Below are 57671 nucleotides of genomic sequence, written 5' to 3'. Positions count from 1 at the left end.
CGGTGATGGTGCGTCCGGCCACCTGCTGGATGACGGGTGCGGGCGGGGCGGTCAGTTGCGGGACCGCGTAATAGGCGAGCAGCACGATCACCGTCACCACGATCACCCGCACGACCGAATGCTGGGTCTCGAGATGGCCGACCGTGTTCGAGATGGTGGGCCAGCTCGCCAGGCCGAACACCGATGCCAGTTCCGATACGGCAATGGCCAGCGCGGCCAGGCCCCACATGCAATAGCCCCAGAATTCCACCGAGTGACCAGCCGGTGTGGGTACGAGTTTGGGGCCGACAACCTCCGTCATGCTGCCGTTGTATCACTAGAATCGGGGTCTACCTGCGAGTATGTGCAGTCGATGCCAGGTTGTCACGGGGTCGACATCTATCGGTACCGGCGGGTCGGTTCGAGTGTGCCCCAGTCGATTAGAACCGCTGGGTCTGGTTCTGGCGACCCGCCGGTTCACCGCTACCTGCCGTCCGCGGTCAGGCGGCCGGCGGCGCCCCAGCTGTCCGCGGGGGTCTCGTGGATCCAGACCTGCACGGCCTCGGCCGGAATCTGATACGCGTCCACGAACGCGTCGGTGATGCGGCGCACCAGATCCCGCTTCAGCTCGCCGGTGCGCGGACCCTGCTGCACGGTGACGATCGGCATGACGTGTACTCCTTCGTGAAATCCATTGGAACTGAGAACAGTTCACCGGAATCCCTCCACCCGCACCCCGGGCGCCTGCTCGGCGAAGGTGTCCAGGACCGCGTCCAGCCGTTCGGCGAGCCCGGTCACCGTCCCGAGCCGGAACACCTCGGCCCGGCCGCCCGCCAGCTCCGCGACCGATGCCCGCGCCTGATCCGCGGCGGCCAGCACGGCCCGGGCCGCGGGCAGGAAGCGCTGTCCGGCCTCGGTGAGCAGCACCCGGCGCGGGGACCGGTCGAGCAACTGCACCCGCAGTTCCCGCTCCAGCCGCCGCACCTGCTGACTCACCGCCGGCTGCGCGATGTGCAGGCGCTCGGCCGCGCGCCCGAAATGCAATTCCTCGGCGACGGTCACGAAGTACCGCAATTGGCGCAACTCACGACGCTCAGGCTAGATAGCGCCCGTACCAATCGAGCACGCGCCGCCAGGCTTCGGCGGCGGCCACGGGCTGGTAGCGCGGGCCGGTGTCGTTGAAGAAGGCGTGGTCGGCATTGTCGGCGACATAGCTCCCGTGCGGCAGGCCGGCCTGGTCCAGGGCGGCCTCGGCGGCGGGCCGGGACGCGTCCACCCGGGCGTCGAGCGCGCCGTAGACCGCCAGGACGGCGGCCTTGGAGCCGGTCATGTGGCCGCCGTCGGGGAAGGGCCCGTAGAAGGGGGTCGCGGCGGCGAGCTCGGGAGTACCGGAGGTGAGCAGCAGCCAGGTCAGGCCGCCGCCGAAGCAGAAACCGGTGGCGCCCAGCCGTTTTCCGGGTACCCGCCGTCCCAGCTCGGTCAGGCCGGCGCGCAGGTCGGCGAGGAATCGATCCTGGGGAATCTTGCTCAGGGCGGCGGTGGCGGCGGCCTGATCGGTGAAGGTGGCGGTGCCGCCCTCCTCGGAGAGCAGGTCCACGGCCAGCGCCGAATACCCCGCGCCCGCGAAACGGCCGGTCACCGAACGGATGTGGTCGGTCAGGCCGCGGTTCTCGTGGATGACCAGCACCCCGCCGCGCGGCTGGGCCGCCTCGGCCCAGGCGGCTTGCAGGGTGCGGCCCTCGGGTCCGGCGAAGGTGATGGGGGTGGCCGGTACCGCGTTCGCGGCGCCGGGCGGCGGGGACGCGGGGCTCGCCGATGGGCTCACGGAACCTCCGGCGGCGGTCGTGGTGGGCGCCGACTGCTTGGCCGACTCGGCGCAGGACGCCAGCAGCGCCACGGCGGCCGACGCTCCCATGCCCAGCAGACTCAGCCGCCGCAGCGCCTCGCGGCGGCTGAGCAGGCCCTCGACGTGGTCGGTGGCGATTTCCTCTGCGATATAGCGCTGCAGCGGCGTCATGCCCTCAGCCTAGGCGGCTACCGGTAGGCGTTGATGTCGAAGGCCCCGTTGGACTGCCGGAACGATTCCGCCGAGTCCGGCCACAGCAGGGTGACGCGGCCGGTCTGCTCGTCGCGGTACCAGCTGGTGCACCGCCCCTGGGTCCAGACGGTGTCGCGGGCGCGGTTCTCGATATCGGCCATGGAGGATTCGACTGCCTCGGGCGTGACCTCGAGGACGGTCTCCGGTACCGCCGCCAGATGGTCGAAAGCGCTGAGCACGTAATCGATCTGGGTCTCGATCACGTAGATGGCCGAGTTGTGGCCGAGTGCCGCGTTCGGGCCGTCCAGCACGTACATGTTGGGGAAGCCGTCCACGGTGGTGGAGGCGTGGGCGGCCATGCCGTTGCTCCAGCGTTCGGACAGCAGGGAGGTGCGGCCGTGGATGCGCTTGGCGATGGAGGGGCGGGTGGCGTTGAAGCCGGTGGCGAAGACCAGCACCTCGAGGTCGTGGGCTTGTCCGCTCGCGGCGATCGCGAGGCCGTCGCTGATCCGGGTCAGCTCGGTCGACTCCAGCCGGACATTGTCCTGTTGCAGGGCCGCGTAGTACTCGTCGGAGAACAGGATGCGTTTGCAGCCGATCTCGTAGTCCGGGGTGAGCCGCCGCCGCAGTTCCGGATCGCGGACCTGCGCGGCCAGGTGGTCGAGCGCGCGGCGGCTGAGCAGATCGATCTCCGGGTGCCGGCGGCGGCGCGCGGCGATGCTGAGTTCCGCCTCGGCGAACAGCTCGTCCCGCAGCGCGGTGATGGACCGCGGGTCGGCGGCGAATCCGGCCAGCTCGTCGGGAGTGTAGAAGCGGTCCCCGCGCGGCAGCACGTAGGGGGCCGAGCGCTGGAAGACGACGACCTCACTGGCCTCGCTCGCCAGCCGGGGCAGGATCTGCACCGCCGACGCGCCCGTGCCGACCAGTCCGACTCGCTTGCCGACCAGGGAGACCTTCGGATTCCAGCGCGCCGAATGCCACCGGCGGCCCCGGAATTCGGTGAGATTCGCGATCGCCGGGATCTTGGGTTCGGTCAGCCGCCCGGTGGCGATGACCAGATTGGCCGCCGAGAACTCACCCTGCGAGGTGCGCACCCACCAGCGTTCCTCGGCCTCGAGCCACTCCGCTTGTTCCAGTGCGCAATTCAGCCGCAGATACGGTTCGAGGGCTTCCTGTTTCACGCAGGAGCGCAGGTAGTCGTGAATCTCCGCGCCCTCGGCGAACACCCGCGACCAGCGCGGGTTCGGCAGGAACGAGAACGAGTACAGATGCGCCGGAATATCGCAGGCCACACCGGGATAGCGGTTGTCGCGCCAGGTGCCGCCCACATCCTCGGCCTGTTCGATGATCACGAACGATTCCCGGCCGCGGCGGGCCAGCTGGATGCCCATGCCGATCCCGGCGAACCCCGCGCCCACGATCAGGACGTCGACCTTCTCCGGGGCCGGTGCCGTGGTGAAATTCGAAGCCATGGCGTCAGATCCAGCCGTACTGGGTGGTGCGCTGCCGCAGGGTGCGGCCGAGTTCGCCCGCGATCCGCTCGACATCGTCGACGGTGAGGGTCAGTCCGGCCTCGGGACCCGACTCCGGCGCGAGCCGCCCGTCGAGCAGCAATCCGCCGAAATCGTTTGCGCCGCAGCGCAGCAGCTCGACCGCAGCGGTGACACCCAGGCGCGGCCAGGCGGCCTGGATATTGTCGATCCGCCCGTGCAACAGCAGACGCGCGACGGCGTGCACGGCCCGCGACTGCCGGCGCAGGCGTTCGGGCACCGCCGGCGTGCGAAATCCGGCCGCCGCGGTGACGGGATCCATGGGCATGGCGATGAATTCGGTGAAGCCGCCGGTACGGTCCTGGATCTCCGCGAGCAGCCGCAGATGCGCGAGCTGTTGCGCGGGCGTCTCGATGTGCCCGTACACCATGGTCGCGGTGGAGGTCAGGCCCGCGCGATGCGCGGCTTCGATCACCCGGACCCATTCGTTCACCGGCAGATCCGGTCCGCCCTTGAGGCGGGCGCGCACCTCGTCGTCGAGAATCCGCGCACCGGTGCCGGGCACCGACCCGAGTCCGGAAGCCTTGGCCCGCACCAGGTATTCGTCCAACGGCACCCCGAGCCGGGCCGCGCCGTCGAGCAGTTCCTCGGGCCGGAAGGCGTGCAGGTGGATTGCCCCGGTGCCGGTGATGGCCGCGATCAGGGACAGGTAGTCGTCGTCGCTGTCGGCGGGCAGCGGGCCCTGCATGCAGATCTCGGTCGCGCCGAGTTCGTACGCTTCGGCGACCAGGGCGGTCAGCCGATCCCGCGCTGCCGCGCCCGACACCGCGGCCGTGTCCAGGTTCCGATTCACGACAAAGGTAACGGCATCGCCCACGCTGCGCTTCCGCACCGCGTCCGCCAATTCGCCCAGCCGGTCCAATTCGGGGCCGTCGGCCGCGAGCAGCGCGAGGTAACCCGCGTCCGGCAGGCCCGCGGGATTCCGCTCCGCCTCGGCCAGCCATTCCCGCACCTGACCCGCGTCGGGCAACCCGACTTCGGCGATACCACCATCCACGGTCGCCACGATACCGCCGCCCCTGCGCGCCGCTCCGGCGCCCGCTGGTGGCCGGGACTTCGGTACGGACACGCGTTCGGCCCGGCGCCGCGGGGCGGCGACCGGGCCGGTCAACGTGGCCGGAAGGGTCAGGCGGCGGTGCCCTGGCCGATGCTGACGTTGCCGAAGGAGGTGTGCGCGAAGACCTGGACGAGGTCCTGGGGCTGGTCGACGGCGGCCAGCCGGTTCTGGACCGAACCCGACTTGGTGTTGGACTCCAGTTGGGCGGCGCTGCCCGGCTTGATGCCGACGCTCAGGTCGCCCATGGAGGTCTCCAGGCGCAGGACGCCGCGGGCGGCCTCGGTGATGTGGATGTCGCCCTTGGCGACCTTCGCGGTCACCGAGCCCTGCGGCCGCTCGACGGTGATGTCGCCGGCGGACACCTCCAGCTCGCAGTCGCCGAGGCCGCCGGCGCCGACCAGGTCGCCCAGGCCGACCGTGCCGGTGACGCGGGAGCCGGTGGGGACGGCGATGGTGACCGCGATGGTCCCGACGGCGGCGAACGGGTTGTGGGCGCGCCAGCCGGTGGGGGTCTTCACGGTCAGGACGCCGTCGCTGAAATCGACCCGGACCTGTTCGGCGGCCCGCACGTCCTCCTTCTTGCCGGGGTTCGCGGGCCGGACGTCGACGACGGATTCGGTGCGGTCGGCGGCGGTGACGGTGACGTTCCCGGCGGCCACGGCGACGTCGACGGTGATCGGGGCGAGGGTCTCGAAGGCGGTCATGACTTGCTCCTCTGGGTGTGATTCCGGGTGGTACCGGGCTGATGGGAGTAACTCTGATCGCCCGCGCTGACAGCGGGCTGACGCTGCCCTGACACGGCCGCTGACACAGGTTCTGCCTCGGTCCCGGGTTGACGGCACAATGGTCCGGTGCAGATCAGGATGCTTGGACCGCTCGAGATCCGAACCGAGGAGGGTGGATCCCTGGACGTGCCGGGTGTCCGGTTGCGGGCGTTGTTGATCGCGCTGGCCCTAGAACCCGGCCGCGCGGTCGCGAAAACCACACTGGTGGACTGGATCTGGGGCGAACAGCCGCCCGCCGACGCGGCGAACGCCTTGCAGGCGCTGGTGTCGCGGTTGCGAAAGGTGCTGCCGGACGGCGTGATCGACGTGCAGCCCGGCGGCTACCGGCTCACCGTGGCGCCCCGCGCGGTGGACGCGGTCCGCTTCGAACAACTGCTGGACGCGGCCCGCGGCGGCGCGGAGGCCCAGCAGGCGCAGGCCCTGCGCGAGGCGCTGGAATTGTGGCGGGGCGCGCCCCTGCAGGACCTCGCCGCGCAGGAGAACGCGGCCGTCGACGCCGCGATCACCCGCTTCGACAGTCTGCGTCTGGCCGCCGCCGAGGACCTCTACGAGACCGAGGTCCGGCTCGGCCGGGGCGCGGGCCTGGTCGCCGAACTGACCGAGCTGGTGGATCGAAACCCGGTGCGGGAGCGCCTCGCCGGTGCTCTGATGCGCGCGCTCGCGGCCGCGGGCCGGGGCGCGGAGGCGCTGACCGTCTACCAGCGCACCCGCGAGGCCCTCGCCGACGAGCTGGGCGTGGACCCCTCGCCGGAACTGTCCGCGCTGCATGTCGCGCTGCTGCGCGGCGAGGTGGGCGCGCAGCGCGAGGAGGACCGCCGCACCAACCTGCGCGCCGAACTGACCAGCTTCGTCGGCAAGCAGGCCGACCTCGACGCCGTGCGCGAACTCGTCGCGGCCCACCGGCTCACGACGGTGACCGGTCCCGGCGGCTCCGGGAAGACCCGGCTGGCCACCGAGACCGGCCGCGCCCTGCTCGCCGAGCTGCCGGACGGGGCGTGGCTGGTGGAGTTGGCCGCCGCGGGCGCGGGCGGCGACCTCGCCCAATCCGCGCTGGCCGCGCTGGGCCTGCGTGACGCGCTGCTCGGGGGCGCGCCCAACGCGGAACCCGTGGACCGGCTCATCGCCGCCGTCCGCGACCGCGACATGCTGCTGATCCTGGACAACTGCGAGCATGTGATCGAGGCCGCGGCCGCCTTCGCGCACCGCATGCTCGGCGAGTGCCGGCGACTGCGCATCCTCGCGACCAGCCGTGAGCCCCTGGGCATCACGGGCGAGGCGCTCTGGCAGGTCGAGCCGCTGGCCCTGCCCGCCCGGGACGCCGACGCCGCCGCGATCGAATCCTCCCCGGCCGTCCGGCTGCTGCGCGATCGGGCGAGCGCGGTGCGCAAGGATCTGGGGACCGATGCCCGCTCCCTGGCGACCATGGCCCGGGTGTGCCGGGCGCTGGACGGGATCCCGCTGGCCATCGAACTGGCCGCCGCGCGCCTGCGCACCATGTCGCTCGAGCAGCTGGCCGACCGCCTCGACGACCGGTTCCGGCTGCTGACCGGCGGCAGCCGCACCGCGATCCCGCAGCACCGCACGCTGCGCGCGGTGGTCGACTGGAGCTGGGAGCTGCTCACCGACGCCGAGCGAAAGGTATTGCGCCGCTTGGCCGTGTTCTCCGGCGGCGCGAGTCTGGAAGCGGCCGAACAGGTCTGCGCGGCCGCCGAGTTCGACGGTGACGCGGCGGTCGAGCAGTGGGAGGTGCTCGAACTGCTGACCACGCTGACCGAGAAGTCCCTGCTGCGCACCGCCGGTGACGACGAGCCGCGCTACCGCATGCTCGACACCATCAAGCAGTACGCGCACGATCGCCTGGTGGAAGCGGGTGAGTCCGACGCCGCGCGCCGCGCGCACCTCGCCTGCTTCACCGCCCTGGCCGCGACCGCCGAACCTCATCTGCGCCGCGCCGAACAGGTGCTATGGCTGGTTGTCCTGGACGCCGAGCACGACAATATCGCCGCCGCCATGCGTGGCGCGCTCGCCGCCGAGGACGCGCCCGGCGCCCTGGGGCTCGCCGCCGTGGCGGGCTGGTACTGGTGGCTCAGCGGCCACAAGGCCGAGGGCCTGGAACTGGTGAGCGCCGCCGCGGCCCTGCCCGGCGAGACGGTCGACGCGGAGACCCGGGCCACCGTGTACGGGCTGGTCGTGCACTTCGTGACCTCCGGCCCCGGCGACCAGCATCAGGTGGAGGAGTGGATCCACAAGGCGAGCGAGGTCAGCCGGGGCATCCACGCCAGTCATCCGGCCCTGGCCTTCCTCTCCGCCCTGGAACGAATGTTGCGGGGGCCGGAGGAGTTCCTGCCCGCCTTCGAGGCGCTGCTCGACGACGAGGACCCGTGGGTGCGGGCCCTGGCCCGGTTGCAGACCGGCAAGCTGCGGGTCGTGCTGGGCCGGGACGGGAATGAGGCCGACGAACAGCTGGAGCTGGCGCTGGCCGAGTTCCGGGCGGTCGGCGAACGCTGGGGCATGTCGTTCGCGCTGACCGAGCTGGCGGACCGGATCGCCATGCGCGGCGAATTCGGGCGCGCGTGTGCCTATTACGAGCAGGCCGTGGACGCCGCCACCGAGGTCGGAGCGATCGAGGACGCGGTCCGGATGCGGTCACGCCAGGCCCAGTTGTACTGGCTGCTGGGTGATTTCGATGCGAGCGCGGCGGCATTGACCGAGGCGCAGCGCTACGCCGATCAGGCGGCCTGGCCGAGCGGTCTGGCCGAACTGGCGTTGGCGAGAGCGGAATTGGCCCGCTGGAACGGTGACGGTCCCGAGACGCGCAGCCAGATCGCCTTCGCGACAACGATGTTGGGCGAGGACATGGGGCAGCCGTTCATGAGCGCGCTGATCCACGATCTGCGCGGCTACCTGGCCGAGGATGCCGGCGAGGCCAGAGCCGAACGCGCCGCGGCCTTCGAGGCGGCGGTCGCCGGCGGGCACGCCCCGCTGCTGGCCCGAATCATCGTCGGCATCGCCGATCTCGCCCTGCGCGACGGCCAGGACGCGCAGGCGGTGCGGCTGCTGGCGGCCGGTGACGCGGTCCGCGGGCTCGTCGATCGCTCGCATCCGGATGTGGCCCGCATCGAGCAGACGACACGAAGCCGCCTCGGTGAAGACGGCTTCACCGAGGCGGCGGGGGAGGGGTCGCGGGCGGACTGGCACGAGCTGGCCCGGGTCACGCTCGCTTGCTGAAAGTGGCTCGCGACCACAGGTATCCGACGATGGCGAACCCGGCGCACCAGGCCAGCGCGGCGGCCGTGTAGCCGCCCGACGGGTGACCGGTCAGGAAGCCGCGCAGGGCTTCGATGATCGGGGTGAAGGGCTGGTACTGGGCGAACTGCCGCACGCCCTGGCCCATCTGATCGGCGGGGACGATCGCGCTGCTGACGAACGGCAGCATGATCAGCGGCACCACCGACATGCCCGCCGACTCCGGGGTCTTGGCCGCCATGCCCAGCGCGACGGTCAGCCAGGAGGCCGCGAACGAGGTCGCCACCATGACGCCGACCGCGCCCAGCCATTCGGTGGCCGAGGCCGGGGACCGGAAGCCCAGGGCGAAGGCCACGCCGAGCACCGCGCCGATGGCGATCAGGTTGGTCAGCATGGTCGCCACCACGTGCCCGGTCAGCACCGCGCCGCGGGAGACGTCCATGACCTTGAACCGGTTGATGATGCCCTTGGCCATGTCCGAGCTGACCGACACCGCGGTGCCGGAGAGCCCGTAGCTGATGGCCAGCAGGATCATGCCGGGTGTCGCGTAGTTGATGTAGTCCTCGCCGACATTGAAGGCGCTGCCGAACACGTAGACGAAGATCAGCAGCATGATCACCGGCATCAGCGCGGCGTTGAAGACGGAGACCGGGTTGCGTGCGATGTGTTTGAAGTTGCGGCGCAACATGATCGCGGAGTCGCCGAGTGAGGCGGTCAGGCCGCCGGCGGCGCCGACGCGGTCGGTGGCGGTGGATTCGGTGGAAACGATGGTGCTCATGCTGCGTCGGCCTCCGTGGTGGCGTGCCCGGTCAGGGCAAGGAAAACGTCGTCGAGATCAGGGGTGTGGATGGAAACGTCGGTGGCCTCGACCGAGTGGTCGGCGAGCCGGTTCAGCAAGGCGCGCAGGGCATTCGACCCGCCGTCGCCCGGCACCTGGAGGGTGAGGGCCTCGTGGTCGGCGGTGCCGTCGGGCAGGATCCGGGCGGCCGCTTCCAGCTGTGCGCTGTCGCGGAACCGGAGCTGCAGGTAGCTGCCCGGCACCCGGCGCTTGAGGTCGTCGGGCGTGCCCTCGGCGACGATGCGGCCGCCGTCGAGGACCGCGATCCGGTCGGCCAGCTGGTCGGCTTCCTCGAGGTACTGGGTGGTGAGGAAGATGGTGACGCCGTCGGAGGTCAACTCGCGCACGATCTCCCACATGGTGCGCCGGCTGCGCGGGTCCAGTCCGGTGGTCGGCTCGTCGAGGAAGACGATGTCCGGCTTGGTCACCAGGGTCATGGCCAGGTCCAGTTTGCGGCGCATGCCGCCGGAGTAGGCCGAGGCCGGTTTGCGCGCCGACTCGGTCAGTTCGAACCGCTCGAGCAGTCCGGCGACCACCCGCTTGGCCTCGCTGCCGCGCAGGCGGTGCAGGTCCGCCATGAGCCGCAGGTTCTCCTCACCGGTGAGCAGGTCGTCGACCGCCGCGAACTGACCGGTGACCCCGATCGCCGCCCGTACCGCGCGGGTCTCGGTGGCGATGTCGTACCCGGCGACGCGGGCCGTCCCCCCGTCGGCCCGCAACAGGGTGGTCAGCACGTTGACCGTGGTCGTCTTGCCCGCCCCGTTCGGCCCGAGCAGCGAGAAGATGCTGCCGGTCGCGATGTCCAGATCGATGCCGTCGAGGATCGTCTTGTCCCCGTATGCCTTCCGCAGCCCCGAGGCCGCGATTGCTGTGCTGTTCATGGGGAGAACTTTCGCCCGCCCCCCTGATATCGGCCTGATGCCGGCCTGACACGGCGCCTGACAGGTCTGATACGGCTGTGACACGGCATTCGACCTGGGTTTGACGGCGACGGACATCCGATCGGACTACCGTTCAGTCATGGCAAGCAGGGACATCGTGGTGAGCGTCGGGGATGACGACTGGCTCGCCCTCAGTCATGCCGCCGAATGCGCCGGGATGAGCGTGGCGGCATACGTGGCCTGGGGAGTTCGGGTGCTGGCGCTCCAGGCCCGCCCGGGCGGCTCGAAGCGCCGCCCGTCGACGTCCCCGTCGGCGACCCGCCGCCGCGTGAAGATCGCCGACGAGACCGAGTCGATGGCCTGGACCGAGACCTTCTCCGAACGTCTCTCCCACCGCGCCGAGCGCTACCGCGGCCCGTCGGTGGGCTTCGACGAGCGATGACGACCCTCGGGATGAGCGTCAAGGGCATGGTGCGGGTGCCGGGCGGCAGCTTCGCCATGGGTTCGGAGGACTTCTTCCCCGAGGAGCGGCCGGTCCACACCGTGACCGTCGAGCCGTTCTGGATGGACGAGCATCCGGTGACCAACGCCCAGTTCCGGCGTTTCGTGAAGGCGACCGGATACGTGACGCTCGCCGAGAGACCGGTGGATCCAGCGGATTTCCCGGGCGCGGATCCCGCTGACCTGGTGCCGGGCGGGCTGGTGTTCCAGCGCACCGCCGGACCCGTGCCGCTCGACGACTTCCGGCGGTGGTGGGCGTATGTGCCGGGCGCGTCGTGGCGGCATCCGCGCGGCCCGGGCGGCACCCTCGACGGCTTGGACCGGCATCCGGTCACCCAGATCGCGCACCAGGACGCCATGGCGTACGCGGCCTGGGCGGGCAGATCGCTACCGACAGAAGCGGAATGGGAGTTCGCCGCCCGGGGCGGCCTGGCCTCGGCCACCTTCGCCTGGGGCGATGAGTTCGAGCCGCGCGGCCGCCGCCTGGCCAACACCTGGGCGGGCCGCTTCCCCTGGGAATTCCTGCCCGCCCGTGGACAATCCGAACAGCCCGGCACCACCGCGGTCGGAACCTATCCGCCCAACGGTTACGGCCTCTCGGACATGACCGGCAATGTCTGGGAATGGACCAGCGATCTCTTCACCGCCGACCACCGCCGACCCGCGCCCGCCTCCTGCTGCGCGCCGATCAACCCGGCGGCAGCGGAATCGGATGTAGCGGAGCGGTTTCCACGCCGCGTCACCAAGGGCGGCTCGTTCCTGTGCGCACCCAACTACTGCCTCCGGTATCGACCGGCGGCCCGGCAGGGGCAGACCGAGGACACGTCCACCTGCCACCTCGGGTTCCGAACGGTCATGCGCGAGGCTTGAACGACGACCGATCCCGGTGACGCCGGCCCCACTCCTCCGGCCCGCTACTTCGGGTTGGTCACCTCGGTCGGGAAGTCCCGATCGGGCGTCACGGTATGACCGTCGGCCCCCAGGGTGAGCGTCACGACCACCGGCCCGCCGGTGGGACAGCAACTGGCGTCACTGCCCGCCAGCCACCGGTACTGGACCTGCACACTGCGATCCGAGGACCCGACCACCTGCGTGTAGGACGTCCACTTCTTGGTAGCGGTCCCCAGGAATCCCGCATGGTTGAACAACAGCACATGCCACGGCGAACTGGCGGTCCCGCCTTCGGTATCGGCGAGCACCCACAGCAACTCCGGGCACGACCCGACCGCCGCCTCGGTCCCCTTGTACGCGAAGAACTTCGCGTCATTGACACTCGGCCCGACCTTCGCCAGCGCCGCCGTCACCACCGGCGACTTCAGGTCCACGCACTTCCCGTTGCCCGCGGTGGCGGGAGCCCCGCCACCCGCCGCCTGCGTCGTCTTCGGAGCCTGCTGTGCCTCCGAGGGCTGCACCGCCCCCGGCGCGGCGGGCGCCGCCGTGGTCGGCGACCCCCCGGACTTCGGTGTCGTCGTCTCGTCCTGACACGCGGCCGTCAACGCCAGCACACCGGCCAATGCGACGATCCCCGCCAGCTTCTTCATGAACAGTCCTCTCCCCTCGGTTCTGGACAGTTATCGCGCTCCGCCCGAAAAGCGTTGCGCCTCCTGACCAGTGGAGCGTGAACCGACCGGCCGCCACCGCCGTGCTGGGTGCTGCGATCGGAACGGCTTCATCCCGCTGCGCTCGGAGACCAGAGCCGGATTCGCGCTGCTGCGCTCGAATCCGAACTTGTCGGGCGGCGGTTCGAGTCGTGGTCCGGGTCAGGACTGCGGGGTGACCGCCGGTGGCTTCCAATCGCCGCTGGCGACTTGAGGTTTGGGCGCATAGAGGCGCATCGCCAGGCTGAAGGGGCCGGTCGCCGGGATCGGTAGCCAGTTGGCGGTGGCGACTTCGGCGGCGGGCTTGTCGGGTTGGACGATGATGTCCACGCTGCCGTCGGGGTTGGTGACCGGCGGGATCTGGTGGCCGACGGCGTAGATATTGTCGGGATTGTCGTAGAAGTAGCCGTCGGCGGCGTAGGCGGTGATGGACCAGAACGCGTCGGCGGGCGGGAGCTGCCCGGCGGGGAAGTGGATGCGGAAGCGGTGCGGGCCGTCCTTGTCGGCCGCGCTGCTGTTGTACATCGGGTAGATGGCGTCCTCGGGCAGATTCGCACCCAATCCGATGTAGGCGACATTCGCGCGCTGCATGTAGTTGGTCCCATAGGTGCCGAGGTCGGTTGCGAACTCCCAGCCGTTCTCATCCTTGGCCTGGGGGTCCTTGTAGGCGCTGATCTGCTTCTTGGCATCGATGGCCGCGGCGTCGAGCTGGTCCGCCGCCAGGGAATCCACGCTCGCGCCGGGCTTGATGCCCACGCTCGCGAAACGCTTCACCGCGTCGGCGTCCGCGGCGGCGGGCGGGTTGGCGGCCATCAGGGTGTCGAGCTTGTCGAAGAAGTCGCGGCCGTTCATATCGGCGACGGTCTTGGCGGCTTCACTGCCCGGGATCGGATCGGCGGGCGGGTTGGTCGTTCCCGGGGTCTGCTGCCAGGCGCTGAGCGGGGCGATCTTGATCTGGTCCTGGATCGCGTGCACGGTATCGAGATCGGCGGCGCCGTTGACCTGAACGCGGCCCAGGATCCAGGCCATGTTGGTGGGCATCGGCATCGGGGTGATGTCCTCGGGCAGCGCGCCTTTGAAGTCAGGGCCGGTGAAAGCGTAGGTGAACGGGCCCTCGTTCTTGCCGGACTTCAGCTGCGGGCGCACGCTGCTGGGATTGTGGGTGACATTGGTCCAGGCGTCCATGGTCTGCAGCAGCCAGTACCGATCCATCGCGGGCATTTGCACCACGATCGGCTCGGCGGAAAGATCAAGCCACGCTTGCGAATACAGGGTGTCCTGATTCATGCGGACGACCGTGCGGTTGGCCGCGTCGGGCAGGGTGCGGGCGTGGTAGAAGTGGTTCGCCGGGGCCGCGCCCGCGCGGGTGGCGTCCATGAGGACCAGCGGGTAGCCGAACGCGTAGGCGTCTGTCGCCACCGATTTCAGATCGCCTGCCGCGGCCGCGGCCGACGTCGTGGTGGATGAGGAATCCGAGGAACTGCTGCAGGCGGCCAATCCGGCCGCGGCAACCGATATCGCACCGGCCATCAGCACCGCTGACAGGCGGGACACGCGTGAGGGAACCGTCATAGCCAGACGGTAGCTACTGTCTTGGTAGTTCTTCGAGATTTCGCGGTGCGTGCCTCGTCGAGACACGCGCCACCGAGGTTCGCGCATCTGGCCTGCTCGGGCGGGAGGATTGGCCGAGTGCGCTGATCAGGTATCAGGACTGGTCGGCTCGTCGATGGGAGTACATGTATGCGACGGAGCTTATTGGTGCCGCTCGGGTTGACCGCCGCGATGCTGGCGACGCTGACCGGTTGCGGGAACTCCTCGGACTCATCGAATTCGACCGGCTCGTCCGCGAGTGCGGCGGTCGACTCGAAGCTGTCCGCCGATGAGGTGTACCAGATCGTGAAGCAGGGGTATGTCTACGCCTATCCGGCGATGCTCAGCGATCTCTCGATGCGTCAGGGCTCGAACTTCGCGAAACCTACCGGGCAGGTGTCGCAGGCCCCGGTCAACCAATTCAGCCACGCCACCGCGTTCACCCCGCCGGAATTCCACGCCGTGGTGCGACCGAACGTGGACACGCTGTACTCCATCGCCGACTACGACCTCACCGAGCCGATCGTGCTGTCGGTCCCCGCGGTCGACCGCTACTACCTGATGCAGATGTCGAGTATCTGGACCGACGTGTTCGACGCGCCGGGATCCCGTACCACCGGCAACGCGGCCCATGACTTCCTGCTCGCCGGGCCCGGGTGGAATGGCACCGTGCCGGATGGTCTGGAGCTGATCAAATCCCCGACGCGCCGCGGCAATATCATCGGCCGCACCCAGACCAACGGCCCCGAGGATTACGACGCCGTCCACAAGATTCAGGCGGGCTACAAGCTCACACCGCTGTCGAAGTGGGGCAAGGGTGACTACACCCCGCCCGAGGGCAAGGTCGACTCCAGTGTCGATATGAAGACCCCGCCGCCGGTGCAGATCGACAAGATGGACGCCGTCACGTTCTGGAACGGTTTCGCCGCGTTGCTCGAGGACAACCCGCCGGGCCCGTACGACTACCCGATCATGCAACAGCTGCGGCGCGCCGGATTCACCCCCGGCAAGGGTTTCGATCTGGCCAAGGCGTCCAACGACATTCGTGACGCGTACACACGCGCCACCACCGATGGCAACGCCCTGGTCCACCAGCTCGGGGCGCAGGCCTCGGGCAAAGGCCAGCCCGGCTGGATCTACTCCACCACCGGTGGCGCGTTCGGCGTCGACTACAACGCGCGGGCCGCGGTCGCCAACTTCGCCCTCGGCGAGAACCTCCCGCAGGACGCGGTCTATCCCTCGGGCACAACCGATGCCACCGGTGCGCCCCTCGACGGAGCGAACAACTACGTCATGCACTTCGACGCCGGGAAACTCCCACCGGTGCAGGGTTTCTGGTCGCTGACCGCCTACGACGCCGACGGCTACCTCATCCCCAACCCGATCAACCGCTACGCCATCGGCGACCGCAACAAGTTCACCCCCAACCCCGACGGCAGCGTCGACCTCTACCTCCAGGCCACCTCGCCCGGACCGGACAAGGAAGCCAACTGGCTCCCGGTCGCCACCGGCCCGTTCACCCTCATGATGCGCCTGTACTGGCCCCAGCAGTCCGTCATCGACCGCACCTGGACGCCCCCGGCGGTCACCCGCGCCTGATCTCCTGCTGTCACAGCGATGGCCCAGCGGACCGGTTCCGCTGGGCCATCGCCTGTTTCAGTGGTTGCGAGGGCCGGTGACAGCCGATGTCACACCTCGCCCGGCTGCGTCGTCACCTCGACGAAGCCGGCTGAGACGAGCGTCCCAGCCCGGCTGAGGATCTCGATGCCGGCAGCTATTGCCGTCTCCCGCAGGAAAATTGGAGTCAGTCATGTTCATCGCCTATGTCATCGTCACCGTCGTTGCCGCCGCCTGGGTCGGCTTCTCGGCGTTCTCGCTGTACCGCCGGGCCGAGTTCGTGGTCGACCCGCTGCGCCAGTACTCGGTGCCCGAGTCGTGGTGGACGCCGCTGGCGCTGGCCAAGGCGGCGGGCGCGGCCGGCCTGATCGCCGGACTGTTCATCCCCTTCGTCGGGGTGGCCGCCGCGATCGGCTTGATCCTGTACTTCGCGGGTGCGGTGATCACCATCATCCGGGCTCGCCACTACGGCAGCATCCCGTTCCCCCTGCTGTACCTGGTTCCCGTCGCCGTGGCCATGGGCCTGGGCTTCGCCGCCTGAGGGCGCACGTCAGAATCCGCTGACGCCCTTGGCGATCGCGGTGGTGCCCATGACCATGAACACCACCGCGATCACGGTGTGATTGTTCGCCTGCAGCCAGTTCTTCAGGCGGGCCAGGGCGCCGCGCAACTGATCGGCGGCGACGGCGTATCCGCCGACGGGGACGAGCACCGAGGCCGCGCCCAGGAGGACGAAGACGGTCACGGCCGCTGCCGTACCGGTCGGGTTCAGGCCCGCGGTGCCGATGGTCACGCCCGCCGTGATGCACAGCAGCAGGTTCTTCGGATTCAGCAGGGACACCAGCAGTCCGAAGCCCGCGGCCTTGGCGACCCCCAGTTCGTCGATGGCCTTTATCCACCCCGGAATCGAATCGTCCTTGCGGCTGCCCCACTGACGCACCGCGATGTACACCAGCAGCAGACCCATCACCGTCTTGATCACCGAGGCCGCGACCGAGGGCTGGCTCGCCGACCGCATCAAACCCGAGGCCGCCGCGGCGGTGACCAGGCCGGTCACCGTCACGATCCCCGTCACCCAGCCGAGCGCGAAGCCCGCGCTCGCCCGCCCGGCATTGGCGGACAGCAACATGAGGATGGCCGCCACCACCGGAATGGGCGAGAGCGCCACGCCGACCGCCAAGGGCAGCAGGTCCGCGATCACGAGGCCATCGCCGCGAGATTGCGCCAGAAGTTGGCGAGGCTGTCGGTGCCGCCGAACAGGGTGGTGAAGTTCGTGGAGTCGGCCATCACGATGTCGCCGGCGCGAACATCGGTGGGCGGCAACCACAGCAGGGTGTTGAACTCGGTATTGCCCGCCTCGGTGAACGGATGCGGCCGGGACAATTCGATCGGCTGGCGCGCCAGCAGTCGCACGGAATCGCTTTCCGGCTCGGTGAGTTCGTAGTGCGGCAGGTGCGGATGGAAATTGAAGGTGGTGACGTCGTCGAGCAAGCGCGGCGCGTCGAGGTCGCGGAAAGCGGTGAGCGGCGCGATCGACCGGGTGCCCTCGACGACCGCGGGCCGCAGTCCGTACACATTGTGGACCGGCACGTTCAGGGCCGTCATCAGCGAACGCGTGTACGCGCCGAAGCGCTGCTGGCGCGGCACCAGCGGATCACCGTGATGCTCGAACTCCATCTGACGCTGCTTCAGGTCATCGGTGAAACCGACATCGTGGTGCGGGGCGAGCAGCAGGCAGGTGCCCTCCCGCTGCAGCCACTGCTGGATGGCCGCGATCTCCTCCGGCGCCGCGGCCTCCTGCGCGAGCAGATGATCCAGGCCGAAGACCATGAGGGTGTCGGTGTCGGCCAGGATCCGCTCGTCGATCGGCTGCTTGTATCCGGCCTGGTCGATGCGCTGGAACACCGCCACCGGATGCCCGGTCACCTCACCGGCCAGCTGCTGGAAGTGCAGGGTCGAGCGGTGGAACAGTTCGAGGGTGCCCGCGATGCCCTGCAGGAAGTGCGCGGCATCGTATTCGGGGGTCTCGTAGGCGGGCCAGAGGGCCTGGCGCACCTCGGTCATGGTGGAGAAACGGTTATCCAGTTCGGCCGTGTCCCGCTGGGCCTCCCAGGGATAGCTCCACGTCCAGTAGATGCTGATGCGGCGCTTGCCCGGCGTGTAGGGGCGGGCCACGTGGGACTGGTTGTAGGTTCGGGCCGGAGTGAACGAGCTCATGCTTCCTCGCTGTCGGTGAGAGTGGTCAGGTAGCGCAGGGCCCGCAGCCCCGGCAGGAAGAAATACGCGCCACCGGTCACGGTGGTGAACGCGGGAATTCCCTTGATGGTCTTGCGAATCGGGTGTTTCGGGATCTTGTATTCCAAGGTGCCGTCGTGATTGCCGATGATCGGATCGCGCTCATTGCCGAGTTCGTGGAACGTCTTGTCGTTGACCCAGACGTTCTGCGCGAACTCGAACTGGCGCACCAGGCTCGCGCACAGGATGAACGCCGCGATCCCGCGGTCCGCGCCGTCCTCGGGCGTGCCCTCGGGCAGCTGTGGACCGTAGGTGGCGCCGCGCCGAATCATGCGGCGGCGCTGCATGTTCACGCCGGTGTCGCGCGGGTTCATGCGGCGGATGTGGGAGCCGAGCGGCACCGCGTAACCGTGCGGATCCATCTCCTTGTAGGTGAAATCGTTGTTGCGCGACAGATCCGCGCCCAGCTCCGGATCATCGGCTTCCGGGGCCAGGACCAGCGGCGCGCCACTGCGCCACCGGCCCATCAGCTTGGCCGCCACCATTTCCTGCTCGTCGGCGGTCTCGCCGTGCTCGGCCAGGAAGTCGCGGAACCGGCCCACGTGCTCGCGCAGTCGCCGGTAGGCCATGAAGGTGCCGTTGCGCGAAAGCACTTCGGGCTGCGGCAATTCCTTCGGTTCGCCCCGCTCGTCGGGGTAGCCCAGGATGAACTCCCCGGCCTTGACCGGCGCCCCGCTGCCGGGCGTGGGCTCCTCGCCGCTGCCTTCGATCACCGGCTGCGACAGGCGATCCCGGTACCCGAAATGGTCGTGCGCGTAGCCGAACGGCGGCACCGCCTCCAGGTCCAGCGAGGACAGCACGCTCACGCCCGGGCAGTCGGTGAGCAGGGCATTGTGGTCGGCCACCCGTCGTTCGCGTTCGGCGGCGTCCCGGGCGAAGAGGATCACGATGGCGTGCAGATCCTCGCCCGCGGTGCCGTCGACCCAGTGCTCGGGATGGTTGGCCCCCTCATCGCCCAGCACCTCCGACCGCGCGGCCATGCCCTGGCGGAATTCCTCCGGGAAGCTGGCCAGCGCGTCCGCGGGGACGCCCAGTGCGCGCAGCCCGTTCCAGGTGAAAGCCACTGACACCCACTGCTTGTCGGTGTCCACCGGGTCCTGGAGATCGGCGACCGAGGGCACGCGATCGGCCATGGCCGCGAGCCACGCGCGCGCCCCGGCCGGGTCGGTGAAGGAGAGGAACTCGTAGCGCCCGGTCAGCGCGGGCACCCGGGTCAGCAGGATGTGCTGGATATCGTCGAATTCGAGCACGATCGGTCCCGCTACTGCATCTCGTCGAGCATGGTCGAGAACGCCGACTTGAGTCGCAGCGCCTTCTTGATCTCGTCCGAGGTCACGTACGGGTATTCGCCGTACTCGAGGAAGCTCGGGAACTGGTGCTTCCGGAAGAACTCGATGGCGGCGGCCCGGTTGGTGCGCCAATCCTCGGGAAAGCCTTCGAGATTCACGAACGCGGTGGTGATGCCCGTGGACAGGAACAGGTCCAGGGCGTCCTCGAGGTATTTGTCGAAGTCGGTGTCGAAGATGCCCTGGTACTGGAAGGTGAGGCCGTCACCGATATCGAACAGCACCCAGCGCAGGTAGTGCAGCCGCAGGGGCGCGAGCACGGTCGGGTCCTGTTCGACCGCGGCCTGAATCACCTTGCCGTGCTCGCGGATCGCCGCCTCGTGGCCGGGCTTGACCTTGGCGATGATCGAGAATCCGTAGTTCGCGGGGGTGCGGGGATAGACCGGTCCGTACCGTCCCTGTTCGTAGTCGAAATATCCCGTCTCCGGCAGTGCCATTGCCGCCGGCTTGGACCAATCCTCGTTGCTCGTGGCCACGTTCTCGTCCTTCCACTTCGATCCGAATGCGGTAGCTGGAACATAACCAACTGTAGGGAGGGGAAAGGCTGGGCGCTTATCATTGCGGGACAGACTATTGATCATTTGGGGACATTGGAGATGCGTTGAAACCGCTCGCCCGCTACGCCGCGCTGAATGAGTACGTTGACCTGGGCAGATCGCTCGGGATCGACCCGGTGGGGCTGCTGCGCGGCTCGGGCCTGGACCCCGCCGGGCTGAGCCTCCAGGACCGATGGGTCCCCGCCGCCGCGATAGCCGACCTGCTCGAAAGCTCGGCCGCCGCGGCCGACTGCCCCGACTTCGGGCTGCGCCTGGCCGCCCGCCGGCGCTTCGCCAACCTGGGTCCGCTGAGCCTGGTCGTCCGCGAGGAACCCGACGTGCGCAGCGCCCTGAAGGTGATGTCACGGCACGAGGACACCTACAACGAGGCCCTGCGCACCCGCCTGACCGAACAGAACGGTCTCGCCACCATCCGCCTCACCCTCGACATCGGCCAGCCCGGCGAGACCCGCCAATCCGTCGAACTGGCCGTCGGCGTCCTGCACGGCCTGCTCGCCGGCTTCCGCGGCGCCGCGTGGCAGCCCGTCGAGGTCCGTTTCACCCATCCCGCCCCGCCCGACCCGCGCTCCCACTTCCGCACCTTCGGCCCGCATGTCACCTTCGGGCAGGACTTCAACGGAATCATCGCCTACACCAGCGATCTCGACGCGCCCAACGCCATGGCCGACCCCCAGCTGCGTGCCTACACCCAGCAGCTGCTGGACCCTGTCCTCCCCGTCCGCCCCGTCACCACCGCCGAACGCGTCCGCGAACTCATCGAACTACTCCTGCCCACCGGCCGCTGCTCGGTCGACAATGTGGCCCGCAGCCTGGGGGTCGACCGCCGCACCATCCACCGCCGCCTGGCCGCCGAAGGCGAGACCTTCAGCGCCCTGCTCGACTCCACCCGCGCCGAACTGGCCCGCCACCTGGTCGCCAACCCCCGCCGCTCGCTCACCGAGACCGCCGGCCTGCTCGGCTACTCCGCCCCCGCGAACTTCTCCCGCTGGTTCCGCCGCCACCACGGCTGCAGCCCCGCCGAATGGCGTCGCGCCCGGACCGCCGCCGAAACTCCCTGACCCGGCGCGAAACCGGGGGTAGGCGGGCCGCTGGTCGGATACGCTCCCGATCGGAATGAAAATGCAATGCTTCAGTGTGGATTCGGGGTGCCGATAGTGTCTGGTGGGTCGCTGGGTAATGGCAGGCGATGGATGTGCGCGGCCATCGCGGCGCTGGCCGTCACCACGGCGACGGCCGGCAGCGTCGTAGCGGACCCGGCCCCGGCGGGCAAAGAACTTGTGGTGCTGGGGGATTCGTTCTCCGCCAACGACTGGGACCATTTCGAGGGCAAGAACGACTGCAATCGGCACGGGGCCACGGCCTGGCCGGTGCAGCTGGCCAAGCTGATGGGCGTGTACGGCACCGAGCAGGTGTCGGACCCTTCGTGTCCCGGCGCGTCGATCGACAGCGGCCCCGGATGGACCATGGCCCAGCAGGCGCAGCGCGCGGACAAGGAGGGCGCGTTCGGGCCGAACACCAAACTGGTGACACTGCAATTCGGGATGAACGACAAATGGGGAACCTCGGATCAGACGCTGTTCAGTTCCCTGCAGTCCTGCGTGTTCAACCTCGAACTGGGGTGTGACCCGGACTCGGTCGAGCAGGGCCGGATGACCGACTACACCGGCGTCTCCGGTGCTTTGATGGCCAAGCGAATGAGCAATGCCGTCACCTACATCAAGTACTACGCCCCGAACGCCCGCATCGTGTTGGTCGGCTACCCCGAGGTCCTCACCCCGGGCAGCAGCACCATCTGCCTCTCCGTGCTGGGCGTAGCGCCGTTCGTCAACCCGCGCGGCCGCGCACTCGTGGAATTCCTCGACCGCATCGACGTGGCGCAGCGCGAGGCCGCCCAATTGCTGGGCATCGACTTCTTCGACGCCCGAGCGCTCTCCGTCGGCCACGACCTGTGCTCTCCCCAGCCCTGGCTGAACGGAATCCTCGACCCCCGCACCGGAATCGACGGCCTGCCCTTCCATCCGTCGACCCAGGGTGACACCGTCCTCGCGAACGCGATCCACACCCGATACGGATACTGACCTCGAGTGAAAAGATCTGCTTCATCGTGGATTCGGGGTGGCAGGCGGTGGATGTGCGCGGCCGTCGCCGCGCTCGCGGTCACCGCCACGGCGGGCAATGCCCCAGCGGATCCGGCCCCGGCGGGCAAAGAGCTTGTGGTGCTGGGTGATTCGTTCTCCGCGAACGACTGGAACCATTTCGACAATTCATACGGCTGCAATCGTCACGGGCCGACGGCCTGGCCGGTGCAGCTGGCCAAGCTGATGGGCGTGTACGGGACCGAGCGGGTGTCCGACGCCTCGTGCCCCGGCGCGTCGATCGACAGCGGGCCCGGATGGACCCTGAGTCAGGAAGCGGCACGGGCGGACATAGAGGGCGCGTTCGGGCCGAACACCGAACTGGTGACCCTGCAGTTCGGGATGAACGACAAATGGGGAGCATCCCGCCGGACGCTGTGGGATTCCCTGCATTCCTGCGTATTCAACGTCGAACTGGGGTGTGACCCGGAGTCCGTCGCCCAGGGCCGGATGACCGACTACACCGCCGTCTCCGGTGCGCTGATGGCCGGCCGAATGAGCAACGCCGTCACCTACATCAAGTACTACGCCCCGAACGCCCGCATCGTATTGGTCGGCTACCCCGAACTCTTCACCCCGGGCAGCAGCACCATCTGCCTCTCCGTGCTGGGCGTAGCGCCGTTCATCAATCCGCGCGGCCGCGCGCTGGTCGAATACCTCGACCGGATCGACCTGGCGCAACGGGAAGCCGCCCAGCTGCTGGGCATCGATTTCCTCGATACCCGCGCCCTCTCCGCCGGCCACGACCTCTGCTCGTCGCAACCCTGGCTGAACGGAATCCTGGACCCCCGCACCGGAATCGACGGCCTCCCGTTCCATCCGTCGACCCAGGGTGACGCCGTCCTCGCCAACGCCATCCACACCCGCTACGCCCGCTGACCCCGAGCGGGTAAGCGGGTATCGGATCGGGCCGGGCCGGCTACTCCGCCTCGAAGTCGTAGTCCGAGAACGGGAAATGCCTGCCGCGCCATCGTGTTTCGAGGGCACCCGCGGGCCGGAAATACGGCGTGTCCCCGTGTGAGTTGCGGTAGTACGTCGGCACACCCTGCGTCGCGATGTAGCTTCGCAGGAACTGACCACGCTTGCGGATCTCGGCATGGTAGGCGGCGTGCGCACGTCGGCTCACCTCGACGGTCGACGCCCGCCGGCGCCGGGCCTCCACGATCGCTCGAATAGCGTGTGACGCGGTCGTTTCCACCATGCCGTGCCATCCGATATCGGATAACGCGTACGGTCCGACCAGCATCCAGCGGTTCGGCAGGCCGGCAACGGCCACACCCTCGTAGGCCTGTACTCCCTTGGCGTTGAAGAACTGACCGAGATCGAATCCGTCCCGCCCGACGATGGCGCCTACCGCGTAGCTTTCCGGATCGGTGTGCATCTCGTAGCCGGTCGCCAGCACGATGACGTCATATTTCCGCTCGATGCCATCACTGGTCCGGATGCCCTGCTCGATGAACTGCTCGATGTCGTCGGTGACCAGGCCAACGTTGTCGCGATTGAACACCGCCGGATAACCGGTCGACAGGGTGAGTCGCTTCGCCATCGGTCCATAACCGGGTGTCAGTGCGGCGGCCGTCGCGGGGTCATCGACGGTCCGTCGGAGATACGCTCGGTACAGCCGCCCGGCGAAGGCGTCGAACCAGGCCATCAACGGTTTCATCACTGTCAACGGCATATACGTCGCCAGTCTGGCGATGGGTTCCAACCCCAGCAGAATCATTCCGGACTGGGCGGCTGCCACACCCGGCACTCGCAAGGCGGCCTGGAGCCAGCGCGGGACCGGGTAGTTGGGTTTGGGCAGGCACCACACCGGCGTCCGCTGGTAGACGTCGAGGTGACTCACCTCGGGCGCGATCGCGGGCGTGATCTGCACGGAACTCGCGCCGGTACCGATCACGGCCACGCGCTTACCCGCCAGGTCGAGCGTGTGGTCCCAGGTGGCCGGGCTCTGCACCGTACCGGTGAAGTCATCGAGACCCTTGATGCCACTGTCGACTCTGGGGCGCAGGAAGGCGCCGACCGCGCTGATCACGAACCTGGCGGTAATGATCTCGTTGTCAGCGGTGTGCAATGCCCATCGGCGGTGAGTCTCGTCCCAGACTTCGCGGACGACCTCGGTGTGGAACCGCAGATGCCGATAGAGACCGTAGCGGCGAGCGACGTCCTGGTTATACGCCTGAATCTCGGCACCGGTCGGGAACAGCGTCGGCCAATCGGCCTTGCGGGCGAACGAGTACTGGTAGATGAACGCGGGTACGTCCACACTGATCCCCGGGTAGGAGTTCTCACGCCAACTGCCGCCGACCTCGCCCGCGCGTTCCAGGATCGTGAACTCGTCGATCCCCGCGCGTTTGAGCAGCGCGCCCGCGGCGATCCCGCCGGGACCCGCCCCGATCACCACGATCTCGTGATCGGGTTGCGATGTCGTAGTGCTCATTACGTCTCCCTCACTGCTTGGGTCGGCTGCCGGTGCTCAGCTGCGCGAGCCATTGGTCTATGAGCTGTGCGGTCGCCGGGACCTCGGCACCGGACAAGACACGGTGATCCGCGTCCACGGTTCGCACCGTCTGCGTGGTCGACCACTCTTCTGTCGGCCACTCGTCGAAGCTCTGGTCCAGCGGCGACGATCGCGTGAACTTGACGAGCAGCGCTGGGCATTCGAGCGGCTTGTGTTCGATCAGCATCGCCAGGTCGAACCACCAACCGAATGCGGTCAATCGTGCGTCGGTCAGGCCGGGCGGGCCGGCGCTCGTCGCGTCCATCCCGAGCAGGTGTTCCCCGCGGCCGTTCAGTCGGCGCTCGTTCGCCGCACGGTCGATGAGGCCGTCGAGGATGATCAGGCCCCGCAGCCGGGTATTTCCTTGTTCCACCAGACGAGCGGCCGCCGCATGGGCGATGTTTCCGCCTGCCGAGTAGCCGCCCAGCACGAATTCGTCCTGGCCTACCGTCTCGAGGACCGTCGTGACAACGCTGTCGACGGCGGCGTCGAGCGATGCGGGGAGCGGCTCGTCCGGGTCGTATCCCGACAGCGGGATGGCGGAGACCCGGCGGTGATCGCCCAGATGGGCGCCCAGCCGTGCGTACTGAAGGGATCCGCCGAGGAACTCCGGAGGATCGATGAATACCAAGTGCGGCAGGACATTCCCGCCACTGATTCCGATTCCGATCGTTCCCCCGGTGCGGTGGTCGAACCGCGGACGGAGTTTCGCCGCCGCCCGCAGCAGCGCCACACCGCGGGTGAACCTGTTGTCCGCGACTGCCTGCCGGATGACAGCGGCCAAAGTCTCTTCGGGAGCGGCGGTTTCGGCCGCCGGAGCATCGGTGGACGCGTGCGCCGAATCCGACGGTCGCGTCGGTGCCGCCACGGTCTCCCCGGGGGATCCGAGTAGTTCGCGCAGGATGTGCCGGGCGAGGGTGGCCGGGGTGGGATGGTCGAAGATCAGGGTCGCGGGCAGGCGCAGTCCCGTGATCGTATTGAGTCGGTTGCGGGCCTCGACCGCGGCCAGCGAATCGAAACCCAGCTCCCGGAAGTTGCGGGCCGGATCGATCGCGTCGCGACCGTCATGGCCGAGCACGACCGCCATCTGGTCTCGTACCGCGTCCAGCAGCAGGGGCAGTCGCTCGGCATCCGCCAGCGTCGAAATCCGTTCTCGCAGACTCGACTCGAGCTTCCGAGACCGCTCCAGCACGGAACGGCGTCGTGCGCTCGATACCAATCCCCGCAGCAGCGGCAGCAATGTCCCAGCCCTGACCTGCGCGTCCAGCGCTCCTTGATCCAGCCGTGCCGCGACCACCGCGGCACGGTCCGCGACGATCGCGGCGTCGAACATCGCCAGACCCTGCTCGGTCGAGGTGGGTGACAGCCCCGCACGACCCAGCCGAGCGGTATCGATGTCGGCGAGATGCCCTGTCATCCCGGTGCCGGAGGACCAGAACCCCCACGCGATCGATGTCGCCGCCAGCCCGCTCGCGCGCCGATGCTCGGCCAACCCATCCAGGAACGCGTTCGCGGCCGCGTAATTGCCCTGCCCCGCATTGCCCAGCACGCCCGCCGCCGACGAGTAGAGCGCGAACATCGCCAAATCCATACGGTTGGTGGCCTCGTGCAGGTACCAGGCGGCATCGGCCTTCGCCGCCAGCACCGTATCCATCCGGTCCGGTGTCAGTGACGCGATCACACCGTCATCGAGTACGCCGGCCGCGTGCACCACACCTGTCAACGGGAACTGCTCGGGCACCGCCGTCAACAACTCGGCCACCCCGGCGCGAGTCGCGACATCACAGGCCACGATCCGCACCCGGGCACCCAGCTCGCCCAACTCCGTCGCCAACAGCGTCGCTCCCGGCGCCGACGCACCACGACGACTCGCCAGCACCAGCGACCGCACCCCATGGTTCGTCACCAGGTGCCGCGCCAACGCCGCACCCAAACCACCCGTGCCGCCGGTGACCAGCACCGTCCCAGCCGATACCACGCCACCCGCGCCCGAACCCGGCGCGGCCGGAACCGGGAGCCTGGTCAATCGGGCCGCGTGCACGACACCGTCCCGGAGCACAACCTGGGGTTCGCCCGAAACGATCACCGCCGCCAGCTCTTCGGCGGTCAGCTCGGCGGTGTCGGTGTCGACCAGAATGATTCGGCCCGGCGCCTCGGACTGCGCCGAACGCACCAGACCCCAGACGGCCGATCCTGCCAAATCGGTGACATCGTGCCCAGCGTGGCCGACCGCACCACGAGTGACCACAACCAGGGTGCTTGCCGCACACCGCGACTCACTCAGCCAGGCTTGCGACACCCGCAACATCTCATGCGTCGCATTGTGGACACGGCTCGGCACATCCTCGTCCGCACCGGCATCCACCACGCCACGGTCGAATACGACCGCCGTGGGCACGGCCGCTTCCTGGTTGCGCACCCAGCTGACGAAAGCCATACCGTCGGTGAAGGTTTCGACATCGACGAGCGACGTCGCGCGGGCCGTTGAGGGCGTCCACTGCACTGCGTGCAACCCGTCCCGCGCCGAGAAGGCGGCCAGCTGTGCGGACGATGCCTCCCGCACGGTCAAGGACCGCGTCGTGAGCACGATCCGGCCGACCGCATCGGCGACCCGGATCGATACCGCGTCGATATCGCCGGGTACCGGGGTGATGCGCGCCCGCAGCGGCGACGCTCCGGTCGCGTGCGACCGCACCCCCTGCCAGTGGAATGGCAAGGCCACTCGCCCCGGATCGGGATCGACATCGACGAGTCGTCCGTGCAGCACCGACTCCAGCAAGGCCGGGTGCACCCCGAATCGCGACACATCGGTCAGCGTCTCGGGCAGCTCGACCTCCACGAATAGTTCGGCGCCACACCGCCATACCGATCGCAACCCCTGGAATGCCGGTCCATACTCGTAACCGGCGGCAGCCAGCCGGTCATACAGACCGTCCACGGGCACGGCGACCGCACCCTCGGGCGGCCACACCGCCGGCCCCGCATCCGCTTCCGGAGCGCCCTCGATACCCAGCACGCCTTGTGCGTGCAGAACCCAGGTGCCATCGGTGGCCTCGGCGCGGGAGTACACCGACATCGACCGGCAGCCGAGCGCGTCGGCGCCGTCCACCACCACCCGCAGCTGCATCCCGACCTCGTCGGGCAGCACAAGGGGCTCCATCACAGTCAGCTCATGCAGCAGTCCGCAGCCCACTTCCGCCGCCGCACGCAAAGCCAACTCCACGAAAGCCGTTTCCGGCAACAGTACGAACCCGCCCACGGCGCGATCGGCCAGCCACCGATGGGTCGCCAAGCCGACTCTGCCGGTCAGTACGACACCGTCCCCGTCCGGGGATACCACCACCGCCCCCAGCAACGGATGATCAGCCGCCGACAATCCCAACGATGACGCATCCCCACCACCCGAAGCCCGGTCCAGCCAATACCTGCGCCGCTGAAACGCATACGTCGGCAGCGACACCCCGCTCCCACGCGCGGGCCCCGGCAATGCCGCCCAATTCACCTCCACACCAGACACTTCCAGTTGCGCCGCGGACAGCAGGAAGCCGTCCATGCCTCCTTCGTCACGACGCAACGAACCCACCACGGTCACCGGATCGGCACCCACCCGAAAATCGCACAGTTGCTCGATACCGATCGTGAGCAGCGGATGTGGACTGACCTCGACGAAAACGTCGTACCCGTCATCCAGTAGTGCCTGAGCCGCTCGCTGGAAGTACACCGGTTCCCGCAGATTCCGGAACCAGTAGTCCGCGTTCAACTCGGTGCCGTCCAGGACACCACCGGTCACGCTGGACCAGAACGCCACTTGCGCGGAGCTGGGCCGAAGGTCGGCCAGCGCCTTCAGCAGCGGTTCGCGGAGCACGTCGACCTGGGGCGAATGTGAGCCGTAGTCCACCGAGATGCGGCGTGCCTGAATATTGTCGCGTGCACAGGCTTTCAGGAAATCCTCGAGCTGCGCCGCCACACCGGACACCACCGTCGCCCGCGGGCCGTTCACCGCGGCCACCGACAATTCGTCGTACTCGGCGAGCAGCGCGGTGACCTCGCCGACCGGCAAGGACACCGCCGCCATCCCACCCTGCTCGGTCACAGTGACCAAGGCGGCCGACCGCAGGACCACCACCCGGGCGGCATCCTCGAGGGACAGGGCTCCGGCCACATACGCCGCGGCGATCTCGCCCTGGGAATGACCCACTACCGCGTCCGGAACCACACCGACCGAACGCCACAGCTCGGCCAAGGACACCATCACCGCGAACAGCGCCGGCTGAACCACGTCGACGCGTTCCAGCGACGGCGCTCCAGCCGCACCCGCGAGCACGGCGGACAACGACCAATCCACCAGCGGTGAGAACGCGGCATCGCACTCGGCCAGCTTCCGGGCGAACACCGGCGAACAGTCCAGCAGCTGTCTCCCCATGCCCAGCCATTGAGCCCCTTGACCAGGGAATATCAATACGATCTTGCGTGGCGCTCCAGCCACGCCGGTAACCACGCCGGGCCTCGGAGTCTGTTCCAACAGCGCGGTCAACCCCGCGAGCAACTGGTCACGATCGGCACCTACCACCACCGCACGGTGGTCGAATCTCGACCGCTGGGACACCAGCGACCATGCCACGTCGTGCACATTCAGCAACGGGTCGCCGGCCACGAAATCCCGCAGCCGGCGCACCTGCCCCGACAACGCCTCCGGCGTTCGGCCCGTCACCAGCCACGCCGCCGACCCGTCCCCACCGGTCACGGGATCGGTCGCCGGTTCGGTCACCGATTCCGGTGCCTGTTCGAGGATCACGTGAGCATTGGTGCCGCTGATGCCGAAGGCCGACACCGCGGCACGACGCGGCCGATCGACAACCGGCCAATCCCGGGCCGCGGTCAACAGCGCCGCCCGGCCCAACGTCCAATCCACATGCGTGGACGGCTCATCCACGTGCAATGTCTTGGGCAGTATCCGGTGGCGCAGGGCCTGCACCATCTTGATCACACCGGCCACACCGGCGGCCGCCTGCGTGTGCCCGATATTGGATTTGACCGAACCCAGCCACACCGGCTGGTCTTCCGGCCGGTCCTGCCCATAGGTGGCCAGCAACGCCTGCGCTTCGATCGGGTCACCCAGCGTGGTGCCGGTGCCGTGCGCCTCCACCACATCGACGTCGGCGGCGGACACCCCGGCATTGGCCAATGCCCGCCGAATCACCCGCTGCTGCGAAGGACCGTTCGGTGCGGTCAAACCGTTGGACGCGCCGTCCTGATTGATCGCGCTGCCGCGTACCACCGCCAACACCTGGTGCCCGTTGCGTTGTGCGTCGGACAACCGTTCCAGCACGAGCACACCCGAGCCTTCACCGAACGCGGTGCCGTCGGCGGCCTCCGCGAACGGCTTGCATCGTCCATCCGGCGCCAAACCCCGCTGCCGGGAAAACTCCACAAACGTTTCCGGGGTCGCCATGACGGTGACACCACCGGCCAACGCCAGCGAACACTCGCCCGCACGTAATGCCGCGACGGCCTGATGCAGCGCCACCAGACTCGACGAACACGCCGTATCCACCGACACCGCGGGGCCTTCCAACCCCAGCACATACGACACCCGACCCGACACCACACTGGGCGCGGAGCCGGTCAATCGATACCCGTCCACCCCATGATCGGTCCCGGCTCCGACCATCCCGCCATAGGTCTGCCCCATGACACCGACGAACACTCCGGTGTCGCTGCCTCGCAATGAATCGGGCTTGATTCCAGCCCGCTCCAGCGCTTCCCACGCGGTCTCCAACAGCAACCGGTGCTGAGGATCCATCGCCATCGCCTCGCGCGGACTGATCCCGAAGAACTCCGGATCGAAATCGCCCGCCCCGTGGATGAACTCGCCCGACCGAACATACGACTTACCCGCGACACCCGGCTCGGGGGAGAACAAGCCCGTCTGATCCCACCCACGATCGGATGGCCACTCGGACACCGCATCACGACCATCGGCGACCAGGCGCCACAGGTCATCCGGCGACGCTACGCCGCCCGGAAAGCGACACCCCATACCGATAATCGCTACCGGCCCCGAGGCCTGCTGTGTCAGCTCCCGCAGCCGGGCCCTGCTTTCTTGGAGCTCGGCGGTGACACGGCGTAGGAGATGTTGCAGCTTCTGCTGATCGACCATTTCGGAACCCCTATTCCAAATAGCGAAAACCCAATCCAGATATCGGCTCGGGTGTAGCGAACGCGGCGTTCAGCGAAGGGGCGAACTCATCGGCTGTCGTCGGTTCGGGATATGCCAATCGAGCCGAACTCGACTAGGTATCGACCAGCGAGATCGGCTCGGGCTCAACAGCATCGATCACCAGGGGCACGTCGCCCGGTCCATCCGCCCCACCCCCATTGGCAAACTCCCACAGTGCTTCTCAGCATCACGTAAGAACACGTTCTAGTCAAGCGATGGACGACGTCGGTCCCTCGTGGCATGCCGGCGACGCGCCGTGGCGCAGTGAACAGCACTTCCGGAGCCAGTTCATTGCGGTCCGCCGGCGAAGTGTCGGCCCGGCCATTCATGCCAGCCGCAGGAACAGGTTCTACCCCATATCGACACGAACGCTTTGATTCCGGCACATCATCGTCGATTCCTTTATCGCTCCGGAGACCAACGAGCGCCGAAATCCGCAACGGCGCGGCCCGAGCTCCATGGCGAGGTCACCATGGAGGTCGGGCCGGACGGTTCGGGATGCGATCCGGTTTCAGTGGGGGATCGGGAAATTGGCGCGGAAGACGCCGTACGGGTCGCGGGCTCGCTTGAGCTGCCGCAGGCGGCCGAGGTCGCCCGTATCGAAGACATCCGCGACACTGTCGCCGGGGGACAGGACGGTGTAGGGCTTGCGGCCGCCGACTCGCGCGCCCAGATCGGCGATGATGCGTTTCTGCGTGATGCCCACCGCGGCAACGATGTCGGGGTCCATACCGGCGCCCTGCAGCACCAGCGCGTAGGGCTCGGTGAACGCCGGAACCGCGCCTCGGGTGGGTTCGGCGAGCGCGCCTCCCAGGTGCCGGAGCTGGACACCCATCAGCGGATCGATCGGCGCCCGCAGCAGAATGTCAGCGGCGTTGTCGTCCAACGCCGTCAGCAGTTCCGTCCGCATCAGTCCGGGGCTCGGGGCGGTGGGCTCGGTGACGATGGCGCCCGACTCGGCCGGGGACAGTTCCCGGCGCGTGTCCGCGATGACGCCGTCGATGGTGTCCAGCCGGCGCAGCAGTTCCCGCCCGTGCGTCGCGTCCCCCAGGTAGGCGGCGGCGATCGCGATCATCGCGGGCGCCTGCGGCAGCCGCAGCCGGCTGAGCCAGAGCGTGAGCTCGGCCGGTGCGTGCGCGGTGATGTCCCGGAAGGCATCCAGGACCGCCTCGGTTCGTTCGGCCGGCCAGGCGATCAGGCCACCGTACAGGGCCGGAGCCGGGTGCAGATCGAACTCCATGGCGGTCACCATCGCGAAATCGCCGCCGCCGCCGCACAATCCCCAGAACAGTTCCGGGTCGGATGCCGCGGTGACCCGGGCCTGCCGGCCGTCGGTATCGACGATGTCGAAGGCCCGGACGCTGTCGGCCGCCCAACCGTATTTACGGCCGAACCACGACAATCCGCCGCCGAGGGTGTAGCCGACGACGCTGACCACCGGGGAGCTCCCGGCCAACCCGGTCAAGCCGTGCGGGGCGGCCGCCGCCTGCAGCCGGCCCCAGTCGACTCCCGCACCGACGCGGGCCACTCGCCGCGCCGGATCCACCTCCACTCGATCGAGCCGGCCGGTACGCACCAGGATGGTGCCGGCGGTGTCACCGGAAGCGCCGTGGCCGTTGGGTTGAGCGGTCACCGACAGACCCGAGTCGCGCGCGTAGCCGACCACGGCGGCCATATCGTCCGCGTCCTCGACGTGCACGACCGCGGCCACCGGCTGCTCGACCGTCAGATTCCACGGCGTCCGCGCCGTATCGAACTCGGCGTCGCCCGGCAGCAGGACCCGGCCGCGCACGGCGTATCGCAATGTGTTGTGAGACATCTGGATTTCCTTCGTTGAGTTGAGACATTCACCGCGTCGTGCCCGAGCCACCCGACGCAGTCCGGCTCGGTGCGGGACGCCAGGTGACGGGGTCGGTCGCGGGGGAGATGGGGGTCGGCATCGGAATGGCCGTTTCGATCCGGGCGGCGGCGGTCAGCGCGCGGCCCTCGGCGAAGGGGGCGGTGATCAACTGGACCCCGATGGGAAGACCCTCGGCCGAGAGGCCCGCGGGGACCGTGACCGCGGGCAGGGCCAGGTAGTTGGCGGCGATGGTGAGGCCGTGCGCCGCGTACATGGTCGCGACCTGCGCGGTGCCGCCCAGGTCGTAGCCGACCGGCCAGGGCAGTTCGGTCGAGACCGGGCCGAGCACGATCGGATGCTCCGCCAGGAACCGGGACCAGGCCGCGCGGCGGGTGAGGCGCTCACCCAGCGCGGTCAGGTAGCCCGGCAGATCCAGCGGCGGGAACAGGTCGAGCGCGGCGTCGACGAAGGCGTTCAGTCCGGCGCTGCCGGCCAGCCGCATGGCTTCGCGGCGCTGGACCACCACCTCGGTGGACACCAGTCGGCCGTAGTCCGCGGCCACCTCGTCCAAGTCCGGCGGATCCACGTGGGCGACCGGATATCCCGCAGCGTCGAGGGCGTCGGCGCAGCGCAGCACCGCGGCCCGCACCTGTGGATCGATATCGTCGCCGAAGGTGACGGCGACCGCGGGCAGCGTGGCGTCCGTCGCGTCGGGCACCGGAATCCAGCCGGGATCGCGCACGTCGGCGCTGTCGCGGAGCACCTCGAACGCCAGCGCCAGATCGCGGACGGTGCGGGCCAATGGTCCTGGTGCGGCGAACAATTGGTTCGTCGGCGCGGGGGCTGGCCCGGGCAGGCTCGAGGCCACCGCCACCCGCCCGGGTGTGGTGCGTAGCGACGCGATCCCGCAGAACGCGGCGGGCACGCGCAGGGAACCGCCGAAGTCGGTGCCCAGGCCGAGCGGCGTCATACCCGTCGCCACCGCTGCCGCGTCACCGCCGCTGGAACCGCCCGGGCTGCGGGTCGGGTTCCACGGATTCACTGTCGGCCCCGCCTCGTCATTGTCGGTGTGCCAGCGAGTCGCGAAGTCCGGCATGTTCGTTCGCCCGATGACGATCGCGCCCGCCCGGCGCAGCGCGGCCACCGCGGGAGCATCGGCTGTCGCGACCGCCCGCCCGAAGCCCGCCACGCCCCAGGTGGTCGGACTGCCCGCGACGTCGAGGTTGTTCTTGACGGTGACCGGAACCCCGTGCAGCGGACCGATCGGCGCCCTGCGGTCGGCCGCGGCCGCCTCGGCGCGCGCGGTGTCGGCGAATACCGTGGTGAGCGCGCCGATTTCGGTATCGACCTGTTCGATGCGCTCGAGATGCGCCTCGACGACCTCGGTCGCGGTGACCGCGCCCTCGGCGATCAGCGCCGCCAGCGAGACCGCATCCCGCGTCCACAGCGCTGTGTCCGTGCCGGTGTCAGCGGTGTTCATCGGGCGCTCACCGGTTTTCGCGGCGCAGGACCAGCGCGCCGGTGGCCGCGACCAGGGCGGCGGTGAGGCCGTGCACGCTCAACGCGGTGGCGGTCGAACCGCGCCGCACCAGGATGGTGAGCATATCGCCGGTCGGGATGAGGGCCAGGGTGAGCAGGGCGGCGCCGGCGGCGCGGCGCTGCCCGGCGGCGAGCAGGACCAGCACGACCAGGCCGGTGGCCACATCGCGGACGCCTTTGACGTTCAGGAACCCGTCGGCCGCCGCGTGCGGCCAGTCGGTGAAACCGAACCCGGGAGCCATGCGCTGCGGGGCGAGCAGGTAGCCGCCGCCGACGGACATGATGAAGCCGGAGCCCAGGACGGCGCCGGCCGTGCCGAGCCGCCGGCCGAACCGGCGCGAACTACGCACGGAAGCGACGGAATCCGTGGTCGGTGGAAGGGACATGAGCTGCACTCCTGGATCGGTGGGATACGCGTCCCGAGCCTCCAGTGCCGCCCGTACCGTTCGCTGACAGCCGCTGTCAGCGGACCGTGCGCAGCAGTTCGAGTACCGCCTCGTCCGGCAGTCGAGCGCCCGCCAGGAACTCCGCGCCCAGGCGCGTCGGCCCGAGCGCCGCCTCCGCCTGATCGAGTGCCCGCCGCCGGAACGGGCCGATGCGGATCACCCCGGCCCGGCGATTGATCCGGTCGGTGGCGCCGAGGATGCGGGCCGCCTTCCCGGGCGCCTCCTTCGCGAGCGCGGCCAGGGCGTAACCGATGCCGACCTCGGCCACCAGTGCCGCCGAGGACTGGGCGGCCAGATCGCGGGGCACGGCCAGTTCGCGCAGCGCGTCGTCCGGCCGGCCCGCCGCGACCAGGGTCGCCGCGTGCGCCGTGCTGACGAAGACCAGGTTCACGAAGCGGACGGTGTCGTGGCGGCCCGCGGGCGGCGGGCCGACCGGGAGCGGGTGCTCCGCCATGCGCTGGAACAGTTCCAGCGCGAGGTCGTTGTCACCGCGCAGGTGGGCCAGATGCGCCCGGGTCGCCGCCACGAATCGTCCGGGCGCGGGGATCATGTGCGGCGTGATCAGGGCTTCGGCCTGGTCGAGACAGCTTGCCGCGCTGTCGGTATCGCCGCCGACCAGGTACATCTCCGCCGCGAACAGCAGCACGCCCATGCGCTCCGTCGCGCCCAGGTCGGGGTTGAGCAGTTCCAGCGCGCTCGCGATCAGCGGGCGGGCGGTGTCCAGGCCGAGCATCCGGGTCCGGTAGCTGGCCAGCGAGATCAGGGCGCGGCTGTGCGAGCGGGCGTCACCGTGCGTGCACAGGCAGGTCAGCGCCGCCTCCAAAGTGGGCAGGGCGCGGGCCGGGTGGTCGCCGCCGAGTTCGTCGAAACCCTTGGCGATCAGCGCGTTTCCGCGGAGCCAGGGATCGTCGGAGGTGGTGCTGGCGGTCAGCAGGCGATCGTCGTCGCCGAGCAGGTCGCGCAGCGCCAGGATGAGCACGAACATCGGGTGCGGGGGCCGCTCCTCGGTCAGCGCCGCACGGGTCAGCCGCTCGAATTCGCCCGTGTTCTCCCGGATCTGGCCCCACCAGATATTGGTGAAGTACGCCGGCAGCTCTTCGGCGTATCGGCAGGCCAGATACGCTCCCGTGCACCCCGGCGGCGGTGTGTCGCCGACCAGGGCGAGGACCTCTCGACGGCGTGCCGAGATGTCGCCGTGCAATCCGCGCAGCAGCCAGTACCAGACGAGATTCGCGTACAGGCGAACCGCGCGCTCACCGTCGCCGACGTCGATCGCCCACCGCAGCGCGGCATCGCAATTGCCGTGTTCGGCGATCAGCCGGGCGAGCCAATCCGGTTGTGCGGCGGTGCGCAATCCGTGGGCGGCGGCATCGGCGAACTCCAGGAAGCAGTCGGCATGGACGCGCGCGACCTCGTCCGCGTCGCCGGCGGCGGCCGATTCCGCCGCTGCGTAGGCTCGGATGGTCTCGGCCATGCGATAGCGCTGTCCGTCGAAGTCCACCAGCGACTTCGACACCAGTGAGGTGACCGTGTCGATGGCGTCCGGACCGCACACCCGGGTGATGGCGTCCAAGGTCGCGCCACCCGCGAAGATCGAGAACCGCTGGGCCGCCGCGGCTTCCGCCTCGGTGAGCAGCTCCCAGCTCCAGGCGACCGCCGCGTGCAAGGTGCGATGGCGCGGGACGGCGTGGCGAGTGCTGTTGGTGAGCAGCCGGAACCGATCGGTGAGGCGCGCGCTGAGGTCTCGCAGCGGCAGGGTCCGCAGCCGCGCGGCGGCGAGCTCGATGGCCAGGGGCATACCGTCCAGGCTGTGCACGATGGCCTGGATATCCGCGGAATTGCTCTCGGACAGCGTGAAATCCGGGAGCGCCGCGGTGGCGCGGTCGATGAACAGCCGGACCGCGGGCGACGCGGTGACCGCCTCGTTGCGCGAGTCGGCGTCGGGCAGGTCCAAGGCGCGAACCGGATACAGTCGCTCGCCGTCCACGCCGATCGGCTCGCGGCTCGTGGTGAGCACCCGCAGCAGCGGCAGCCGCTGCAACAGGTCGTCGATCAGTCGCGCGGCCGCCTCCACGACATGCTCACAGTTGTCGAGCACCAACAACATTCGTCGGCCGGACAGCGACCGCTCCAGCGCATCGGCCCATTCCGTGGACAACTCGTCGGGGCGCTCGAACCGGGTGAGCGCGTTCGCGATCGCGACGCCGACCGCGTGCACGGCCGGCCGGTCGGCGCGTTCCCGCTCGAGGGCGGCGAGCTCGACGAACGCGTAACCGTCCGCCCAATCCCCGGCGTGCGCGGCGACCGTCTCGGCGGCCAGCCGGGTCTTGCCGACGCCCCCGGTACCCGACAGCGTCACCAGCCGGGCCTCGCGCAGCGCCCGTCGCACTCCGTCGACGTCGTTGCCGCGTCCGACGAAGCTGGTGAAACGCCTGGGCAGAGGTGGCGCGGACGGCTGCGATGGCCGGTCGTTCCCGGACGTCGCCTCACTTCCGGGTCGGTCCGATCCGGCTCTCCGCTCGGCAGATTCGTCGATCCTCGATTCACGAGGTTCATTCGCGTGGATCTCGGCCAGCGCCGAGCGCAGCACCGCGCCGGGCCTGGTGCCGAGCTCATCCAGCACCAGCGTCTCGATCCGCTGAAACTCTCGCACCGCCTCGGATGTCCGCCCGACCGCCGCCAGCGCCCGCACCAGCCGCGCGGCCAGCGTCTCCCGGAACGGATGCGCCGCCGCCTCCGCATGCAGCTCGCGGACCACCTCGCCGCCGCGCCCCAGCGCCAGCAGGGCGTCCGCGCGCAGTTCGACCGCCTCGAGCCGCTGTTCGCTCAATCGCACTGCCGCAGCGCGCAATACCTCCGATTCCTCGGCGTCGACGAAAGCCTCCCCGCGCCACAACTCCAACCCCGTGTCGAAGCATGCGGCGGCCCGCTCGGCCTCGCCGTCCGCCAGCAGGGCTCGCCCCGCCTCGACCGCCCGCGCGAACCGATGCACATCGACATCCTCGTCGCCGAGCGCGAGCACATACCCGCCCCCGTCATTGCGCACCGCCCCCGCCACCGCCCCGCGCAACCGACTCGCCAAGGTCTGCAACGCATTCCCGGTCCCCGCCGGCGGATTCTCCCCCCACACCCCGTCGACCAGCCGCGCCACCGGCACCACCCGCCCGACCTCGAGCGCCAGCAACCCCAGTAACGCCCGCACCCGCGGCCCCCCAACCGCCACCACCGCCCCGCCCGATGCCTCCACCACCACCGGACCCAAAACCCTTACCAGCATGAATCGCCCATTTCATGATCGATCCTGCGTCGACCCCAGCCCTGTCGTCAACCCGCCATCGCCCAGCGTGAGCGATGGCCTATGGGCGACTTCTCTACTGGCGGTGCACCGATGTTTCGTCTCCTGTGTGATGCCCGGACGCTGTCGTGGTTGTGGTGGCGGTCAGGCGACGACGTCGAAGACGTTGAGCTGCAAGCCATTGGAGTAGCTCTGCGATTCCACGAGCCGCAGCTTCTGGGCGTCCTTGTCCGCGGTGGAGAACAGACGCTTGCCCGCCCCGAGCAGGAGTGGGAAGACGAGCAGGTGGTAGCGGTCGATCAGGCCGGCGTCGGAGAGACTCCGGTTCAGCGTGGCGCTGCCGTGGACGATGATCGGACCGCCTTCGGTCTGCTTGAGGGCGGCTACGTCGTCGAGTGAGCGCAGGATCGTGGTCGGGCCCCAGCCGGGGACCAGCGCCTCGTCGCCGAGAGTGCTGGAGACGACGTACTTGGGCATCTCCTTGTAGTCGGCGAAGTCGGCCATGTCCGGCCATACGGGGCTGAACGCCTCGTAGCTGGTCCGGCCCATCAGCATCGCGGCGGATTCCCGCTGCTCGCGTCCTTTGATCTCGAACGCCTCCGGGACGAAGTCGACGTGCTTGAAGGTCCATCCGGAGTTGCGGTAGCCCGGCTCGCCGCCGGGGGCCTCCACGACACCGTCGAGGGAGATGAAAGCCGTGCTGATCAGGGTGCGCATGTGAATCTCCTGTACGGGTTCTTGAATCTGGACGCTGTCCAGAAAGGAAGATACACACGACTTCTGGACATTGTCCAGATATGATCTGAACGGCGTCCAGAACATTGATCCGCCCTCGGTCAGGAGTAGGCATGAACGACACCCCCGCCAGAACAGCGCAGCGAAGTACCTACCGGCACGGGGCACTACGGGAAGCCCTCATCGACGCCGGAGTGGCGATGGCCCGCGAAGGGGGCGGGCTCGAGGCGATCGTGTTACGTGAAGCGGCCCGCCGCGCGGGTGTCGCGCCCAACGCGGCCTACACGCACTTCAAGGACCGAGAAGCCCTGGTGCAGGCCGTCGCTCGCGTTGCGCTGGCGCGACTGGCGGCCGCCATGCTCGCCGAGCAGGACGCGCTCCCGGACATCGAGGATCCGGCCGTCGCGGCGCGTGCGCGTTTCCGTGCCGTCGGCGCGGGCTACCTGCGCTTCGCCCGGACCGAGCCCGGCCTGTTCCGCATGGCCTTCGGCACTCAGCAGGATGTGTCCGCGGTCGCCGAACCCGCCGCCGCCGGACCCACCGGGCGTTCGGCGATCGAACTGCTCGGCGAAGCGCTCGACGGCCTGGTGGCAGCAAATCTGCTCGCGCCGGAAAGACGGCCCGGCGCAGAGTTTCTCGCCTGGCCCACCGTGCACGGCCTGGCCTGCCTGGCCGTCGAAGGCCCCCTGCGATTCCTCGACACCGGCCAACTCGACGACCTCACCACCCAACTACTGGACATGATCGACCGCGGAATCTGACAGGCGCCGAAATCGGACCCGGGCAGCAGCGCCGTAGTAGGACCGGCCGACAGGATGCTGCGCAGCCTGACCCGCCCTCACCCCCGAAGATCACCGCTGTCGAGAAACTCCTCGATGGCGGTGATCCGCACCGTCCATTCCGAGATCCGCTCCCCGTCCTCGCTCACTGTCGCACGCGGAACGACCGACCGCCACGGCTCGGCCGGATCGAACTCGTGCCCGAGGTCGGCCAGGAAAATCAGCTGGTTCTGGACGTGAACGACGTCTCCGTCCCGATACAGCGCCCACACTTCCACGAAGTTGGCCGTCGCCGGATCAGGCATCGAGACGACCAGGCACGAGACGTATTCGCCGTCGAGAATCCGCCGCAGCGCCGCCACCCAACTGGCGCGGTAGTCGTCCACGTCCCAGTACCCGATCGGCGACCCGAAGTAGTCCGTGTCGCCGCCCAGCCGGATCAATCCCGCCGCCATCGCCAGATCGCGCCGCGACCCGCCTTCGGTGAATTCGATGCCGAACGTCCCCATGTCACTTCCCAACCTTGGTGGACAGATCCCAGTTGTAGGTTCCGACGCGGCGGCCCTTGCGGTCGAACATCTTCCACCCGTTCGTCACGTTGTGGCTGGTGTTGTCGGGCGTAATGTACTTGTCCCCATTGGAGTACACGGCCTCGCCGTGCGAATTGAACGGTGCTTGCTGAGCCGGAATCCGCTGCGTGTAGCCGAGGTTGTTCGCCTGCGCGGCATACTCCTCCTTCGTCTTCTGCGTCGGAAAGCAGGATTCCTTCTCGGCATTGAGTGCCGCCGCCTCGGCGTCGATCCGGTCCTTCCAGGATTCGTACTTCGCGACCTGCCACGCTTCGCCGCCCCCGGCCGCGTTGAGCGCGGCCACCTCGGCCTCATACCGATCTCGTTCGCCATTGTGCGTCTCGATCCGCGCCTTCACCGTGGCGCAGTCGGGCGCATCGGCCATGGCATCCGCCCCGGTCAGCACCCCCGCGACTACCGCGATCCCGACTGACACCGCGGCGAGCACACTACGAATCGCGCTTCTCACAGATCCCCCCGAATCTCCGGCCCTCGCCGGTAAACAACAGTGCGCCAGAGGAATTCCCCCCGGACAGTGCAAGCCTGTCCGCATTCGGCCCCGGCCGTCAAAGCCTTTTCCGCGATCTCGGACGGCCTGAGAGCGGTTGTCCGACTGCGAGTCCCGAGATGGTGATTGTTCGGACTCGCAGCCGAACAAGTTGGTCAGAGGCCGAGCGCCTTCAGCAGGCCGCCGATCACCGGGATGGAGTCCGCGCTGCCGGTGCCGCTACCCGAGCTGCCGGGCGTCTTGCAGCCGGTGGGGCCGGTGGGCGCGCTGCTGAGCTCGATTCGGAATTGCTTGTGGCCCACCATGATACCGTCGGGCGAGCCGGCGTGGGCGGTCAGATCGACCTCACCGACATTCCTGGGTGTGTACTGAATGGTCGCTACGCCATTGGTGAAGGTGGTCGTCCCCACGATGGTGCCCGGGAACGCGCCCTCCTCGATGTAGGCGGGCAACCCGGAGAACGACGACATCTGGTCGGCCGGCAGCGTGAATGTCACCGTGTAGGCGGTGCCCGGGTGGTGCACCTGACCCTGAATCGTGAACTCGCCATTGGCCAGACTGCCGCCGGTCGGCTCGCACACGGCGGGGGCGGCCGTTTTCGGCAGGGCCGCAACCTGAATCGCGGGTCCACCACCTTGGGTGATGTACTCACCGGTCGCCGTCCGCTCCACGACATTGATGAAATGCTGGCCCGTGGTCGCCGGATAGTAGGTGACCCGCGCGGTGCCGCCGCTGACGGTCTGCGGACCGCCCCCGACCAGGACGTACGACGAATAGTTCGACCCATCCAACTGGTAGTCGTAGAAATAGACCAGCGCACTCGGGTCCGACACCGAGGCCGAGAGCGTGTACACGTTCGGATCACCGCCGACCCCGGGCGTCCATGTGGTAGCCGTGATATCCGCGGACGCGCCGGGCGTGCCGATCACACACCCGGTCGCAGCGATCGCGAATCCGGCCATTGCCGAGCCCACCCGACGGATTCGATTGGTCTTCAAGAGAAGTAGTCCTTTGCATCGATCTGCGGCGTCATCGCAACGCCGCAGACGAATCTAAGAACTCCCCTCGGCGCCCACACCTCGGCGAGCGGCGATGACCGATCCACATACTGATTCATGCCAGCGGGCGAGGCGCGACATTGCGTAGCCGTCGGATGCTCGTTCGTATGCTGGCGGTGTGAGCGATATGGCGTGTTTTCTCACGGCAGCCGAGCAGGGGCTCCTACTCGATGTGGATTCCTTGATCCAGGAGGGGGTTCTCTTTCCGGTCGACTGGTCCGGTGCGGAACGGACCGGACAGATAGCGCAGTTCGTGGCAGGTCGGGTGGCGGCCTTCGAGAAGAACCGCGCGGTTGTCGCCGCCGTCGAGTCCGCGGCCAGGGAAGCGGCCGGGGCTGACCTCGGGCGTGGCGAACACGTGCCGGCGATCCTGCGCGCGGTGGATGAAGCCCTGGCGAGTGCGGGGTTGGCGCTTGGCGAACTGCGGTCCGGCGACGACACGTATCGAATCGGCGTCATGCGTCGCACGACGGCGTCGAGTCAGGCGTGGGGTCTGGATCGGCCTTCTTCCGAGCTGCTGTACATCATCGACTGCCCCTGCGGTGGCATGAACGTGTGGCAGCTACCCGAGATGGAAGCGAAGCCTGGTCAGGGCGAGTGCGACTCGTGCGGTCGGGACTTGTTCGATCCCGCCGGTACCCCGATCGCGCCCATGCTCGTGGAGCCCGTCCGCTGAGGTGTGATGGGCCTATTCGTGCACAAATCGCTTCTGGCGGGCAGTTTCTGCCAGTCTTTCATGGCGAGGCGGGGGCCGGGTGGATCGGGAGTCTGCGCGATCCACCCGGCGGGTGAGGCGAAACGGTCGCGGCGGAGTAACCGAACCCGAGCACCGCCGTGTGTCCCCGATCAACTCACCCTTAGCCGGACCGTACTGGCTGCCGAGGTCCGGGCAGGTCGCTTCCTCGCCCGCTGACACGGATCGAGAGTGCACTCGGCACAAAAAGTCATAGGTAGCTGTGAAGAAGCTGCCCCCGCGGGCGCGGGCAGCGTGCAGAATGCCGGGCAACGCCAGTCCACACCCGCGGCAGTACTTCCGAGAGGGGACAGAAGTGAGCGACACGATCGAAGCGACAGCCGGTCACCGGCTACTCGGAGAGGTTCTCACTCGCTACGACAGCATCGACGCCTTCTTCACCCGCCTGCACGTCGCGCTGGACGCACCCACCGACGTACTTCCGGCCCTACCGAACTCGACGGTCGGGCGGCATCGGCTTCGATAGCCAGGACCGAACAGGCGCATGCCGATTTCGTGCGTCTTCTGGGGTTAGATGTGGACGTGCTTCCAGGTCACGGCCATGCGTCGAAGCGTGTTCCGTAGTCGACCATCGATGTTTCGACCGGCGGCGGCAACCTGGTGCGGTCCGGAACGCCCCTATATTGCCGAGTTGAGGACGTGCTGCGAGTACGCGCGGGCGGGCCGTGTACGGGGGGTTTGCATATCAAGACCCCAGAATTGGTGAAGTGATTTCGTTTCAAATCCTGATTCGGTGGCTTAGATTCCTGCTGTCCCGCGACCTTCCCCGGGGCGAGCAGGGAGATCCAACAGCGATGAAGCCGAAACCATTGGCCCGCACCACATTCTGCATCGCGGCGACCGCAGCCGTTGCCAGCGTGGGGCTCGGCGCGGCACCGGCCTCTGCCGATATCACCAACCTCACGGTCGCATGCGTTCGCAGCTACGGGACCTACGAACCATGTGAGGCGTCGGAGATCGGTATGCACGTTACGGATTTGACTCCGGTATGGATCACGGTCAACGGTACCGCGCTCGCAGGGAGTCCGTTCTTACCGCGGCAGGACAACTACGGCATCCACCTCAACCTCACCTTGGATTGCCGCATGACACCGCTCCACGTCGTCGCGATGCAGAAGAGCGCAAGCGGCACGATCACCAGCCAGCAGTCGGCCGATCTCAGCCCTGACTACACGGTGGGGAATCTGGTGATAGGCCATCTAACCGGCAGCAGCGCCGGCGGCTCCTCCGCCGCCGTCAACGACGCCAACACCGGCAGCGCGGAAAGCGCCGGCTGTCATGTCAAGAGCCAGTATTGACCAGCCATGGCGCCTGGGAGCCATTGCTGTACAAAACTTGCCGCGCTGACCGATCCGGCCAGCGCGGGGGCATCGGAAGATCAACGGGCCGTGCCGATCCGAGGCCGGGCGGACCGCGGGCCAGGGGCGGCGGGTCTGGACTACCGCCAGTGGTGGTCGCCGAGCGCCGCGGCTTCCGATCCACCGTCGGCGAAGATGACCTGACCGGTGACGAAACGGTTGGCCTCCCCGGCGAGCCAGCAGATGAGTTCGGCGATCCATTCCGGACGGCCCGGGAATCCGCCGAAAGGTTGTGGCGCAGCCGTTTCGACTGCCTTGCGCACATTGTCATCAGCGAAGATCCACTGTGCCGCAGGAGTATCGACCACCCCCGAGGCAACCACATTGAGCGCTATGCCAGCTCCGGCCCACTCGGCGGTCGGAGCGACATTTCGCACCCAGCGGTTCAACGCACGCTTGGCAGTCCCGTACCCGGCGGTCGCGCCACCGGCCACCGGATCATCGGCCAGATACGCGACCGCGGCAGCCTCGTCGCCTTCGAGGCATGCCCGCATGATTCGCTCGTCGGCGGGTGCCAGCGACGATGTCGACGACACGGCCACCGCCCGCGGCGCGGGACTTCGCGCCAGCAACGGACGAAGGCCCTCCAATGTCGCGACAGCGCCGAAATAGTTCGTTTCCAGCATGCCGGTCCGGCCGCCACCCGCGATCGCCAGCACCGCATCGATCGGCCCCAACTCACTCACCTGATCCACAAGGGAGAGACGACCGCCAGGCGTGGACAGATCGGCCCGAACCTCAGCGTTGTCGAGATCGCATCCGATCACCCTGGCACCACGTTCGCGGAGCAATGCGGCAGTCGCCGCACCGATTCCCGATGCCGAACCGGTAACCACATAAGTACGCGCAGCGGTCCCTGCCTGCGATGTCATCGCTCCCCTTCCCATCACCCGACCGGCACCACGCACCCATACCTCATCGATGCCGGAACAACCCCAACACCCTATGCAGGCGCTACCACCGCGGACATCCGGAGAAACCCTGATCCCGCGCCCCGAACATCCTCTCCTGCCTTCCTGCGCGCGTGATTTCAGACGTTCAGCGTCGGCTCCCAGACGTATGTCTCCGGCGCCGGCTCGATGTACTGCAACAGACCATGGTCGAAGTGCGCCCAAAAGATGCGATCGGCCCCTGATGCGGGATCGAGTCCTTGAAAGGCGGCGAGATACCCAACGCTGCCGAATCCATCGACGACGTCGGTCGGCCCGAGGGTCCCGTCATGAAACTCGCCGACGGTGCACGACCAGGGTGTCAGGTCGGCGACCACTGCCCGCGGCGGGCGCGGGGAGCCGTGGCTGCGAACCAGATTCTTGAACGGACGTACGTGGGCAGACAACTCCATCAGCTCGAGCTGCAGACCGGGCCAGAACGGCAGATCCCATCCCGCATAGCGGGTCTCGCGATCGCCGTTGCGTTCGACTCTACTCGAATCCGGTGTGCCCCAAGCTGCTACGTATTCGGCTATCGAGCAGAAATTGTTGGTGGCGTGGCCGTAGAACCATCGTTTCTCGGAAATCGCGGTGTCGATACGCGTTGCGCCGATGCGATCGAGCAAGTCGGCAGCTCGTGCCGGTGCGCTTGTGCACATCGGGTGGAGCATCGCGAGTTGATAGTCGTACAGCGTCGTCACAGGCTTGCCGGTCATCGTCCCCCCTCGGAACCCGGTGCGCTGCAGAACGTCCGCTACTGCCGAATGTGGGGCATTCCGCCTGGTGCCTTGACTCCGGGCGTACGTGCGAGACCATCGTCGTATGAGCGTGTTGTGGCGCTCGAATCGAGGTGCAGACATGTCACAACCGAACGTCGACCGCGAGGATCTTGCCGCAGACCTAGAGCGGGCGAGAGCCGATTTTCACCATCTGCTCGACACCACCGGTGCCGACGACTGGACCGCCCCCACGAACGGCACCCGCTGGACCAACGAAGAGCTGCTGTTCCATATGGTCTTCGGCTACATGATTGTTCAGAAGCTCCTGATCCTCGTGCGGATATTCGGTCGTCTGCCTGAGGGTGCGAGCCGGGCGAACGCACGATTCCTGAACGCGGTGACTGGCCCGTTCGATGTGATCAACTTCTATGGCTCTCGACTCGCGGCGCGTGTGTACAACCGGCGCAGGATGGGCGCGAAGATGGATCGGGTCGTGGCTTCGTTGCAGCGTTCCCTGCGGCGGGAGGATGCCACGAGGTTCATGCGCGAGATGCACTACCCGAGTCGCTGGGATCCGTACTTCCATGGGTCCATGTCGCTTGCGGAGCTCTACCGGTACCCGGGGCAGCACTATGACCATCACCGGAAACAATTGACAGTCAGTGGTGTTCGCGAACCGTAGCCCGGCTCGTCAAACACACTCTATTGCCGCGTGGCAGGCACCTCGAAGCTTCCGACACGTTGCAGCCGAAGCCCAACACCGCGACATCATCCCACGACGTTCGCATGCCCGAAACGTCCGCAGTTGCCGAGTGGCACATGGTGGAGGTGAAACTGGACAAAACCCCTCCAGGGTGTGCCACTCGGCGATGAGATTGGAATGGGCTGTCATGCCGCTGATCGCTAGAGCTGTCCGATCCTGTTGAAGGGGGCCGAGATCGATCAGTTAAAGGGCAGAATTGGGGTATGGCTGATCTCACGCTGACCCCGGAGCGGCGGAGTGAGCTCGCCGCTCTACTCGGTGACGAGCAGCGATTGCGTGCTCGGTATCCAAAGGTCGCGGAGTATCTGGAGACGGCTCCGATGCTGCCGGGTACGGGTGATCAGCAAGCCGACGCGGCGTTCGACCTGAAGTTCGTGCACTACATGACGGGCGGCGCGTCTTCGAGTGGAAATCCCTACTGGGACATCGTGGAGTCTGCAGTCTCGGAGCGAGATGGGCGATGGGTCGTTGACGGCGGGAAACCGTCCGGGAGCGCTCGGCTCGCGTTCGCGCAGACAATCCTCCAGGCCGCATACGCGTATGCCATTCCCTCGCCGGAAACGGTTGCGTGGATCCGGGAGTTCTGTGAAGCCGGTCCGGTAGTGGAACTCGGTGCGGGACGCGGGTATTGGGCCGCGCAGCTGGAGCATGCGGGGGTTAAGGTAGACGCCTTCGACTCGGAACCACCGGACATTACCGACAACATCTCGTTCCCTGGCGCCGCCGGTCAGCGCGATATCTGGCACAGTGTCGGCGACCTGGAGCAGTACTCGGCACGGACCGCGGGGAACGCCGATCACACGTTACTGATGTGCTGGCCGCCCGGATGGGGGAACCCGATGGCCTCCGAGGCCCTTGCGAGGTTCGCGGCGCACGGAGGTCAGCGGCTGATCTTCATCGGTGAGCCGAAAGGCGGCAAGACTGGTGATGACGCCTTTTTCGATGCCTTGTCGGAAGACTGGGAGATTAAATCTACTTCACCACAATATGTTTCATGGTGGAATCTGTCCGATGTCGCCCAGGGGTGGGTGCGCCGATAGTCGCCGTCAGGACTCGTCACCTGTGAGCGCCATGCGGAATACGAATGCGTCGTACCGGTTGAGCGGATACGACACATCGGAGATCATGATCACTCGGCCGTCAGGGTCCATGAAGCGCTGATGGACCGTCTTGACCAACTCGCCTGCGGGCGTACCAAGCCATGTGGCATGGGTTGGTGTCGGTAGTCGGTCGGCGACCGTTTCCTCCAGGAACGCCGCGGTCGTCGTGCCGTGGATGCCCAAGGGTTGGTAGGAATCGGAGATCGAGATCGGTTTACCGTTCTCGCTGGTGCGGGTGGCGACGTGGGTGATCTCCTCGCCATTGGTGAGGCCCAGCGCCTCCGCGATTGTGGCGGGAACGGGTATGCGCTGTGAGTCGCGTTCGATTCGAACCGCGTGATCAGACTCATGACCGAAAGTTGCTTCGGGACTTTCCATTTGCCGCTCGGGTGAGACCCGGATCAGATTCGGTCGATCCGCAACGAAGGTCCCGCGGCGCTCTATCGTGCGGACCAGGCCTTGGCTCAGCAGGAGCTTGATCGCCCTGCGGATGACTATGTCTGAAACGCCGTTGTCGGCGGCCATCTCAGCGAGGCTGGGCAGCTGAGATCCAGGTGGCAGTGTCCCCGTTCGAATTCGGTGTGCGAGCTCGCCCGCGATGGAGACGTAGGCGTGGCCTGTGCCGATGGATGAGTATCTGGCACAGCTGCGCGAACTGGCGGCTGACGTTTCGGCCCTCGAACCCCTCGGCGTGACCGTCATCGACGCGGATCTTCCGGGAGTCCATGAAATCAACTGTGGCCCAAAAGAATCAGAATGAAGGGAACTGGAGAAGTGATCACCTATCTGGTCCATCACGAGATCGCCCTGTTCCGGGGTTGGATGCTGGCGTTTCTGGTCCCTGGCGGCGTACTGTTCCGGGTCGCGCTCTGGCCGCCGCGGGTGCCGCCGGAGAACAGTGTGGGCGCGATCAGGGCGCGGTTGGAACGGGAGTGTTGGGCGACTACTGCCGGGACGCGGCGGCCGCGGCCGGTGACGGAAGTAAGATCCGCTCGAAGGCCGGCGTCGCATCGCATCGCGGGCTGATCGCCGCCTGACGGACGAACGCCCCGCCGGGACCTAACCGGCGGGGTGCTCGTGTTCAGAGTAGGTGCTCGGCCGGGGATGTGGTCATGTCCGGCGCTGATGGTGTGCCCTCGGCAGGATTCGAACCTGCGACACCCGCTTTAGGAGAGCGGTGCTCTATCCCCTGAGCTACGAGGGCTGACGGCCCGAGCGTGGCCGGGTCGTCGGCAGTCTACCTGGTTGGGGGCTTGGGGGTCGCATCCGCTGGGTCAGCGGCGGGAGGCTTCGGATTCGAGGTAGGCCTTGGGGGTGAATCTGGTTGTTTTCCAACGGTAGAGCAGGGTGGCTCCGGGCCAGTTGTTGGTGATGCGGCCGGAGGCGTTGCGGTACCAGCTGGAGCAGAAGTTCCAGGGGGTGTCCTTCAGGCGGCGCTGCAGCCAGTCGTCCCAGGATTGTTCTGCCTCGGGGGTGGCGGCGAGGTAGCGGCCGGGGCGGCGGGACAGGTAGGTGATGGCCTGGCGGATGTAGCGGGACTGGGATTCCAGCATGTAGATGATGGAGCCGGAACCGACATTGGTGTTGGGGCCGTACATGAGGAACAGGTTCGGGAAACCGGGGACCGACATGCCCAGGAAGGCGCGGGCGCCCTCGGGGGACCACTCGTCGGCCAGTTTGCGGCCGTGCAGGCCGTAGATGTGCATGGGGGCCAGGAACTCGGTGCCCTTGAAACCGGTGCCGTAGACGATCACGTCGACCGGATGCTCGACGCCGTCGGCGGTGCGAATTCCGTTGGGGGTCACCGCTTCGATGGCGGCCGTCTCGACCGTCACATTGGGCTGCGACAGGGCGGGGAAGTACTCGTTGGAGAACAGGCCGCGCTTGCAGCCCGCCGCGTAATCGGGGGTCAGCTTGGCGCGCAGCGCCGCGTCGGGGACCTGCTTGGCGCGGTGCCGGTCGGCGATCGCGATCACCGGGGTCTTGATCGCCGGAATATCGGTGAGCGCCAACGCCATCACCTCGAAGAACGTCCAGATCGCGAAACGCTCGGCCAGGCGCGCGCCCGGCACGTACTCGAACAGCGCGTGATGCAGCCGGGTGTATTCGACATCGAACTTCGGCAGCACCCACGCGGCCGAACGCTGGAACAGGGTCAGCTGGGCGACCTTCGGCTGGATCGCCGGAATGTATTGAATGGCACTGGCTCCCGTGCCGATACACGCCACCCGCTTACCGGTCAGATCCACCGAATGATCCCATTCGGCCGAATGGAACGCCGCGCCCGTGAAGGAATCGATGCCGGGCAGATTCGGCATGGCGGGCCGGGACAACTGCCCGACCGCGGGAATCAGCACATCCGCCAGGCGGGTGACCCCGTCGGCGGTGCGGACCCGCCACATCGCGCTCGACTCGTCGAACTCGGCGTCCACCACCTCGGCCCCGAACTCGATCTTGGCCGGCAGGTCATGCTTCTCGGCGACCGCACGCATGTACGCGTGGATATCGGCCTGCTGCGAGAACCGCCGCGGCCAATCCGATTTCGGCTCGAACGACCACGAGTACAGCGGCGACGGCACATCGCAGGCCGCACCCGGATAGGTGTTCTCCCGCCAGACCCCGCCGAGGTCGGCGGCCTTCTCCAGAATGGAGAAGTTGGTCAGGCCGTGGCGCTGCAATTCCAGCGCCATACCCAGTCCGGCGAATCCGGCACCGATGATCAGAATGGACGGCTCTCGCTGCATACCGGCAACGGTAGAGCGCATTACCGCTGGTCATGCAGACATCGCCGGTCAGTGAATCGGTATTTTCGGCCACCCCCGGCGGTGACCCGAGGTTCGGATGCCGGCGGTTGCCCGAAAGTCGGTCTCACCGCCCACTGTCCGGGCCAGTGAGCGCCGTCTGACCTGCGACGCTGTCCCCGACTGGACAGCCCCGTGCCGCACTACCTATATTCACGGAAGTCTTTGCTCCAATTTGCTTGTCCTGGTTAGTGATTGGCTATTCTGCGCCGCCGCAGGGGGCGTCGTCAGCGCGCCGAGTCGCTGATCAGGACCGCGGAGCCGGCTGGTCGTCGTGTTGGGCGGCGGCGGGTCGGCAACGGGCTGCGGACGACGAGGGTGGGGTTCGTCGTCCGCAGCCCGAGACCTCGTCCCCCGACCCGGGACGACTTCCTCGCAGCTCATGTCCGAATTCGGCTAGGCTCGCCGCAAGTGACTCAGTTCACGTCACTCGTAGGTACATGCAAGGAGCGGTTGGGAAATGTTGAGCACCATGCAGGACGAGCAGCTGTCACTGGCGACACTGCTGCGCTACGCCTCCACCTTCCAGGGCGACAGTCATGTCTCCACCTGGACCGGCGACGGCTTACGCACCCAGACCTATCGTGAGGTCGGCCAGGACGCGGCCCGGCTCGCCAACGCCCTGCGTGACCTGGGCGTCGGCGTCGGAGACCGGGTCGGCACCTTCATGTGGAACAACAACGAGCACATGGTCGCCTACATCGCCGTCCCCGCGATGGGCGCGGTGCTGCACGCCCTGAACATCCGCCTGTTCCCCGAGCAGCTGGTCTTCGTGGCCAACCATGCCGAGGACCAGGTCGTGATCGTCGACGGCTCGCTGCTGCCGATGTTCGCCCAGTACCTCCCGAACCTGAAGACGGTCCGCCACGTGATCGTCGCCAATGGCGACGCGGCCGCGCTGCAGGCTCCCGAGGGCGTCACCGTGCACTCCTACCGCGAGCTGCTCGACGCCCAGTCCGACAGCTACGACTTCCCGGTCATCGACGAGCGGTCCGCGGCCGGCATGTGCTACACCTCCGGCACCACCGGCGACCCCAAGGGCGTCGTCTACTCGCACCGCTCCAACTGGCTGCACGCCATGCAGGTGATCTCGCCCAACGGCATGGGCTTCGACGCCTCCGACACCGTGCTCGCCATCGTGCCGCTGTTCCACGCGAACGCCTGGGGCATCCCGTACGCCGCCATGATGTCCGGCGCCAATGTGCTCATGCCCGACCGCTTCCTGCAGCCCGCCCCGCTGCTGGAGATGATGGCCGTCGCCAAGCCCACCTTCGCCGCCGCGGTCCCCACCATCTGGGGTGGCGTGCTGGCCGGGCTGCAGGCGCAGCCGCAGGACATCTCGCACCTGCGCACCTGCGTGGTCGGCGGCGCGGCCGTCCCGCCGTCGATGATGCAGGCCTTCCAGGAGCGGCACGGCGTCAAGCTGCTGCACGCCTGGGGCATGACCGAGACCTCCCCGCTGGGTTCGGTCGCCCACCCGCCCGCCGGCGCCGAGGGTGACGAGGCCTGGAGCTACCGCTACACCCAGGGCCGCTTCCCGGCCGGCGTGCAGGCCCGCCTGGTCGCCGACGACGGCTCGGTGCTGCCCAACGACGGAGAATCCCTGGGCGAGTTGGAGGTTCGCGGCCCGTGGATCACCGGCGCCTACTACTCGCCGTCCGGCGGCGAGGTGGACCCGGACAAGTTCCACGACGGCTGGCTGCGCACCGGCGACGTCGGCAAGATCAGCCCCAACGGCTACCTCACGCTGGTGGACCGCTCCAAGGACGTCATCAAGTCCGGCGGTGAGTGGATCTCCTCGGTGGACCTGGAGAACGCGGTCATGGGCCACCCGGCCGTGGCCGAGGCCGCCGTCATCGGCATCCCGGACGAGAAGTGGGACGAGCGCCCGCTGGTCGCCATCGTGCTGGCCGACGGCACCGCGGCCAAACCCGAAGAGCTGCGCGACTTCATCGCGCCGAAGTTCGCCAAGTGGCAGCTGCCCGAGCACTGGACCTTCATCACGGAGGTGCCCAAGACCAGTGTCGGCAAATTCGACAAGAAGCGGCTGCGCGCCCAGCACGCCGAGGGCGCGCTGACGGTCGTCACGCTGTCCTGATCGCGGTAGCGAGAAAACGGCTCGAGCCGCGTCCCCACCCGGGACGCGGCTCGAAATCGGTGCTCTGACCGGCTCGGATTCCCCCATACACAGATCAGTCCCCGGTAGTCTCCACCGAATTCGGAGTATCAGTCGTCGCTGACCACTCTCCATCCGACTGGCTTGCCGGGGGCCTGGCCGGATTCCTCGAACATGCCACCCATGTCTTTCGACGTCTCGTCAGACACTATGGCTCGCCCCGGTGTTCCGGTGTGAACTCCAGTGTCTCGCCGTGGGGATCGCCAGTCAATAGCTTGCGGCTATTTATCCCTGACCGCGGACAATCCGTACAGCACCGGGACGATCGGATCCGCGGGCGGCAGCCGCCACCAGCCGGTCTCGGTCGGCACCATCTGCGGCCAGCGCGGCCACGGCAGGGTGTCGGTCTCGGTCAGGCCGGTGATCCGCAGGCCCGCGTCGAGCAGGGCGGTGACCACCTCGCCGAGACCGTGCCGCCATTCGTAGGCGGTGGTGCCGGTGGTGAGGTCCGGGCCGTCGGTGTAGGTGTGGGTGCTGTCGCGGCGTTGCGCGCCGCGCCCGGCCAGATAGTCGTCGTGCAGCACCAGCTGACTCGGGTCGATCTCCGGCGGCGGCGTGGGACCCAGCGCATGCAGCAACGGATGGAATTCCACCAGGTAGAACAGGCCGCCGGGCCGCAGCAGATCCGCGACCACCCGAGCCCAGCGGGTCAGGTCCGGCAGGTAGCAGAGCGCGCCTTTGCCGGTGTAGACGATGTCGAAACTCTTCTCGCCCAGCGCCTCTCGCGCGTCGTACACGTCGGCGCACACGTATTCGACGGCGTCCCCGGCCAATTCCCGGGCGTGCCGGACCGACTCCGGCGAGAAGTCCAGGCCCACCGCGCGAGCGCCCCGGCGCGCGAATTCGATTGTCTCCGTGCCCAGATGGCATTGCAGATGGGCGACGTCCAGGCCGGTCACCTCGCCCAGGACATCCCATTCGAAGGGCGCGAACCAGTAGCTCGCATCGTGATCACGGTAGAAACGGCTGGCGGCGTGGATGCCCGCGCGCGCATCCCAGTTCCGCCGATTCGCCGACAACGGATCTGTCACGGTCGCCATGATAGGCAGTTCCGGTCGCGGCCCCGGGTCCGTACGGTTAGTTTGAGGGCAGATGCCCGCAATCCGCAGGGGTGGACGAGGAGGTCCGGGGTGGAATCGAAACAGGGTGATCAGGCATGACATTCGGGCTGATCAAGTTGGTGGGGGAGCGGGCCTACCTGGAGGCGGAATCCGCGCGCCTGGCCATGGAAGCCGGATTGGCGCGAGTGGAATCCCCGGCGGTACTGCTGGCCGCCGCCACCGCCATGCTGCGCTACGGCACCCTCGCCGCCGGGCTGCGGCTGTCCGCGGCGCGCTACGGCGGCCGCACCGCCGTCATCGACGAACTGGGCGAACTCACCTTCGCCGAACTCGAGGACCGCTCCAACCGGCTCGCCAACGCCTGGCGCGCCCGCGGGCTCAAACCCCGTGAGGGCGTGGCCGTACTGGCCCGCAATCACCGCGGCCTGCTCGACGCCATCTTCGCCGCCGCCAAATGCGGGGCCCGGATCATCCTGCTCAACACCGATTTCGCGGCCCCGCAGATCCGCGACGTCGCCACCCGCGAGGGCACCGACCTGCTCGTCTACGACGACGAGTACGCCGACCTGCTCGGCGAAGTGCACCCCACCCGCGGCAGCTACCGGGCCTGGACCGAGCAGCCGCGCGAGGACAGCCTCGAACACCTCATCGCCACCGGCTCACCCGACGCGCCGCCCGCGCCCGGCGCCGAACCCAAGATCATCCTGCTCACCAGCGGCACCACCGGCACCCCCAAGGGCGCGCCTCGCGCGGAACCGAAATCGCTGCTGTCCCTGGGCGGTCTGCTGTCCAAGGTCCCGTTCCGGGTGAACGAGGTGACCGAATGCTGCGCCCCCATGTTCCACACCCTCGGCTTCGCCATGGCCATGCTGAGCCTCGGCTTCGGCTCCACGCTGGTGATCCGCCGCCGCTTCGACCCGCAGACCGCCATCGACTCCATGGCCCGCCACCAGGCCACCACGCTGATCGTGGTGCCGGTCATGTTGTCGCGCATGATGGATCTGGGTGGGCGGGCACTGACCGGGCACGACCTGTCCGCGCTGCGCATCGTGTTCGTGGCGGGATCCCAGCTCGGCGCGCAACTGTGCCGGGAGGTGACGGCGGCGTTCGGACCGGTCGTCTACAACCTGTACGGATCCACCGAGGTCGCCTACGCCACCATCGCCACGCCCGCCGATCTCGCGGATGAGCCCGGGTGCGTGGGCAAACCGGTGCTGGGGGCGCGGGTGGAGATCCTCGACGAGCGGGGGCGCACGGTGCCGAACGGTGCGACCGGACGCATCTTCGTCGGCAACACCATCCAGTTCGAGGGGTACACGGGCGGCGGCCACAAGGAAGTCATCCGAGGGCTGATGTCCTCCGGCGACGTCGGCCACTTCGACGCCGCCGGACGGCTTTTCATCGACGGCCGCGACGACGACATGATCGTGTCCGGCGGCGAGAACGTCTTCCCGGCCGAGGTCGAGGAACTGCTCTACACCCATCCCGCGGTGCGGGAGGCGGCCGTCATCGGAGTCGCCGACGACCAATTCGGCGCGCGGCTCAAGGCTTTCGTCGTCGTCCACGACGGCCAGTCGTTCACCGAGCCCCAGGTCAAGGAATTCGTGAAGGACAACCTGGCCCGGTACAAGGTGCCGCGCGAAGTGGTGTTCCTCGCCGAACTGCCCCGCAACCCCACCGGCAAGGTGCTCAAGCGCAAACTCCAGGAGGTCTGAGCCGCAGGCGCATCCGGCACCTGCCCTTCGGGCGGACCGCGCCGTATGCTGAGCATCGCAGTACGCGGTCGATATAGGGGAGGGCAGGTGCCGGGGGCAGGCAATCTCGGCCACTATCGGCTCGTCGAGCTGCTCGGGCGCGGCGGCATGGGCCAGGTGTGGCTGGCCGAGGACACCCGCCTGGAACGCGAAGTCGCCCTCAAGCTGCTCCCCGCCGAACTCGCCGCCGACGAGGACTACCGGCGGCGCTTCGAACGCGAGGCTCGCCTGGCCGCCCGACTACGCGGGCCGCACGTGGTGCCCATCCACGCCTTCGGCGAACTCGACGGACGGCTATACATCGATATGGAGCTGATCGAAGGCTCCGACCTGGGTAAGACCCTGCGCGATACGGGTGCGCTGCCGCCCGCCCGGGCCGTGGACCTGGTCTCGCAGATCGCCGAGGCCCTCGACATCGCGCACAAGGCCGGACTGGTGCACCGGGATGTGAAGCCCTCCAACGTGCTCACCCTGCCCAACGGCTTCGCCTACCTCATCGACTTCGGCATCGCCCGCGGCGTCGGCCAGGCCACCATCACCTGCACCGGAGTGGCCGTGGGCACCTGGGCCTACATGGCCCCCGAACGCTACTCCGGCACCGAGGACCTGCGCTCCGACGTCTACTCCCTCGCCTGCCTGCTGTACGAAACCCTCACCGGCGCGAAACCTTTCGCCCACACCGACCCCGTTCAGCAGATGGCCGCCCACCTCACCAACGACCCGCCCCGCGCCGCCGACCGCAACCCCGCGGTCCCCGCCACCCTCGACACCGTCATCGCACGCGGTATGGCCAAGGACCCCGACCACCGCTTCCCCTCCGCGGGCGCGCTGGCCGCCGCCGCCCGCACCGCCCTGGAATCCGCACCGGCCCCACGTCAGGCCCCGCACCGCCGGGCCGAGCCCACCGCGAAATGGGATGGCGCGGACGGATTCCCGGGCCACACTCCCACCCCCGCGGGCCAGTACGGGCCGTACACCCCGCCCCCTGGACCGGTGAATTTCGGGTCGAGCCCAGGCTCGGGTTCGGGCCCGAGTTCAGCCCCAGGCCCTAGCTCGACGCCAGGCCCCGGGCCGGGCCAGGCGTCCTATGGCCGCTCGGCCGCCGGGCCGACACCCGCGCCGCAGACCAGAACCCCTTCGGGCGCAACACCTCCGCCGAGCCGGATGAACCCCGGTGCGACACCGCCGCCGAGCCGGATCGGCTCGGGCACGACTCCACTGCCCAGTCGGCTCGCCGCCGGTGGGGCAATTCCGCAGACCGGCATGGGCATGGGTGGCGGCAAGTCGCCCGGAATAAGCTCGGGCGCAACGCCACCGCCCGGCGTCATGGGTGCGGGCGCTACACCGGCGCCGGGTGTCATGGGTTCGGGCGCTGCGCCATCGTCCGGCGTCATGGGTTCGGGCGCTACGCGACTGCCCGGTCTGATGGGTGGGAGTGCGACGCCGCTGTCGGGCGTGATGGGTTCGGGCGCTGCGCCGCTGCCGGGTGGGATCGCGGCGGGCTTGGCGGGGCAGCCGGGTGGGCGGGTTGAGCAGCCGATGACCGGTGCGGTGGGGTTCGGGGCGCCGTATGCCGCCGGTTATGCCGGGGCGGTGGCGAAGCCGGTGCGGCGGCGGGGGATTCGGCCGTGGCAGCCGGTGTGGTGGGCGGTGCTGGGGCTGGGGGTGCTGTTCTTCGGGATCATGAGCGTCGGGGTGCTGGCGGTGACGTTCTCCGAAGGGTTCGACGGATGGCTGGAGACGCTGATCGCGTACCTGATCTTCGTCGCGCCGTTCGCGGGGTCGATCTGGGTGACGGTGCTCGAGGTGCGCCGGTTTCGGGCGCGGGGATAGCGCGGAAACGGCGCGACCGGGTCACGGTCGCGCCGAATCGGCGTGGGGCGCTCAGCAGTTGCGCAGTTCCGGGCTCTGGTTGAGCAGCTGGGCGCGGGTGGAGATGAAGGTGGAGTAGGTGTCGCCGCCGACCGAGGCGAGCGGGAAGGCCGCGACCCGGTGGCAGTTCTGGAAGGCGAGCTTGATGCCGAAATGGCGTTCCAGGCCGCCCCGAATGGCATCGGAGGCCATGGCCCGCAGCAGCTGACCCCGGGCCGTCTCGTCCGGCGGCGCGATGGTGTTGTCGGCGTATTCCGCCGTGCCGGAACGCAGATCGTCGGCCACCCGGCTGACGACCTCGTAGGCGTAGGGCAGCGAGTTACGGACGCATTCGACGAACTCTGCGTCGCTGACTTCACCGCGTTCGGCGCGCTCGAGTAGTGCGGTGGGTACGTCGAGTGACATAACGCTCTCCTCATGGGATGGCGGAAGGTGTCAGCCGATTGTAGATGGAATCCGTTGTCAATAAGTCTGGATTCGCGACGAAAGTGCCCGTTCCAGAGCCTTTTTCGCGTCCGCGGTCAGGGTCCGCACCAACTCGCCCGCCGGTAGCTCCGGCGTCAGCGCATGCGCCTGACCTGCCCAGATATTCACCGCGTCGGCATTGCCCTCGGTTCGTGCCGCCGCCCGCAAAGGCCCGGTGGCGTAATGGATCTCGGGGTAGGCGACCGGAGCGTCCTGATGCTCCACCAGGAATCGATTCCGCAGGCCGCGTGCCCGGCGACCGGTGAAGGCGCGGGTCAGCATGGTCGGGGTGTCGGCGACGATCGCCGTGCGCACCACCGGCGCGGTGCCCGCCTCGGGGCAGCGCAGGAACGCGGTGCCCATCGACGTGTGCCTGAACAACGCGGTGGACGAACCACTCTCGGGCGCCGACTTCCC

The 57671-nt window shown here is 68.3% G+C and carries 50 protein-coding genes and 1 tRNA gene (1 of these 51 running past the window's edge); 18 read left to right on the top strand and 33 right to left on the bottom strand.

Annotated elements, in window-relative coordinates:
• From ACWELJ_RS08875 to ACWELJ_RS08845, 7 genes are all read right to left on the bottom strand, one after another.
• A protein-coding gene (locus tag ACWELJ_RS08875) for a hypothetical protein (protein ID WP_452365601.1) crosses the window boundary here: on the bottom strand, positions 1–301 show its 5' portion. The gene continues 356 nt to the left of window position 1, outside the view; 301 of the gene's 657 nt are visible here — the first part of the coding sequence; its start codon is at positions 299–301; its stop codon lies off the left edge, out of view.
• A gap of 161 nt (positions 302–462) precedes the next feature.
• On the bottom strand, positions 463–648 hold the full coding sequence (gene dmpI / locus ACWELJ_RS08870) for a 4-oxalocrotonate tautomerase DmpI (RefSeq protein ID WP_452365600.1): 186 nt from the start codon (positions 646–648) through the stop codon (positions 463–465).
• A gap of 42 nt (positions 649–690) precedes the next feature.
• Positions 691–1062, bottom strand: coding sequence for a LysR family transcriptional regulator (locus ACWELJ_RS08865; RefSeq protein ID WP_452365599.1), 372 nt, complete (start codon positions 1060–1062; stop codon positions 691–693).
• A gap of 10 nt (positions 1063–1072) precedes the next feature.
• Positions 1073–1996: a dienelactone hydrolase family protein gene (locus tag ACWELJ_RS08860; protein ID WP_452365598.1), complete on the bottom strand. Its 924-nt coding sequence runs from the start codon at positions 1994–1996 to the stop codon at positions 1073–1075.
• A 17-nt stretch (positions 1997–2013) separates the two neighbouring features.
• Positions 2014–3489: a flavin-containing monooxygenase gene (locus tag ACWELJ_RS08855; RefSeq protein ID WP_452365597.1), complete on the bottom strand. Its 1476-nt coding sequence runs from the start codon at positions 3487–3489 to the stop codon at positions 2014–2016.
• Between the two features lie 4 nt (positions 3490–3493).
• A complete protein-coding gene (locus ACWELJ_RS08850; RefSeq protein ID WP_452365596.1) occupies positions 3494–4564 on the bottom strand; it encodes an FO synthase in 1071 nt (356 codons plus the stop codon).
• A 128-nt stretch (positions 4565–4692) separates the two neighbouring features.
• Positions 4693–5328, bottom strand: a complete 636-nt coding sequence (locus tag ACWELJ_RS08845) for a DUF4097 family beta strand repeat-containing protein (RefSeq protein ID WP_452365595.1) — start codon at positions 5326–5328, stop codon at positions 4693–4695.
• A 147-nt stretch (positions 5329–5475) separates the two neighbouring features.
• Here ACWELJ_RS08845 and ACWELJ_RS08840 point away from each other — a divergent pair, with 147 nt between their 5' ends.
• Positions 5476–8637, top strand: coding sequence for a BTAD domain-containing putative transcriptional regulator (locus ACWELJ_RS08840; RefSeq protein ID WP_452365594.1), 3162 nt, complete (start codon positions 5476–5478; stop codon positions 8635–8637).
• Here ACWELJ_RS08840 and ACWELJ_RS08835 read toward each other — a convergent pair.
• Together ACWELJ_RS08835 and ACWELJ_RS08830 are read right to left on the bottom strand one after the other, a co-directional pair.
• A complete protein-coding gene (locus ACWELJ_RS08835) occupies positions 8621–9433 on the bottom strand; it encodes an ABC transporter permease (protein ID WP_452365593.1) in 813 nt (270 codons plus the stop codon). The genes ACWELJ_RS08840 and ACWELJ_RS08835 overlap by 17 nt on opposite strands.
• Positions 9430–10374 carry an ATP-binding cassette domain-containing protein gene (locus ACWELJ_RS08830; protein ID WP_452365592.1) on the bottom strand — a complete coding sequence of 315 codons (945 nt, stop codon included), beginning with the start codon at positions 10372–10374 and terminating at the stop codon, positions 9430–9432. The genes ACWELJ_RS08835 and ACWELJ_RS08830 overlap by 4 nt, the downstream gene beginning before the upstream one ends.
• Positions 10375–10513: 139 nt before the next feature.
• Here ACWELJ_RS08830 and ACWELJ_RS08825 point away from each other — a divergent pair, with 139 nt between their 5' ends.
• Complete coding sequence (locus ACWELJ_RS08825) at positions 10514–10816, top strand: hypothetical protein (protein ID WP_452365591.1); 303 nt, start codon at positions 10514–10516, stop codon at positions 10814–10816.
• A complete protein-coding gene (locus tag ACWELJ_RS08820; protein WP_452365590.1) occupies positions 10813–11745 on the top strand; it encodes a formylglycine-generating enzyme family protein in 933 nt (310 codons plus the stop codon). Before ACWELJ_RS08825 ends, ACWELJ_RS08820 begins: the two co-directional genes overlap by 4 nt.
• A 44-nt stretch (positions 11746–11789) precedes the next feature.
• Here the strand turns inward: ACWELJ_RS08820 and ACWELJ_RS08815 are convergent, their stop codons facing one another.
• On the bottom strand, positions 11790–12416 hold the full coding sequence (locus tag ACWELJ_RS08815; RefSeq protein ID WP_452365589.1) for an LppP/LprE family lipoprotein: 627 nt from the start codon (positions 12414–12416) through the stop codon (positions 11790–11792).
• Between the two features lie 219 nt (positions 12417–12635).
• Positions 12636–14045: a DUF1254 domain-containing protein gene (locus ACWELJ_RS08810; RefSeq protein ID WP_452365588.1), complete on the bottom strand. Its 1410-nt coding sequence runs from the start codon at positions 14043–14045 to the stop codon at positions 12636–12638.
• A 186-nt stretch (positions 14046–14231) separates the two neighbouring features.
• Between ACWELJ_RS08810 and ACWELJ_RS08805 the strand changes: the two genes are divergently transcribed.
• Positions 14232–15662, top strand: coding sequence for a DUF1254 domain-containing protein (locus ACWELJ_RS08805; RefSeq protein ID WP_452365587.1), 1431 nt, complete (start codon positions 14232–14234; stop codon positions 15660–15662).
• Between the two features lie 211 nt (positions 15663–15873).
• Positions 15874–16221, top strand: coding sequence for a DoxX family protein (locus ACWELJ_RS08800; protein ID WP_452365586.1), 348 nt, complete (start codon positions 15874–15876; stop codon positions 16219–16221).
• A 9-nt stretch (positions 16222–16230) separates the two neighbouring features.
• Here ACWELJ_RS08800 and ACWELJ_RS08795 read toward each other — a convergent pair whose 3' ends face one another.
• Genes ACWELJ_RS08795 through ACWELJ_RS08780 form a run of 4 tightly spaced genes read right to left on the bottom strand, consistent with a single transcriptional unit; the run spans position 16231 to position 19758 of the window.
• Positions 16231–16881: a GAP family protein gene (locus ACWELJ_RS08795; protein WP_452365585.1), complete on the bottom strand. Its 651-nt coding sequence runs from the start codon at positions 16879–16881 to the stop codon at positions 16231–16233.
• Positions 16878–17897: a hypothetical protein gene (locus ACWELJ_RS08790; RefSeq protein WP_452365584.1), complete on the bottom strand. Its 1020-nt coding sequence runs from the start codon at positions 17895–17897 to the stop codon at positions 16878–16880. Before ACWELJ_RS08790 ends, ACWELJ_RS08795 begins: the two co-directional genes overlap by 4 nt.
• On the bottom strand, positions 17894–19225 hold the full coding sequence (locus tag ACWELJ_RS08785; RefSeq protein ID WP_452365583.1) for a Dyp-type peroxidase: 1332 nt from the start codon (positions 19223–19225) through the stop codon (positions 17894–17896). Before ACWELJ_RS08785 ends, ACWELJ_RS08790 begins: the two co-directional genes overlap by 4 nt.
• A gap of 11 nt (positions 19226–19236) precedes the next feature.
• Positions 19237–19758, bottom strand: coding sequence for a hypothetical protein (locus ACWELJ_RS08780; RefSeq protein WP_452365610.1), 522 nt, complete (start codon positions 19756–19758; stop codon positions 19237–19239).
• Positions 19759–19922: 164 nt separating this feature from the next.
• Here ACWELJ_RS08780 and ACWELJ_RS08775 point away from each other — a divergent pair, with 164 nt between their 5' ends.
• The 3 genes from ACWELJ_RS08775 (at position 19923) to ACWELJ_RS08765 (ending at position 22892) form a co-directional block, all read left to right on the top strand.
• A complete protein-coding gene (locus ACWELJ_RS08775; protein WP_452365582.1) occupies positions 19923–20936 on the top strand; it encodes an AraC family transcriptional regulator in 1014 nt (337 codons plus the stop codon).
• 96 nt (positions 20937–21032) lie between these two features.
• Entirely contained in the window at positions 21033–21956 is a 924-nt protein-coding gene (locus ACWELJ_RS08770) for an SGNH/GDSL hydrolase family protein (protein ID WP_452365581.1), read from the top strand.
• A 51-nt stretch (positions 21957–22007) separates the two neighbouring features.
• A complete protein-coding gene (locus ACWELJ_RS08765) occupies positions 22008–22892 on the top strand; it encodes an SGNH/GDSL hydrolase family protein (protein WP_452365580.1) in 885 nt (294 codons plus the stop codon).
• 40 nt (positions 22893–22932) lie between these two features.
• Here ACWELJ_RS08765 and ACWELJ_RS08760 read toward each other — a convergent pair whose 3' ends face one another.
• The 7 genes from ACWELJ_RS08760 to ACWELJ_RS08730 form a co-directional block, all read right to left on the bottom strand.
• Positions 22933–24453 (bottom strand): flavin-containing monooxygenase, encoded by a 1521-nt coding sequence (locus ACWELJ_RS08760; protein ID WP_452365579.1) that lies wholly within the window; start codon positions 24451–24453, stop codon positions 22933–22935.
• Between the two features lie 10 nt (positions 24454–24463).
• Complete coding sequence (locus tag ACWELJ_RS08755; RefSeq protein WP_452365578.1) at positions 24464–30673, bottom strand: SDR family NAD(P)-dependent oxidoreductase; 6210 nt, start codon at positions 30671–30673, stop codon at positions 24464–24466.
• 571 nt (positions 30674–31244) lie between these two features.
• The gene (locus ACWELJ_RS08750) at positions 31245–32552 is read right to left on the bottom strand and encodes an FAD-binding oxidoreductase (protein WP_452365577.1); all 1308 of its coding nucleotides are present in this window, start codon (positions 32550–32552) and stop codon (positions 31245–31247) included.
• 28 nt (positions 32553–32580) lie between these two features.
• The gene (locus tag ACWELJ_RS08745; protein WP_452365576.1) at positions 32581–34053 is read right to left on the bottom strand and encodes an amidase; all 1473 of its coding nucleotides are present in this window, start codon (positions 34051–34053) and stop codon (positions 32581–32583) included.
• Positions 34054–34060: 7 nt separating this feature from the next.
• A complete protein-coding gene (locus ACWELJ_RS08740) occupies positions 34061–34498 on the bottom strand; it encodes a DUF4267 domain-containing protein (RefSeq protein ID WP_452365575.1) in 438 nt (145 codons plus the stop codon).
• A 76-nt stretch (positions 34499–34574) separates the two neighbouring features.
• On the bottom strand, positions 34575–37835 hold the full coding sequence (locus ACWELJ_RS08735) for an AfsR/SARP family transcriptional regulator (protein ID WP_452365574.1): 3261 nt from the start codon (positions 37833–37835) through the stop codon (positions 34575–34577).
• Positions 37836–37997: 162 nt separating this feature from the next.
• Positions 37998–38570, bottom strand: a complete 573-nt coding sequence (locus ACWELJ_RS08730; protein WP_452365573.1) for a dihydrofolate reductase family protein — start codon at positions 38568–38570, stop codon at positions 37998–38000.
• 131 nt (positions 38571–38701) lie between these two features.
• Between ACWELJ_RS08730 and ACWELJ_RS08725 the strand changes: the two genes are divergently transcribed.
• Entirely contained in the window at positions 38702–39349 is a 648-nt protein-coding gene (locus ACWELJ_RS08725) for a WHG domain-containing protein (RefSeq protein ID WP_452365572.1), read from the top strand.
• 77 nt (positions 39350–39426) lie between these two features.
• On the opposite strand, the gene ACWELJ_RS08720 is transcribed toward ACWELJ_RS08725, so the two are convergent.
• The 3 genes from ACWELJ_RS08720 to ACWELJ_RS08710 form a co-directional block, all read right to left on the bottom strand.
• Positions 39427–39876 (bottom strand): hypothetical protein, encoded by a 450-nt coding sequence (locus ACWELJ_RS08720; RefSeq protein ID WP_452365571.1) that lies wholly within the window; start codon positions 39874–39876, stop codon positions 39427–39429.
• Position 39877: 1 nt separating this feature from the next.
• On the bottom strand, positions 39878–40384 hold the full coding sequence (locus ACWELJ_RS08715) for a hypothetical protein (protein WP_452365570.1): 507 nt from the start codon (positions 40382–40384) through the stop codon (positions 39878–39880).
• Positions 40385–40599: 215 nt separating this feature from the next.
• Complete coding sequence (locus tag ACWELJ_RS08710; RefSeq protein WP_452365569.1) at positions 40600–41442, bottom strand: hypothetical protein; 843 nt, start codon at positions 41440–41442, stop codon at positions 40600–40602.
• 187 nt (positions 41443–41629) lie between these two features.
• Here ACWELJ_RS08710 and ACWELJ_RS08705 point away from each other — a divergent pair, with 187 nt between their 5' ends.
• From ACWELJ_RS08705 to ACWELJ_RS08695, 3 genes are all read left to right on the top strand, one after another.
• Positions 41630–42178 (top strand): DUF6630 family protein, encoded by a 549-nt coding sequence (locus ACWELJ_RS08705; protein ID WP_452365609.1) that lies wholly within the window; start codon positions 41630–41632, stop codon positions 42176–42178.
• Between the two features lie 373 nt (positions 42179–42551).
• The gene (locus ACWELJ_RS08700; RefSeq protein ID WP_452365568.1) at positions 42552–42722 is read left to right on the top strand and encodes a hypothetical protein; all 171 of its coding nucleotides are present in this window, start codon (positions 42552–42554) and stop codon (positions 42720–42722) included.
• A 328-nt stretch (positions 42723–43050) separates the two neighbouring features.
• A complete protein-coding gene (locus ACWELJ_RS08695) occupies positions 43051–43554 on the top strand; it encodes a hypothetical protein (RefSeq protein ID WP_452365567.1) in 504 nt (167 codons plus the stop codon).
• A gap of 140 nt (positions 43555–43694) precedes the next feature.
• On the opposite strand, the gene ACWELJ_RS08690 is transcribed toward ACWELJ_RS08695, so the two are convergent.
• Both ACWELJ_RS08690 and ACWELJ_RS08685 read right to left on the bottom strand, forming a co-directional pair.
• A complete protein-coding gene (locus tag ACWELJ_RS08690) occupies positions 43695–44486 on the bottom strand; it encodes an SDR family oxidoreductase (protein ID WP_452365566.1) in 792 nt (263 codons plus the stop codon).
• 158 nt (positions 44487–44644) lie between these two features.
• Positions 44645–45259, bottom strand: coding sequence for a hypothetical protein (locus ACWELJ_RS08685; RefSeq protein ID WP_452365565.1), 615 nt, complete (start codon positions 45257–45259; stop codon positions 44645–44647).
• Between the two features lie 142 nt (positions 45260–45401).
• On the opposite strand from ACWELJ_RS08685, the gene ACWELJ_RS08680 reads away from it, so the two are divergent.
• Both ACWELJ_RS08680 and ACWELJ_RS08675 read left to right on the top strand, forming a co-directional pair.
• Entirely contained in the window at positions 45402–45944 is a 543-nt protein-coding gene (locus tag ACWELJ_RS08680; RefSeq protein WP_452365564.1) for a DinB family protein, read from the top strand.
• Between the two features lie 284 nt (positions 45945–46228).
• Positions 46229–47065, top strand: a complete 837-nt coding sequence (locus ACWELJ_RS08675) for a hypothetical protein (RefSeq protein ID WP_452365563.1) — start codon at positions 46229–46231, stop codon at positions 47063–47065.
• Positions 47066–47071: 6 nt separating this feature from the next.
• On the opposite strand, the gene ACWELJ_RS08670 is transcribed toward ACWELJ_RS08675, so the two are convergent.
• Positions 47072–47725 carry a GntR family transcriptional regulator gene (locus tag ACWELJ_RS08670; RefSeq protein WP_452365608.1) on the bottom strand — a complete coding sequence of 218 codons (654 nt, stop codon included), beginning with the start codon at positions 47723–47725 and terminating at the stop codon, positions 47072–47074.
• Between the two features lie 25 nt (positions 47726–47750).
• Between ACWELJ_RS08670 and ACWELJ_RS08665 the strand changes: the two genes are divergently transcribed.
• A complete protein-coding gene (locus tag ACWELJ_RS08665) occupies positions 47751–47885 on the top strand; it encodes a hypothetical protein (protein WP_452365611.1) in 135 nt (44 codons plus the stop codon).
• 371 nt (positions 47886–48256) lie between these two features.
• On the opposite strand, the gene ACWELJ_RS08660 is transcribed toward ACWELJ_RS08665, so the two are convergent.
• Both ACWELJ_RS08660 and ACWELJ_RS08655 read right to left on the bottom strand, forming a co-directional pair.
• Positions 48257–48329 (bottom strand) — tRNA-Arg (locus ACWELJ_RS08660).
• 70 nt (positions 48330–48399) lie between these two features.
• Positions 48400–49869 (bottom strand): flavin-containing monooxygenase, encoded by a 1470-nt coding sequence (locus ACWELJ_RS08655; protein ID WP_452365562.1) that lies wholly within the window; start codon positions 49867–49869, stop codon positions 48400–48402.
• A 517-nt stretch (positions 49870–50386) separates the two neighbouring features.
• Between ACWELJ_RS08655 and ACWELJ_RS08650 the strand changes: the two genes are divergently transcribed.
• The gene (locus ACWELJ_RS08650) at positions 50387–52024 is read left to right on the top strand and encodes a long-chain fatty acid--CoA ligase (protein ID WP_452365561.1); all 1638 of its coding nucleotides are present in this window, start codon (positions 50387–50389) and stop codon (positions 52022–52024) included.
• A gap of 299 nt (positions 52025–52323) precedes the next feature.
• Here the strand turns inward: ACWELJ_RS08650 and ACWELJ_RS08645 are convergent, their stop codons facing one another.
• Positions 52324–53142 carry a class I SAM-dependent methyltransferase gene (locus ACWELJ_RS08645; protein ID WP_452365560.1) on the bottom strand — a complete coding sequence of 273 codons (819 nt, stop codon included), beginning with the start codon at positions 53140–53142 and terminating at the stop codon, positions 52324–52326.
• A 116-nt stretch (positions 53143–53258) separates the two neighbouring features.
• On the opposite strand from ACWELJ_RS08645, the gene ACWELJ_RS08640 reads away from it, so the two are divergent.
• A complete protein-coding gene (locus ACWELJ_RS08640) occupies positions 53259–54878 on the top strand; it encodes an acyl-CoA synthetase (protein WP_452365559.1) in 1620 nt (539 codons plus the stop codon).
• Between the two features lie 87 nt (positions 54879–54965).
• The gene (locus ACWELJ_RS08635; protein ID WP_452365558.1) at positions 54966–56750 is read left to right on the top strand and encodes a protein kinase domain-containing protein; all 1785 of its coding nucleotides are present in this window, start codon (positions 54966–54968) and stop codon (positions 56748–56750) included.
• A 51-nt stretch (positions 56751–56801) separates the two neighbouring features.
• Here ACWELJ_RS08635 and ACWELJ_RS08630 read toward each other — a convergent pair whose 3' ends face one another.
• Together ACWELJ_RS08630 and ACWELJ_RS08625 are read right to left on the bottom strand one after the other, a co-directional pair.
• A complete protein-coding gene (locus ACWELJ_RS08630) occupies positions 56802–57194 on the bottom strand; it encodes an SCO5389 family protein (protein ID WP_357089215.1) in 393 nt (130 codons plus the stop codon).
• Between the two features lie 57 nt (positions 57195–57251).
• Positions 57252–57671 (bottom strand): nitronate monooxygenase (locus tag ACWELJ_RS08625; RefSeq protein WP_452365557.1); only part of this gene is annotated, 420 nt, incomplete at its 5' end.

Source organism: Nocardia sp. NPDC004582 (assembly GCF_053602115.1).
Note: the sequence above shows the minus strand (reverse complement) of the source record. Positions and strands in the feature narration are given on the sequence as shown.

Bases quoted from the DNA above. Each gene is read 5' to 3' on its own strand.
- dmpI (WP_452365600.1), bottom strand. From the start codon at position 648: ATGCCGATCGTCACCGTGCAGCAGGGTCCGCGCACCGGCGAGCTGAAG.
- ACWELJ_RS08860 (WP_452365598.1), bottom strand. From the start codon at position 1,996: ATGACGCCGCTGCAGCGCTATATCGCAGAGGAAATCGCCACCGACCAC.
- ACWELJ_RS08855 (WP_452365597.1), bottom strand. From the start codon at position 3,489: ATGGCTTCGAATTTCACCACGGCACCGGCCCCGGAGAAGGTCGACGTC.
- ACWELJ_RS08845 (WP_452365595.1), bottom strand. From the start codon at position 5,328: ATGACCGCCTTCGAGACCCTCGCCCCGATCACCGTCGACGTCGCCGTG.
- ACWELJ_RS08835 (WP_452365593.1), bottom strand. From the start codon at position 9,433: ATGAGCACCATCGTTTCCACCGAATCCACCGCCACCGACCGCGTCGGC.
- ACWELJ_RS08830 (WP_452365592.1), bottom strand. From the start codon at position 10,374: ATGAACAGCACAGCAATCGCGGCCTCGGGGCTGCGGAAGGCATACGGG.
- ACWELJ_RS08825 (WP_452365591.1), top strand. From the start codon at position 10,514: ATGGCAAGCAGGGACATCGTGGTGAGCGTCGGGGATGACGACTGGCTC.
- ACWELJ_RS08820 (WP_452365590.1), top strand. From the start codon at position 10,813: ATGACGACCCTCGGGATGAGCGTCAAGGGCATGGTGCGGGTGCCGGGC.
- ACWELJ_RS08815 (WP_452365589.1), bottom strand. From the start codon at position 12,416: ATGAAGAAGCTGGCGGGGATCGTCGCATTGGCCGGTGTGCTGGCGTTG.
- ACWELJ_RS08810 (WP_452365588.1), bottom strand. From the start codon at position 14,045: ATGACGGTTCCCTCACGCGTGTCCCGCCTGTCAGCGGTGCTGATGGCC.
- ACWELJ_RS08800 (WP_452365586.1), top strand. From the start codon at position 15,874: ATGTTCATCGCCTATGTCATCGTCACCGTCGTTGCCGCCGCCTGGGTC.
- ACWELJ_RS08790 (WP_452365584.1), bottom strand. From the start codon at position 17,897: ATGAGCTCGTTCACTCCGGCCCGAACCTACAACCAGTCCCACGTGGCC.
- ACWELJ_RS08780 (WP_452365610.1), bottom strand. From the start codon at position 19,758: ATGGCACTGCCGGAGACGGGATATTTCGACTACGAACAGGGACGGTAC.
- ACWELJ_RS08765 (WP_452365580.1), top strand. From the start codon at position 22,008: ATGTGCGCGGCCGTCGCCGCGCTCGCGGTCACCGCCACGGCGGGCAAT.
- ACWELJ_RS08760 (WP_452365579.1), bottom strand. From the start codon at position 24,453: ATGAGCACTACGACATCGCAACCCGATCACGAGATCGTGGTGATCGGG.
- ACWELJ_RS08755 (WP_452365578.1), bottom strand. From the start codon at position 30,673: ATGGTCGATCAGCAGAAGCTGCAACATCTCCTACGCCGTGTCACCGCC.
- ACWELJ_RS08750 (WP_452365577.1), bottom strand. From the start codon at position 32,552: ATGTCTCACAACACATTGCGATACGCCGTGCGCGGCCGGGTCCTGCTG.
- ACWELJ_RS08745 (WP_452365576.1), bottom strand. From the start codon at position 34,053: ATGAACACCGCTGACACCGGCACGGACACAGCGCTGTGGACGCGGGAT.
- ACWELJ_RS08740 (WP_452365575.1), bottom strand. From the start codon at position 34,498: ATGTCCCTTCCACCGACCACGGATTCCGTCGCTTCCGTGCGTAGTTCG.
- ACWELJ_RS08735 (WP_452365574.1), bottom strand. From the start codon at position 37,835: ATGCTGGTAAGGGTTTTGGGTCCGGTGGTGGTGGAGGCATCGGGCGGG.
- ACWELJ_RS08730 (WP_452365573.1), bottom strand. From the start codon at position 38,570: ATGCGCACCCTGATCAGCACGGCTTTCATCTCCCTCGACGGTGTCGTG.
- ACWELJ_RS08725 (WP_452365572.1), top strand. From the start codon at position 38,702: ATGAACGACACCCCCGCCAGAACAGCGCAGCGAAGTACCTACCGGCAC.
- ACWELJ_RS08720 (WP_452365571.1), bottom strand. From the start codon at position 39,876: ATGGGGACGTTCGGCATCGAATTCACCGAAGGCGGGTCGCGGCGCGAT.
- ACWELJ_RS08705 (WP_452365609.1), top strand. From the start codon at position 41,630: ATGGCGTGTTTTCTCACGGCAGCCGAGCAGGGGCTCCTACTCGATGTG.
- ACWELJ_RS08695 (WP_452365567.1), top strand. From the start codon at position 43,051: ATGAAGCCGAAACCATTGGCCCGCACCACATTCTGCATCGCGGCGACC.
- ACWELJ_RS08690 (WP_452365566.1), bottom strand. From the start codon at position 44,486: ATGACATCGCAGGCAGGGACCGCTGCGCGTACTTATGTGGTTACCGGT.
- ACWELJ_RS08685 (WP_452365565.1), bottom strand. From the start codon at position 45,259: ATGACCGGCAAGCCTGTGACGACGCTGTACGACTATCAACTCGCGATG.
- ACWELJ_RS08680 (WP_452365564.1), top strand. From the start codon at position 45,402: ATGTCACAACCGAACGTCGACCGCGAGGATCTTGCCGCAGACCTAGAG.
- ACWELJ_RS08675 (WP_452365563.1), top strand. From the start codon at position 46,229: ATGGCTGATCTCACGCTGACCCCGGAGCGGCGGAGTGAGCTCGCCGCT.
- ACWELJ_RS08665 (WP_452365611.1), top strand. From the start codon at position 47,751: ATGGATGAGTATCTGGCACAGCTGCGCGAACTGGCGGCTGACGTTTCG.
- ACWELJ_RS08655 (WP_452365562.1), bottom strand. From the start codon at position 49,869: ATGCAGCGAGAGCCGTCCATTCTGATCATCGGTGCCGGATTCGCCGGA.
- ACWELJ_RS08650 (WP_452365561.1), top strand. From the start codon at position 50,387: ATGTTGAGCACCATGCAGGACGAGCAGCTGTCACTGGCGACACTGCTG.
- ACWELJ_RS08645 (WP_452365560.1), bottom strand. From the start codon at position 53,142: ATGGCGACCGTGACAGATCCGTTGTCGGCGAATCGGCGGAACTGGGAT.
- ACWELJ_RS08640 (WP_452365559.1), top strand. From the start codon at position 53,259: ATGACATTCGGGCTGATCAAGTTGGTGGGGGAGCGGGCCTACCTGGAG.
- ACWELJ_RS08630 (WP_357089215.1), bottom strand. From the start codon at position 57,194: ATGTCACTCGACGTACCCACCGCACTACTCGAGCGCGCCGAACGCGGT.